At 38.3% G+C, this 57,671-nt stretch carries 53 protein-coding genes (1 of these 53 running past the window's edge); 10 read left to right on the top strand and 43 right to left on the bottom strand.

Features of this window, described 5'->3' with window-relative positions:
* The 4 genes in view from CFS60_RS10200 to holB are tightly spaced (at most 46 nt apart) and all read right to left on the bottom strand, a layout consistent with a single transcriptional unit that may run on beyond the window.
* Positions 1-641, bottom strand: the 5' portion of a protein-coding gene (locus CFS60_RS10200) for a tRNA1(Val) (adenine(37)-N6)-methyltransferase (RefSeq protein WP_088810791.1). The gene continues 109 nt to the left of window position 1, outside the view; only the first 641 of its 750 coding nucleotides appear in the window; its start codon is at positions 639-641; its stop codon lies off the left edge, out of view.
* A gap of 46 nt (positions 642-687) precedes the next feature.
* Positions 688-1,062, bottom strand: coding sequence for an initiation control protein YabA (locus tag CFS60_RS10195; RefSeq protein ID WP_088810792.1), 375 nt, complete (start codon positions 1,060-1,062; stop codon positions 688-690).
* Positions 1,063-1,072: 10 nt separating this feature from the next.
* A complete protein-coding gene (locus tag CFS60_RS10190; protein WP_088810793.1) occupies positions 1,073-1,897 on the bottom strand; it encodes a stage 0 sporulation family protein in 825 nt (274 codons plus the stop codon).
* Positions 1,890-2,894, bottom strand: a complete 1,005-nt coding sequence (gene holB / locus CFS60_RS10185; protein WP_088825833.1) for a DNA polymerase III subunit delta' — start codon at positions 2,892-2,894, stop codon at positions 1,890-1,892. The genes CFS60_RS10190 and holB overlap by 8 nt, the downstream gene beginning before the upstream one ends.
* Before the next feature lie 175 nt (positions 2,895-3,069).
* On the opposite strand from holB, the gene CFS60_RS10180 reads away from it, so the two are divergent.
* Entirely contained in the window at positions 3,070-3,900 is an 831-nt protein-coding gene (locus tag CFS60_RS10180; protein ID WP_088839210.1) for an STAS domain-containing protein, read from the top strand.
* 197 nt (positions 3,901-4,097) lie between these two features.
* On the top strand, positions 4,098-5,408 hold the full coding sequence (locus CFS60_RS10175) for a right-handed parallel beta-helix repeat-containing protein (protein WP_088810796.1): 1,311 nt from the start codon (positions 4,098-4,100) through the stop codon (positions 5,406-5,408).
* 23 nt (positions 5,409-5,431) lie between these two features.
* Here the strand turns inward: CFS60_RS10175 and yidA are convergent, their stop codons facing one another.
* Together yidA and CFS60_RS10165 are read right to left on the bottom strand one after the other, a co-directional pair.
* Positions 5,432-6,235 (bottom strand): sugar-phosphatase, encoded by an 804-nt coding sequence (yidA, locus tag CFS60_RS10170; RefSeq protein ID WP_088810797.1) that lies wholly within the window; start codon positions 6,233-6,235, stop codon positions 5,432-5,434.
* The gene (locus CFS60_RS10165; protein ID WP_088810798.1) at positions 6,228-8,567 is read right to left on the bottom strand and encodes an ATP-dependent DNA helicase; all 2,340 of its coding nucleotides are present in this window, start codon (positions 8,565-8,567) and stop codon (positions 6,228-6,230) included. The genes yidA and CFS60_RS10165 overlap by 8 nt, the downstream gene beginning before the upstream one ends.
* Positions 8,568-8,709: 142 nt before the next feature.
* Between CFS60_RS10165 and CFS60_RS10160 the strand changes: the two genes are divergently transcribed.
* On the top strand, positions 8,710-10,356 hold the full coding sequence (locus CFS60_RS10160) for a peptide ABC transporter substrate-binding protein (RefSeq protein WP_088810799.1): 1,647 nt from the start codon (positions 8,710-8,712) through the stop codon (positions 10,354-10,356).
* A gap of 155 nt (positions 10,357-10,511) precedes the next feature.
* A complete protein-coding gene (locus CFS60_RS10155) occupies positions 10,512-12,020 on the top strand; it encodes an IMP dehydrogenase (protein ID WP_088810800.1) in 1,509 nt (502 codons plus the stop codon).
* A 77-nt stretch (positions 12,021-12,097) separates the two neighbouring features.
* Here CFS60_RS10155 and CFS60_RS10150 read toward each other — a convergent pair whose 3' ends face one another.
* The 15 genes from CFS60_RS10150 to CFS60_RS10080 form a co-directional block, all read right to left on the bottom strand.
* Positions 12,098-13,201, bottom strand: coding sequence for an acyltransferase (locus CFS60_RS10150; protein ID WP_159457906.1), 1,104 nt, complete (start codon positions 13,199-13,201; stop codon positions 12,098-12,100).
* Between the two features lie 50 nt (positions 13,202-13,251).
* Positions 13,252-14,205 carry an NAD-dependent epimerase/dehydratase family protein gene (locus CFS60_RS10145; RefSeq protein ID WP_088810802.1) on the bottom strand — a complete coding sequence of 318 codons (954 nt, stop codon included), beginning with the start codon at positions 14,203-14,205 and terminating at the stop codon, positions 13,252-13,254.
* Positions 14,206-14,221: 16 nt separating this feature from the next.
* Positions 14,222-14,464: a helix-turn-helix domain-containing protein gene (locus CFS60_RS10140; protein ID WP_240310386.1), complete on the bottom strand. Its 243-nt coding sequence runs from the start codon at positions 14,462-14,464 to the stop codon at positions 14,222-14,224.
* Positions 14,465-14,480: 16 nt separating this feature from the next.
* Positions 14,481-15,674, bottom strand: coding sequence for a glycosyltransferase (locus tag CFS60_RS10135; protein WP_088810803.1), 1,194 nt, complete (start codon positions 15,672-15,674; stop codon positions 14,481-14,483).
* Positions 15,664-17,004: a nucleotide sugar dehydrogenase gene (locus CFS60_RS10130; protein WP_088810804.1), complete on the bottom strand. Its 1,341-nt coding sequence runs from the start codon at positions 17,002-17,004 to the stop codon at positions 15,664-15,666. Before CFS60_RS10130 ends, CFS60_RS10135 begins: the two co-directional genes overlap by 11 nt.
* Before the next feature lies 1 nt (position 17,005).
* A complete protein-coding gene (locus tag CFS60_RS10125) occupies positions 17,006-17,824 on the bottom strand; it encodes a hypothetical protein (protein WP_088810805.1) in 819 nt (272 codons plus the stop codon).
* Position 17,825: 1 nt separating this feature from the next.
* Entirely contained in the window at positions 17,826-19,280 is a 1,455-nt protein-coding gene (locus CFS60_RS10120) for a polysaccharide biosynthesis C-terminal domain-containing protein (protein WP_088810806.1), read from the bottom strand.
* Between the two features lie 3 nt (positions 19,281-19,283).
* Entirely contained in the window at positions 19,284-19,937 is a 654-nt protein-coding gene (locus CFS60_RS10115) for a sugar transferase (RefSeq protein ID WP_088810807.1), read from the bottom strand.
* 11 nt (positions 19,938-19,948) lie between these two features.
* Positions 19,949-20,722 carry a glycosyltransferase family 2 protein gene (locus tag CFS60_RS10110; RefSeq protein WP_088839208.1) on the bottom strand — a complete coding sequence of 258 codons (774 nt, stop codon included), beginning with the start codon at positions 20,720-20,722 and terminating at the stop codon, positions 19,949-19,951.
* Complete coding sequence (locus CFS60_RS10105) at positions 20,709-22,124, bottom strand: O-antigen ligase (protein WP_088810809.1); 1,416 nt, start codon at positions 22,122-22,124, stop codon at positions 20,709-20,711. The genes CFS60_RS10110 and CFS60_RS10105 overlap by 14 nt, the downstream gene beginning before the upstream one ends.
* Complete coding sequence (locus CFS60_RS10100; RefSeq protein ID WP_088810810.1) at positions 22,111-22,839, bottom strand: CpsD/CapB family tyrosine-protein kinase; 729 nt, start codon at positions 22,837-22,839, stop codon at positions 22,111-22,113. Before CFS60_RS10100 ends, CFS60_RS10105 begins: the two co-directional genes overlap by 14 nt.
* Entirely contained in the window at positions 22,839-23,507 is a 669-nt protein-coding gene (locus CFS60_RS10095) for a YveK family protein (protein WP_088810811.1), read from the bottom strand. The genes CFS60_RS10100 and CFS60_RS10095 overlap by 1 nt, the downstream gene beginning before the upstream one ends.
* A gap of 4 nt (positions 23,508-23,511) precedes the next feature.
* On the bottom strand, positions 23,512-24,666 hold the full coding sequence (locus CFS60_RS10090) for a glycosyltransferase family 4 protein (RefSeq protein ID WP_088810812.1): 1,155 nt from the start codon (positions 24,664-24,666) through the stop codon (positions 23,512-23,514).
* Between the two features lie 19 nt (positions 24,667-24,685).
* Complete coding sequence (locus CFS60_RS10085) at positions 24,686-25,228, bottom strand: DUF4352 domain-containing protein (RefSeq protein ID WP_088810813.1); 543 nt, start codon at positions 25,226-25,228, stop codon at positions 24,686-24,688.
* Positions 25,229-25,300: 72 nt separating this feature from the next.
* Positions 25,301-27,883, bottom strand: coding sequence for an Ig-like domain-containing protein (locus CFS60_RS10080; protein WP_088810814.1), 2,583 nt, complete (start codon positions 27,881-27,883; stop codon positions 25,301-25,303).
* A 416-nt stretch (positions 27,884-28,299) separates the two neighbouring features.
* Here CFS60_RS10080 and CFS60_RS10075 point away from each other — a divergent pair, with 416 nt between their 5' ends.
* A complete protein-coding gene (locus CFS60_RS10075; RefSeq protein ID WP_088810815.1) occupies positions 28,300-29,778 on the top strand; it encodes a helix-turn-helix domain-containing protein in 1,479 nt (492 codons plus the stop codon).
* A gap of 100 nt (positions 29,779-29,878) precedes the next feature.
* The gene (locus CFS60_RS10070) at positions 29,879-30,118 is read left to right on the top strand and encodes a hypothetical protein (protein WP_088810816.1); all 240 of its coding nucleotides are present in this window, start codon (positions 29,879-29,881) and stop codon (positions 30,116-30,118) included.
* An 80-nt stretch (positions 30,119-30,198) separates the two neighbouring features.
* On the opposite strand, the gene CFS60_RS10065 is transcribed toward CFS60_RS10070, so the two are convergent.
* Together CFS60_RS10065 and CFS60_RS10060 are read right to left on the bottom strand one after the other, a co-directional pair.
* Entirely contained in the window at positions 30,199-32,862 is a 2,664-nt protein-coding gene (locus tag CFS60_RS10065) for a collagen binding domain-containing protein (RefSeq protein ID WP_088810817.1), read from the bottom strand.
* Between the two features lie 191 nt (positions 32,863-33,053).
* Positions 33,054-33,764, bottom strand: a complete 711-nt coding sequence (locus CFS60_RS10060) for an EAL domain-containing protein (protein WP_088810818.1) — start codon at positions 33,762-33,764, stop codon at positions 33,054-33,056.
* A 177-nt stretch (positions 33,765-33,941) separates the two neighbouring features.
* Between CFS60_RS10060 and CFS60_RS10055 the strand changes: the two genes are divergently transcribed.
* Positions 33,942-35,456: a helix-turn-helix domain-containing protein gene (locus CFS60_RS10055; RefSeq protein ID WP_088810819.1), complete on the top strand. Its 1,515-nt coding sequence runs from the start codon at positions 33,942-33,944 to the stop codon at positions 35,454-35,456.
* A 42-nt stretch (positions 35,457-35,498) separates the two neighbouring features.
* Here CFS60_RS10055 and CFS60_RS10050 read toward each other — a convergent pair whose 3' ends face one another.
* Positions 35,499-36,239, bottom strand: a complete 741-nt coding sequence (locus CFS60_RS10050; RefSeq protein ID WP_088810820.1) for an EAL domain-containing protein — start codon at positions 36,237-36,239, stop codon at positions 35,499-35,501.
* Positions 36,240-36,417: 178 nt separating this feature from the next.
* Between CFS60_RS10050 and CFS60_RS10045 the strand changes: the two genes are divergently transcribed.
* The gene (locus tag CFS60_RS10045; RefSeq protein WP_088839206.1) at positions 36,418-38,703 is read left to right on the top strand and encodes a bifunctional metallophosphatase/5'-nucleotidase; all 2,286 of its coding nucleotides are present in this window, start codon (positions 36,418-36,420) and stop codon (positions 38,701-38,703) included.
* 44 nt (positions 38,704-38,747) lie between these two features.
* Here CFS60_RS10045 and CFS60_RS10040 read toward each other — a convergent pair whose 3' ends face one another.
* The 4 genes from CFS60_RS10040 to murQ form a co-directional block, all read right to left on the bottom strand.
* On the bottom strand, positions 38,748-39,527 hold the full coding sequence (locus tag CFS60_RS10040) for a PAS domain-containing protein (RefSeq protein ID WP_088810822.1): 780 nt from the start codon (positions 39,525-39,527) through the stop codon (positions 38,748-38,750).
* Positions 39,528-39,600: 73 nt separating this feature from the next.
* Complete coding sequence (locus CFS60_RS10035) at positions 39,601-40,086, bottom strand: tetratricopeptide repeat protein (protein WP_088839204.1); 486 nt, start codon at positions 40,084-40,086, stop codon at positions 39,601-39,603.
* Between the two features lie 159 nt (positions 40,087-40,245).
* Positions 40,246-41,694 (bottom strand): PTS transporter subunit EIIC, encoded by a 1,449-nt coding sequence (locus tag CFS60_RS10030; RefSeq protein ID WP_088825838.1) that lies wholly within the window; start codon positions 41,692-41,694, stop codon positions 40,246-40,248.
* 12 nt (positions 41,695-41,706) lie between these two features.
* Positions 41,707-42,591, bottom strand: a complete 885-nt coding sequence (murQ, locus tag CFS60_RS10025; protein ID WP_088810825.1) for an N-acetylmuramic acid 6-phosphate etherase — start codon at positions 42,589-42,591, stop codon at positions 41,707-41,709.
* Between the two features lie 132 nt (positions 42,592-42,723).
* Between murQ and CFS60_RS10020 the strand changes: the two genes are divergently transcribed.
* Complete coding sequence (locus CFS60_RS10020; protein ID WP_088825839.1) at positions 42,724-43,782, top strand: DUF871 domain-containing protein; 1,059 nt, start codon at positions 42,724-42,726, stop codon at positions 43,780-43,782.
* Positions 43,783-43,844: 62 nt separating this feature from the next.
* Here CFS60_RS10020 and CFS60_RS10015 read toward each other — a convergent pair whose 3' ends face one another.
* The 7 genes from CFS60_RS10015 to CFS60_RS09985 form a co-directional block, all read right to left on the bottom strand.
* Positions 43,845-44,354, bottom strand: a complete 510-nt coding sequence (locus CFS60_RS10015) for a dihydrofolate reductase family protein (protein ID WP_088839203.1) — start codon at positions 44,352-44,354, stop codon at positions 43,845-43,847.
* Between the two features lie 63 nt (positions 44,355-44,417).
* Positions 44,418-45,269 carry a MurR/RpiR family transcriptional regulator gene (locus CFS60_RS10010; RefSeq protein ID WP_088810828.1) on the bottom strand — a complete coding sequence of 284 codons (852 nt, stop codon included), beginning with the start codon at positions 45,267-45,269 and terminating at the stop codon, positions 44,418-44,420.
* 374 nt (positions 45,270-45,643) lie between these two features.
* Positions 45,644-46,855 (bottom strand): LPXTG cell wall anchor domain-containing protein, encoded by a 1,212-nt coding sequence (locus CFS60_RS10005; protein ID WP_088810829.1) that lies wholly within the window; start codon positions 46,853-46,855, stop codon positions 45,644-45,646.
* Between the two features lie 219 nt (positions 46,856-47,074).
* Entirely contained in the window at positions 47,075-47,938 is an 864-nt protein-coding gene (locus CFS60_RS10000) for an LPXTG cell wall anchor domain-containing protein (protein ID WP_159457905.1), read from the bottom strand.
* Between the two features lie 279 nt (positions 47,939-48,217).
* A complete protein-coding gene (locus CFS60_RS09995; protein ID WP_088825840.1) occupies positions 48,218-50,833 on the bottom strand; it encodes an HAD-IC family P-type ATPase in 2,616 nt (871 codons plus the stop codon).
* Between the two features lie 241 nt (positions 50,834-51,074).
* Positions 51,075-52,427 (bottom strand): MATE family efflux transporter, encoded by a 1,353-nt coding sequence (locus CFS60_RS09990; RefSeq protein WP_088810832.1) that lies wholly within the window; start codon positions 52,425-52,427, stop codon positions 51,075-51,077.
* Entirely contained in the window at positions 52,411-52,839 is a 429-nt protein-coding gene (locus CFS60_RS09985) for a MarR family winged helix-turn-helix transcriptional regulator (protein WP_179946391.1), read from the bottom strand. Before CFS60_RS09985 ends, CFS60_RS09990 begins: the two co-directional genes overlap by 17 nt.
* A gap of 177 nt (positions 52,840-53,016) precedes the next feature.
* On the opposite strand from CFS60_RS09985, the gene CFS60_RS09980 reads away from it, so the two are divergent.
* Entirely contained in the window at positions 53,017-53,898 is an 882-nt protein-coding gene (locus CFS60_RS09980; RefSeq protein ID WP_088810834.1) for a CdaR family transcriptional regulator, read from the top strand.
* A gap of 100 nt (positions 53,899-53,998) precedes the next feature.
* On the opposite strand, the gene CFS60_RS09975 is transcribed toward CFS60_RS09980, so the two are convergent.
* The 8 genes from CFS60_RS09975 to CFS60_RS09940 form a co-directional block, all read right to left on the bottom strand.
* Positions 53,999-54,355, bottom strand: coding sequence for a hypothetical protein (locus CFS60_RS09975; RefSeq protein ID WP_088815964.1), 357 nt, complete (start codon positions 54,353-54,355; stop codon positions 53,999-54,001).
* A 221-nt stretch (positions 54,356-54,576) separates the two neighbouring features.
* Positions 54,577-54,831, bottom strand: coding sequence for a hypothetical protein (locus tag CFS60_RS09970; RefSeq protein WP_088825841.1), 255 nt, complete (start codon positions 54,829-54,831; stop codon positions 54,577-54,579).
* 12 nt (positions 54,832-54,843) lie between these two features.
* Positions 54,844-55,134: a hypothetical protein gene (locus tag CFS60_RS09965; RefSeq protein WP_244169955.1), complete on the bottom strand. Its 291-nt coding sequence runs from the start codon at positions 55,132-55,134 to the stop codon at positions 54,844-54,846.
* A gap of 144 nt (positions 55,135-55,278) precedes the next feature.
* Positions 55,279-55,545: a hypothetical protein gene (locus tag CFS60_RS13935; RefSeq protein WP_088839200.1), complete on the bottom strand. Its 267-nt coding sequence runs from the start codon at positions 55,543-55,545 to the stop codon at positions 55,279-55,281.
* A gap of 118 nt (positions 55,546-55,663) precedes the next feature.
* Positions 55,664-56,053: a hypothetical protein gene (locus CFS60_RS09955; RefSeq protein WP_088839198.1), complete on the bottom strand. Its 390-nt coding sequence runs from the start codon at positions 56,051-56,053 to the stop codon at positions 55,664-55,666.
* A gap of 34 nt (positions 56,054-56,087) precedes the next feature.
* Complete coding sequence (locus tag CFS60_RS09950; protein ID WP_088815969.1) at positions 56,088-56,498, bottom strand: CdiA family toxin C-terminal domain-containing protein; 411 nt, start codon at positions 56,496-56,498, stop codon at positions 56,088-56,090.
* A 242-nt stretch (positions 56,499-56,740) separates the two neighbouring features.
* Positions 56,741-57,184, bottom strand: coding sequence for a hypothetical protein (locus CFS60_RS09945; protein WP_088815970.1), 444 nt, complete (start codon positions 57,182-57,184; stop codon positions 56,741-56,743).
* A 30-nt stretch (positions 57,185-57,214) separates the two neighbouring features.
* The gene (locus CFS60_RS09940) at positions 57,215-57,658 is read right to left on the bottom strand and encodes a hypothetical protein (protein ID WP_255387564.1); all 444 of its coding nucleotides are present in this window, start codon (positions 57,656-57,658) and stop codon (positions 57,215-57,217) included.
* Positions 57,659-57,671 lie beyond the last annotated feature (13 nt).

Genomic DNA, 57,671 nt, shown 5'->3' with positions numbered 1-57,671 from the left:
ATCCCTTCAACAAGAACCATATTGGCGTCGCGGTCTAGGTGGGGGTGAACAAATTGCACGCGCTTTGGTTCCAAGCGATATTTGCGCATAAAATCCATGATGTCAACGAGGCGGTCAGGACGGTGAACAAAGCTTGCTTTGCCGCCTTGTCTGAGAAGCTCTGCGCTCACTCGGACGGTGTCTTCAAGGGTACACATGACTTCATGGCGCGCAATTTTATAGTGCTCATTGGCGTTCACCTTGCTAGATGGGGGCGTGTTGAAATACGGCGGATTGCATGTCACAATTTGATGTTTTTCCTTACCAAGCGTTTTTGTGACCTCACGAAGATCCGCTTCTAAAATGGTAATTTGGGCAGCTAATTGGTTGTATGAAACACTTCGGCGCGCCATGTCGGCTAGTCGTGGTTGAATCTCAACAGCCGTGATGGGAACTTCCGTGTGCTTGCTAAGAAGGAGAGGAATAATGCCATTTCCGCTGCAAAGGTCCACAATATCGCCTTTTTTTCGGGGAATGTATGTAAAATGGGCTAGCAAAACGGCGTCAAGAGAAAACGAAAAGACAGATGGACTCTGAATAATCCGCATTTCTTCTGCAAGTAAATAATCAAGTCGTTCGTCATCTCTTAACAATCGTTTCATCTCCTTAGAAAAGGCCTCTCCCCGTTTTCCGAGAGAAAGGCCATGTTTACTTTTTATTTAATAATGATAGGCAAAACAAGCAATCTTCGTCATTGCCGCGCGGGCTGCCGAAGTGAACGTTGCAGACGTGAAAACCTTCTTTATAAAGCTTCACTAAATTTTCGTGGCCGGCGTTTTGTTCAATCATTTGTTGCATCGCTTCTTTGCGTTCTTTTGCCATGACGCCTTTTTCATGTAAGTCTTGCAATTTTTCGCTCGACTCTCCTTGGCGCTTTCGCAAAAGATCATTTTCGAATTCTAGGCGGTTATTTTCTTCAATCATTTGGGCTAAGCTCGTTTTGAGTTCGCCAAGCTGTTGATAAAGCTCACCAATTTGTTCTTCCATGTTGCTTACTGAATCAAAAAGTGCTTTTTTCTCCATTATTTTCACCTCAAGACTTTGCTAGAAATGAGTTAAACGGACGGATTTCATCTAATGCGTATTCAAGAATCGTTTCTTCTTCAGGCATGCGTACCTGCAAAAGACGTTGTAACAAGTTGATGCCTGTTACTTTCGCTTCAGTTCCTTCTGGCGTTGTGATGACCGTTCCGACATCTGGCATTTCTCGTTTTGCAACTTCATATTCATCGTTTTCATATTTCAAACAGCACATTAAGCGTCCACATAAACCTGAAATTTTTGTAGGGTTAAGCGATAAATTTTGGTCTTTCGCCATTTTAATTGATACGGGTTCGAAATCACCTAGGAAAGTGGAACAACAAAGCATGCGTCCACATGGTCCGATTCCGCCAAGCAATTTGGCTTCATCTCGCACACCAATTTGCCGCAACTCGATACGTGTTCTGAATACGGAAGCTAGATCTTTCACGAGCTCACGGAAATCCACACGACCTTCTGCTGTAAAATAAAAAATGATTTTATTTCGGTCAAACGTATAATCAACATCGACTAGGTTCATATCAATTTTGTGTTCCATAATTTTTTCTGCGCAAAGACTGAGCGCTTCACTACAAGATTCACGGTTTTCTGCTACGCATTTATAGTCTGCCTTCGTTGCGATTCGCACAACATTTTTAAGTGGTAAGACCACATCTTCTTCGTCGACAAACCTAGGTTCAATGACGGCGCGCCCAAATTCAATCCCCTGCGCATTTTCTACAATAACGCCCTGATCCTCAGCAATGTCTAAATCGCCAGGCGAAAAATAGTATATTTTACCAGCGTCTTTAAATCTGACACCAACAATTTTAATCAATTGAATGACCTCCCTGAACTTTTAATACAAGTTGCTCCATTAAAAGTTGCGGATTCATATTTGAATCCAGTTTTGTTTTAGCACTCAAAATTAGTTCGATATCACGGGTAATTTTCGTTAACGAAAATTTAAGTGCATCGTTTTTTAGCATGTCTTTTTGTCCCACACAAATCAGTTGATATTCCGGAGAAAGCGCCATATGTAGCACATCCCGGAGCAGAAGCATGAACAAATCTAGCCCGATTTTAAGATTCTCTTTTTCCTTAAATAACGGCATCCATGTTTCCTGAATAAAAATAAGTGGATTTGGGCCCGAATGATACAAACCTTCATATAATTTTACGGCGGCACTTCTTGCATCTGCGAAAAATTCATCTTCTTCAAAGTGCATGGCTTCGTCGATACTTCCGGTTAAACTTGCGTATATTCGTGCTTTCTGTTCCGCAATTCCCGTAGCAACAAGTCGCTCGACCAGCTGATTAAAGTTCAATTCTTTAAATTGGACGGGCTGCAAACGCGAAGCAATTGTCGGTAAAATTTGGCTTTGATTTTCGGTTAAAAATAAAAGGAGCATGCCCGGCTCTGGTTCTTCAATAAATTTAAGAAGACTGTTTGCCGATTGAAGCGTCATTTTATCGGCTTCTTCAATAATAAGTACTTTCTTGTCGGATTCCATACCTCGTTTCGTAAGCTCCATTTTCAGCTCACGAACTTGGTCGATTTTAATGCTTAATCCGTCAGGTTTTAAAAAGTGAACGTCTGGATGGTTATGATTTTCGATTCGGGTACAATTGACACATTTCCCGCAAACAAGTGACTCTTTTGTCTGCTCTAAACAAGATAAACTTTTTGCGAGCCAAAGCGCCATTTGTTTTTTTCCAGTGCCTCTTGCCCCAGCAAATAAGTAGCCATGCGACAAGCGGTTAGAGGCTACTGATTGCGTAAAAAGATCCATAACAACAGGCTGCAAAGTGCGTAATTCCTCTTGTAGTCCCACAAAAAACTCCCTTTCAAGTTCATTCTTTCCTATTATAACATGACAGACAAAAATTCGCGTGATTTTTTTATTTTCCTAAAAAAAGTTAAATTTTTCCCAAATACGATAGACAAGACACTATTTTCGGAATAGAATAAGGAAGAAGAAAAGCGGCTATTCAAAGGGGGCATCACCTATGCAAGAATCTCAAAAAGGCATTACTGATTTTTTGCGCACGCACACTGCTGATATGATTTCCGACTGGCTTGATTCCATCTACTCCATGAAAAAACCGTACACAAGTTTCGTGTACGAACCGCTTTACAAAGAGGAATTACGCGCAGATAGTAAACAAACTGCCAATTTGATTATTGATTTTTTTAACCCGGATAAAAGCCAATTCGAAAATTCGCTTACAAAATGGCTCGACCACATGTACAAGCGTCGCATGGAAAACGAAGTTCCACTACCCGAAGTGCTTATGACTTTGGATAAACTGCGGTATCAATTTCTAAAATGGACGGGAAAATTTGCGATTGCCACCGATTCGATTTCGAAAGCGCAATACTCAGAAGCAATTCAATCGATAAACTTTGCCTTTGATGCGATTAACGAACAATTCACCGACTTATATTTCACACAAATCATGCAACACCTAAACGCGCAACAACATTTAATTGCAGAAATTAGCACGCCGATTATTTCCATTACCGACCATATCGCCATCTTACCTTTAGTTGGCCGCGTCGACCATGAACGTGCTGAACAGTTGATGGAAACCACAACAACGCGTTGTAGCCAGCTAAATGTTGATTACCTATGCATCGATTTATCGGCCATCACCACTTTCGAATCTACACTCGTCAAAATGCTGTTTAACCTAGCTAGCGTTTTAAAACTACTTGGCATCGAGCTCGTTTTATCAGGCATCACCCCAAAAATGGCGCAGCAAATGATACAGCTTAACCAAAGCGTCGACATTCCTGCCTATCATTCGCTAAAGGAAGTTCTAAAAGATAAGGTTTAAAAATCATGGAGCAAATGTTTCATGGTTTTTTCATTTCGCTTAAATCCTCCTTACAAGCTCTACTAAATCGCGGTAATCGCCTGAAAACAGCGCCTTTCATTCGAAAAACGCTTAAACTAGCTTTCCTAAAAACGGGTATGGTTTAAAGAATGTGTTGGATAGTTCACATTCAAATTCGAAAGAAGGAGGAGCTTTCAGTGAGAAAAAATGGGATTTTCTATGTCACGATCTTCCTTGTCAGTCTTCTGACGATTTGTATTTTTGCGGCATTTCCAAGCAAAAATGCGTTCGCGAGGTCAACCATTCCACTTGAATCTGTTATAACAGGGAAAACGGGAACGATTTATTTAAAAAGTAAAAAAGAGGCTGTGTATACGGTGGACAAGCCCATCACGAACGTGCAAGTGAATTTGATTGGGCATGCTGCTGGTTCTGAAATTAAAGCAAATTTTAACGGGACGGGACGAAATAAAACGCCTTACCTCATCTCATATGCAACTGGCAAACAAAATATTACGATTAAAAATATTACGTTTGATTTGGCTAAACGAGGTCGAGGTAGCCTTTATTTCTCGAAAGTCCAAAACTTAAATTTATCTAACAATACATTTACGGGCTATTCAAAAAAATATGGGTATTATAAAACGGATAGTTCGGTTTTACTTGAGAACTCCAAAAATGTAACGATAGAGCGAAACAATTTTATTAACAATGGTTTTGAATATTCAAATCGAGATGGTGACTTGAACCGCTCGGTAACCATTCAAGGCAATTCTAGTAATCAATTTAAGCTTTTGAACAACAAATTTTACAAGGTTAATCAGGCGGTTGTTGCGATGAGTACTGGTGTCAATTCTTTTCTTATAAAGGGAAATCGCTTTGAACAAATTGTTGATAACGCGCTTTATTTGCTTACTATTGGACGAGCAGACATTTACAGCAACGTTTTCCTAAACTCGGCAGATGAGGGCATTGTTATTTCAGGCGGCACGTTTAACATCAAAAGTAATCAGGCGACGAATGTTCGGAATAAATTTTTGGCCGTTGACAATAGCGTGCAATCAATAGACTTTGCTTACAATTCTGTTGTCACAAATCTGGCTACTAAAAAAAGTCGCCCTAGTGCCATTACGTGGCGTCCAGGACGAGAGCGAGCACTTGTTACAAGGCTATATATTCGCGATAATTCGTTCAATCTTGACACCGCACCGAGCAATTTTGATGTGTTCCCTTTTGGAAATGTGAAAACTTTTTCGTTTACCAATAACAAAATCATTCTGCAAAATCTGGCAACCTACCAAAAACTGTTCGCGTTTAAAGGCAGATCAACCATTGATTCTGCTACCTTCTATAAAAACACAATCACTACACGTCAGAAAAATGGCATTGCACCGAAATCCATTTTCTTGCGTGAAGACTCCAATACTTTTACCCCGATAAAAAAACTCATGATTAAATCCACCTCGTTTAAAGGGCAATTGCCTAAAAGATACAAGTATACTAAATGATTTGCACCAACCAAAATGTGCGTTTAAATGAATTTTTCTAGTGCGTGCCGAACGCCATCTTCATTGTTGGATTTTGTAACGAATGTCGCTAATTGCTTAACATGTTGTGTGGCATTCCCCATCGCTACAGCGGTTCCGGCAAATTCCATCATCGTGATATCATTTTCAGCATCGCCGAGACATAAAACTTCACGCGCATCTATACCAAGTTTAGCCGAAAGTGCTTTTAGTGCCTCGCCTTTACTAACATTTTTATGAAGAAATTCGAGGTTGTAAGGGACACTGCGCACGATATAATAATCGTTCTTCAACTCCGCTGGTAAGTTTTGCATCACTTCAACGATTTTTTCGGGTTCGTCGAGTAACATAATTTTAGGGATTTGAATGTCGTTTGCCGCCTTTTCAACGGGTTGGTAGTAAAGTGCCGTATTTAGGAGTAGCGAATCTTGGCAAGTTAAAATCGAAATTTCTTCATGCGGCACATACATGTTAGTCGTATCAAAATAGGTGACATGCGCTTGAAACGGGGCGCAAAAATAAAAGATACGCTGCAAATCAGCTTTTTCAAGTGTTGTTTCCACAATGACTTCACGCGTTTCGGTCGCTAGCGTAACAGCGCCATTCATTGTAATGGCTACATCGCCTGAATGGAACAAATCAAGTTCTTTCAGGCTTTTTTCAATTCCGGAAAGCGGGCGACCTGTACATAAAACTACTTTGACCTTCTTTTCACGTAAAGCTAAAATCGCCTTTTTGACGCCTTCTGTTATTTCATGCTCATCATTTAAAAGTGTTCCATCAATGTCGATTGCGACTAATTTAATCATGATTTTCCTCCTGTTTTTTCCAAAAATGGGTTAGTTCATTTTCCAACTGATTTTGATTTGTGGCAAAACAAATATGCTGCCAGTGGGCCGGGAATTCCTTTCGGTATCTGGCTTCTTGAAAGCGGTCATCAAGTAGGAGCACGACACCTTTGTCCCCTTCACTTCTAATGACGCGCCCTGCCGCTTGAAGGACTTTATTTAATCCGGGGATTTGATAGGCGTAATAGAAGCCTTGGTTCAACTTCATTTGGTAGTAGTCTCGCACGAGGTTTTGCTCTTCAGACGGTTGCGCGAGGCCAACTCCGACAACGCCGACGCCGATTAAACGCGCGCCTTTTAAATCCACACCTTCTGAAAAAATTCCGCCTAATATCGCAAATCCTAGCATTTCGCGCTGTTCTTGAAACTCCGCTAAAAAGGTTTCTCGCTCCATTTCAGCCATATTTGTGGCTTGTTTGATTACCGCAACATCAGGAAAGCGCGCGATAAACGCTTCATAAACAGCCTCCATATAAGCATAGGACGGGAAAAACATCATATAATTCCCTGCTTTTGCCTTACGAAGCGCCGCGATGCAATCCACAATCCGCTCGTAGCTAGATGCCCGAACATGGTAGCGCGTGCGAACAAATGTCGGGGAGATGATTTTTAATTTTTGGGGTGAAAAAGGAGATGGAAACGTCAATTTGGTTGTGTCTTCTTCCCCGCCAAGCACGTCACTGTAGTACCCCAACGGATTTAACGTCCCAGAAAACAAAATGCTGGCAACACCTAAATCCATTTTTCCACGTAAAATTTCTGCGGGATCAATACAAATTTGCTTAATGCGCGTATCTCGGCTAGTTTCTATTAGTGTATTGTAATTTTCAGCGTAAAACTCCGTCATTTTCAGATAATGTGTTGCTTCAAAAAACAATTCTAATACTTCGTCATAATTGTTTGCTGCGGCATTCATAGGTAGCCATTCTTTAGTAGCGTCCACAAAATCACTGACATGTTGATTAAATTCGGTCGCGGGTTCTTTTTGAATAAAAATACGCGTTTTTTCATCACACAGCTTGCGAAATTGAATGAGATCGCGATTTAATTCGTTTACCGCCGTATAAATTGCTTTATCTGATTTGGATAAACTTTTTTTCACATTTAAAATGAGCTGTTTGGAAAGTTCCGCTGAATACATGGTTTTTGCACGTTCCACTAAATTATGTGCCTCATCAATCAAAAACGCATAGTTTCCTTTGTTTTCTAAGAAGAAACGTCTTAAATATACTGTTGGATCAAACAAATAGTTGTAGTCACAAATAATCATATCACAAAAGATGGCGATATCTAATGATAATTCAAACGGGCAAACGACATGTTTGCGCCCATATTTTTCAATTATTTCCCGGGAAATAGTTTGCTCATTTCGCACGAGGTCCATCATGGCATCATTTACGCGGCTGTAATAGCCATTAGCATATTGGCAAAAAGCTGGTTCACAGCGGCGTTCATCTAAAAAGCAAATTTTATCTTTTGCTGTAATCGTGACAGTACGCAAATTTATGTCTTGCCTTCTTAAACCTTCCACGGCATCTTCTGCCACTTGGCGCGTAATTGTTTTAGCTGTTAAATAAAAAATTTTATCCACCTTTTTCTCGCCCATTGCTTTTAAAGTTGGGAAAATAGTGGACATCGTTTTACCAATTCCAGTTGGAGCTTCGCAAAACAATTTATCCTGATTGCTAATTGTCCGGTAGACCGCAATGGAAAGTTCACGCTGACCTTTACGATATTTTTCAAAAGGAAATTGCAATTTTTGTAGCGAAGCGTTTCTTTTGGCTTCAAAATCAAGGCGAAGTTTCGCCCAAACCGCGTATTCGGCGATTAAATCTTGAAAAAAGGCTTCCATTTCCGCAAAACTCATCGTGCGTTCAAAACGCGTTACTTGTTTTTCATCTAAATGATAATAGGTTAATTGTAAAGTGAGAGTTGCTTTTTCTTCTTGTTTCGCATAAAAATAACCGTAGCATATCAACTGCGCCCAATGAACTTCCTGACCATCTTCTGCAATTTCCCCAAACGGCGTGTAGGTTGACTTGATTTCATCAATTGTTGACTCAGCAATAATCCCGTCAGCTCGGCCATCAACTTTAAAAAGGATATCTTGATACACATATTCGATTTGAAGTGGCACTTCTTTTTGATAGTTTTCGCCCGCACTGTTTTGCAGCTCTTGATGTACTTTTGTTCCAAGTTGTGCGCGTTCAGCGCCCATACCACGACTGTCAATGCTTCCTGATTTCAACAGAAATTCAACAAGCTTTCGAACAGATATCCTTACTGTTTCCATCATCGTCACCCCTCACTCTATTACAGAATACCATAGAATGTATGTTCTCACAAAAACAAATTCATTTTCAAGAAACTAATGTTGACTTATCTTGTCGGAATACTTATAATTAATAAACCATATGAAAATAGGAGGGTCACGCATGCTTCACATAAAAAAAGGGATTGCCATTTTTTCGATTTTATCATTTTTGGTGCTTGCAGCTTGCGGAAATAGTTCGGCGAATGAAACAGCGACTAAAAAAGTCAATTTTCTTGAAACAAGTGAACTTTTGACGCTAAATACGACAAACGAAGAAGACTTTACGAGTTTTACCGCACAAAATCAAGTTTTTGAAGGTTTATATACATTGGATGAAAAAGATAATTTTGTACCAGGCGTGGCAGCTGAAATGCCAGAAATTAGCGACGACCAAATGACTTATACGATTAAACTAAAAGACGATGCGAAATGGTCAGACGGGTCAGTCATTACGGCGCGCGATTTTGTTTATGCGTGGCAGCGCGCAGTTGATCCAAAAACGGCTCCCGGGTACGCCGCGCTTTTTAAAGACTCGATATTAAACGCGGCAGAAATCAATGACGGGAAGCTTGCGCCAACAGAACTGGCAGCTACTGCGGTGGACGACCACACTTTGCAAATAAAGCTTAAAAAGCCGGTTCCTTATTTTATTTCACTGCTCTCATTTGAGACATTTTTTCCCCAAAAAGAATCTTTTGTTGAAAAAACGGGTGATAAATACGGAACTGATGCGGCGCATACGCTCTACAACGGGCCTTTTGTAATGAAGGAGTGGGACGGAAACACGAGCAAAAGCTGGACTTACGCGAAAAATGACCATTACTGGGATAAGAAAAACGTGGCGGTCGATGAAATTCACGTGAATGTGGCGAAAGATATTAATGCTGGGGTAAATTTGTATGAAACGAATAGCGCTGATCGCGCGCCACTTTCTGGTGAATATGCGAAGCAATTTAAAGACCGCGACGATTTTGTTAGCGAAAAAGATGCGCTCATTAGCTATTTGAAGCTCAATCAAAAGCGCGACGGCAAAGCGACTCCGCTTGCGAATAACAATTTGCGGCACGCGCTTAACCTAGCCATCAACAAGGAACTGCTCACAAATGATGTCCTCGGTGATGGTTCATTCCCTGCAAATGGCTTGATGCCGAAAGATTTTGTCCAAAACCCAGAAACGGGCGCCGATTTTAGAACGGATAGCGGAGACCATTTAGTGTATGACCTAGCGAGTGCGAAAACCTACTTTAAGAAGGCGCAGGCTGAGCTTGGGACGGATAAAATTACGCTGGAGCTGCTTGGCGATGACCAAGATACAACAAAAACGATTTTTGCATTCTTGAAAGACCAGCTTGAAACGAGCCTGCCTGGTCTTACGATTCAAGTGAAAACGATGCCAGCAAAAGCTGCGTCAGAACTCACGCGTACAGGCGATTACGATTTATCTCTAGCCGCTTGGATGCCCGATTTTAAAGACCCATGGACGTACAGCAGTTTGTTTTTATCGGATTACTACAACAATTCGATGAGTTACCATAGCGAGAAATATGATAAACTTGTGCGTTCGACGGATGCGGAACTGGCGAATGAACCGTTAAAACGCTGGAATGCTTTTGTGGCTTCGGAGAAAGTACTTTTAGACGAGGACGCGGCCATTCTCCCTCTTTATCAACATCAAACGGCGGTTTTGCAAAACAAAAAGATTACTGGCGTTCAAAAACACGCTTTCGGATCACCGTATAGTTATAAATTCGTGAAAGTGGCAAATTAAAAGAAATGCCCCGAGCGGGCATTTCTTTTAATTTTCTGCGCGAACAATTGGAAAAAACATTTCATTTTGATTAAATCTATTTTAGGCGTTGACTTTCCACCCACTTCTTGAAATAATTAAAGTATTTTATAATATCATTTAAAGGAGTGTTCGCATTGGCATTTTATTTTAACGAACCATCTCGTACATTTAGTGAATTTTTGCTTGTCCCTGGCTATTCCTCTAAGGAGTGTGTGCCGAAAGAAGTGAGTTTGAAGACTCCGATTGTGAAATTCAAGCGCGGAGAAACTTCTGCGATTACGATGAATATTCCGCTCGTTTCGGCAATCATGCAAGCTGTTTCAGACGACAACATGGGGATTGCTCTCGCTAAAGAAGGTGGCGTTTCGTTTATATACGGTTCACAATCCATTGAAAGTGAGGCTCGCATGGTATCGCGCGTCAAAAATCACAAAGCTGGTTTTGTCATTAGCGATTCGAATATTCGCCCTGACCAAACTTTACAGGACGTTTTGGATTTGAAAGAAGCAAGCGGTCACTCCACGATGGCGGTCACAGAAGATGGCACCGCTCACGGGAAGCTACTAGGCGTTGTCACAAGCCGCGATTACCGCGTAACGCGCATGGACAAAACGGAGCTCGTACGCGATTTCATGACGCCGTTTGAAAAATTAATTACGGCAAGCCACACGACGAGTTTGAAAGAAGCAAACAACATCATTTGGGATAACAAGCTGAACGCCCTTCCACTCGTAGATGAAACGAATCACCTCGCCTACTTCGTTTTCCGCAAAGATTATGACTCGAACAAAGAAAATACACTAGAACTTTTGGATGAAAACAAGCGTTATGTGGTCGGTGCGGGGATTAATACGCGCGACTATGAGGAAAGAGTGCCCGCTCTAGTAGAAGCTGGCGCCGACATTTTATGTATCGATTCTTCGGAAGGTTTCTCCGAATGGCAAAAACTGACGCTTGATTTTATCCGCGACAAATACGGCGATTCCGTAAAAGTGGGCGCTGGAAATGTCGTTGACCGTGACGGCTTCAGATTTCTCGCAGAAGCTGGCGCCGATTTTGTCAAAGTCGGTGTGGGCGGCGGCTCCATCTGCATTACGCGCGAACAAAAAGGCATTGGCCGCGGCCAAGCAACCGCGGTAATCGATGTAGCCAAAGCGCGCGACGAATATTTCGAGGAAACCGGCATTTACATTCCGATTTGTTCTGACGGCGGCATCGTTTACGATTACCACATGACGCTCGCGCTCGCGATGGGTGCCGACTTCATCATGCTAGGCCGCTACTTCTCTCGTTTTGACGAAAGCCCAACTAACAAAGTCAATTTAAACGGCACCTACATGAAAGAATACTGGGGCGAAGGCGCTAACCGCGCGCGCAACTGGCAACGTTATGACATGGGTGGCGACAAAAAATTGTCCTTTGAAGAAGGCGTAGACTCCTACGTGCCGTATGCCGGCTCGCTAAAAGACAACGTGGAAATCAGCTTGAACAAAGTCCGCTCAACCATGTGCAATTGCGGCGCCCTAAACATTCCCGAACTTCAGCAAAAAGCTAAAATCACGCTCGTTTCGGCGACTTCCATCGTAGAAGGCGGCGCCCATGACGTTGTCGTGAAAGACGCAACGAATAATTTGATGCAGTAAAAAAGGCATTGCTTACGAATGATATGCCCCTAAGAGTCTAATCTTAGCGGGCATATCACTCAAAGCTGCCTTTTTTGCTATCCATTATGAACTACATATTCTTCTTTACCTGATTTCAGATTGTTACTCAAATAACGTCCTATATGAATGGACTGCTTTTCAATAAGCTGATAATAAATAGTCGCCACTCCTAGAATAAATGGCACGCTAATTAATTGTATGAACCCTATTGATACTCCGAAAGAAGTCAATATATAGATAGCTGGTATGAACACTACACAATGTACTAGATATACACTAAACGATATTTTTCCTAACCATAAAAAGACTTTGTTCTCCAGATACTTTTGCGCCCTCTCCGTTTGATAACATAGAAGTAAAATTGTAACGCAAGCAACTCCTATCACAACATCAGAAATAGCCTGTTTCTGTGTAACCCCGAGCAAATTAAATATGCTAACATGCAAGTAGAGGATTATTGCTAAACTCAAAAGAAAAATTTTAACTCTTGCACTAAACGCCATTATATTTTGCCAATGTAAGCTTAATAAAATTCCAGCAATAAAGAATCCTACATTAAATACCGTCGCTCCAATTAATAATTTAGAATTTAGCAACATGAGAAGAGCTAGCCCTATAAAGAATGAGGCAAATAGTGCCACCATTGATACATAAATATTATTTCTCTTCACAAAAATGTATAGCACTGGAAAAATAATAGAAATTCGCAACTCAATGATAAGCGACCAAATAACTGGATCAATTTTATCCACATCTTGTCCCAGCATCAATAAGTTGGAAACTACTGTATGCATATCATTGTACCGGCTCCCAACATTATTGAACCAAGCCGATAGACCACTAATCCCTTCTGGTTGAAGGATTGCAAAAATAACCTCTGCTAATAAAATAATGACAAAAAACGGGATGTAAATTCTACAAAATCGTTTGATTAGATATGAAAAATAAGTCCTAAATCTTAGCTCATTCATTTTTTCTAAACTTAAACTTAATGCGATTCCACTTAAGACAAAAAATAGAATCACCGCACTCCTTCCAAGCGGTTCAAATAATTCTTTGAAAATCGGATTTGTACTATAGGTTTCTGCAAAATGTGCTAAGACAACTGTTACTGCTGCTATTCCCCTCAAAGAATCAAGAAAATATATATGTTTCTTCAAAAATTTCTCCTCCATTTGATTGCTTTTAAGATATTCTCATTTCTGATTAATTACACTAAGACACTTAATTCTGTATCCAAGTATGCTTCCAAACCTTGTAGAATACTGAACTTAGGTACATACCCTAAAGTTTTAATCTTGGCAATCGTGGCAAAAGAGTACTTAATATCACCATTTCTAGCAGGATAATATTCTCTTGGAATTTCAACATGAATCAGTTTCTCAAACACTTCTAAAACTTCATTTAATGTATATTTTTCGCCAGAAGCAATATTGAATACTTCACCATTACTACTTTCTTTCTCCCCAAGAAGTCTCAACCCTTGTACAACATCTTTTACATAAACAAAATCTCTAACTTGTTCCCCGTCTCCATATACATTAAAATTCGTCTTCACTCCTTCTTTTAGTTGCATAGCTGTATTCGCCATTATAGATAATACACCTGAATAAGGGGAGCTTGGATTTTGCCTAGGACCATAGACATTAAAGAATCTAGCTACAGATACATTGAGATTGAATAATTTCCCATACGATACGGCATATTTTTCCGAACTATATTTATCTATGCCATATGGTGTTAATGGATCAATGGCCGATGTTTCTGTTTTAGGTAAAGTAGGTTCTGCCCCGTACACTGCTGCCGAAGAGGCAAATACAAATTTTTTGATTGGTTCCTCTTGATTTCGACATGCTTCTAATAAGAAAATTGTACTGTCTGTATTAACATAATGAGAAGATATTGGACGATTGACTGTTTCTGCCACACTTGCAATAGCAGCTAGATGATAGACATAGTCAAAAGTGTATTGTTCAAATAAGATTTCGATAGTCTGAAGATCACATACGTCCCCTTCCCAAAAAACAGCTTCACTTGGTAAATTTTCGAGCTTTCCTGTGCTTAAATTATCCACTACAACAACTTTGTTTTCTTTAACTAACTCTTGAACTAAATGGCTTCCAATAAATCCTGCTCCACCTGTTACTAAGATAGTGTTTTGCATAATAACTCCTCCTTGATTAATATTTACGGTCATAAGGGCGATATTTTTTCCTGAGTATAACTTGATTCTCAGCTCTCCCTAAAATTTCATCTCTAAAAAACAATACTGCCCCACCTTTTTTTATCTTTGTAATTTTATTTCTATTTATAAGCGAATAAAAACTTTGTCTAGATATAGCTAATATCTCCATCGCTTCAGCGGTTGATAGGAAGTATTGGTTTAAAATATCTAATTGCTCTTTCTGTGATAAATTATCCATTTTCCACCTCATATTTTTAAAATAGTTTTTCATTTAACATGTGAATATTAAATTCAGTTTCAACTTTTTTTCTTGCCTCAGTAAGCATATCTAATTTCTTTTGCTCATCAAGTTCAGTGTAGCAAATAATAGCATTCGCAATTTCTTCAGGACTATTTTCAGGAACTAAGAACCCTGATTTCTTATCATCAATGAGTTCCGGTATTCCGCTATGAACTGTTGAAATGACTGGTTTACCCTGTGCCATCGCTTCCATTAACGAAACAGGTATCCCTTCCATATCGCCATCAGGTGCTGTAATGCTTGGTAAAAGAAAAATATCACTGTGCATGAACATCTCTTTGACCGCCTTTTGTTCCTTAAATCCATGAAATCTAACATTCTCCATAACATCTAATTTCTCAGCTAACTCTTTTAATACAAATCGTTCATCGCCATCTCCTAAAATATTCAGTACAACATCCATACCTTTTGCTTTTAAAATTTTTACTGTTTTAATAGCATCTGCTATACCTTTCTTAGGTGTAAGGCGTGCAACAATTAACAAACGAACATCCGAATAAGTTTCTACTGCTGGATAAAAATCAAATGTTTTAGTATCAATTCCCATATGATGTACTTGAATTTTTTCTTTATTTGCGCCCAACTTAATTAGCTGTTGCCGCCAGTAAATGCTTATGGGTAATAATTTTGTATTTGTTTTGAACAAGAATTTATAATACTGTTTACCTTTTTGATTTATTGTACGGGTTAAATCGTAGCCATGGAAAAACGTCACCTGCTCTCCCTTCAAAAAACCGGTGTCTTGCAATATACTCGCAATGAGTCCGACGTTCCCGTAATGGGACACAATTAAGTCTGCTGAAGCACGAACTTTTTGCATGCATATAGTCGGTGCGAGCGTCCAAACAATTTTACCGTATCTTTTTCGGTTTAAACCTTTTAAAGCAATGGCAGGTTTAGTAAATATCCCTTTTAAAGTTAGTTTCAACCGTTCCTTTTTGGAGCTCGGAATATTCAAATACGTCACTTTTTCTAGTAATTTATAATTCTGGACATCAGCATGCACTTTCTCTATGTTCCCCTGTTTCAGGGCTAAAATTTGCACCTCACAGCCTAAATCAATTGCTCCTGTTATTTGATTTAAAATAAAGGTTTCTGATAACGTTGGAAATTCAGTGACAAAAAACAGCACCTTTTTATTTTTCATAGGTCAAATACTTTCTTTCTTCCATTTTTCCATAAGATACTTTCTTATTTTCGAATCCATCTTTCAATAGATTCTTCGTATCTAATATTAATCTACTGTTTTGTCCAATGGCTTCCATATCAAAAATGTTATGCCCGGTTAATAAGACAACCAAATCGTAGTTATTAAAAGTGCCATATTCTAGGTTAATTGAATGTTTGATGTCTCCATTTACATCTTGAAAAGCTGGCGCTTCAGGATCACAAAAGTCTACTTGAGCACCTTGTTTTTTTAACTCCTCGTAAATATGCAATCCAGGAGATTCACGCAAATCATTACTATTTTCCTTGTAAGCCATACCAACAAGTAATATACGTGACCCATTAATAGCTTTTTGGTGTTTATTTAAAGCAACAGCAGCATGCTCTACCATTTTTTCAGGCATTAGATGGTTTGTCTCATGAGCTAATTCGATAAAACGACTATAGAAATTTTTTGATTTAGCCTTCCAAGATAAATACATAGGATCAAGAGGGATACAATGTCCTCCAATACCAGGACCAGGAGTAAACTTCATGAAACCAAATGGTTTACTGCTAGCTGCCTCAATTGTTTCCCAAATATCTATATCCATTTTTTCAGCTAAGAGAGCCATTTCATTAATAAAAGCAATATTGATACTTCGGAAAGTATTCTCAAGAAGCTTACTCATTTCAGCAACTTCCGCTGAGTTAACAGGAACTACCGTCTCAATAACTTGACTATATAAGATTTCTCCAAGTTCTTTTGAAGGTTCGTCCACACCACCAACTACTTTAGGTGTGTTTAATGTGTCATATTTTTTATTACCTGGATCAACACGTTCAGGGGAATAACTAGCGAAGAAGTCTTTTCCCAAAACAAAGCCGCAATCTACCATTGTTTTGCAAATAAATTCTCTTGTGGTTCCTGGATAAGTTGTGCTTTCAAGCGATACTAAGACTCCTTTTTTGGCATGTGCTTTAATAATTTCCATTGAATTTGTAATGTAACTCATATCTGGTTCCATTGTTTCAGTTAATGGCGTAGGAACACAGATGATGATGGCATCCGCGGCACTAATTGCTATGGCATCATTTGTCACACTAAAATTGCTTGCCAATTCTTTTCTAAGCACCTCATCACTGATATCTGCAATATCAGACTCACCTTTTTGCAAGGTATTAATTTTGTTTTCGCTAATGTCAAACCCAATTGTTTGGAAGCCTTTCCTAGAGAAAGCCATTGCAAGTGGCAATCCCACATAACCAAGCCCCACGATGGCAACTTTTGCATCTTTACTTAAAAATTTTTCTTTTAAAATGGATAACATATCATTTTAGTTCCTTTCCCAATAAGTGAATTAAAGCGTTTGTTACTCTCTTTTGTCCTTTGGAATTAGCATGGTACACCGAGTCATATACCTCTTCTTTCTCTAAACGAAATAGTTCAAAATTAAATCCTGTTGGTAAATATATTTTAAATTCCGTATAGAGTTGTTCTAAATAGCTCTCATTAATTTCATTTGCGAAGAAAGCAGGTGGCAGAATTGTTACACTCACTTTATTTTTTTCCATTCTTTCAATAAACTTTAAAATTTCATCTATAGCTGCAGTTCTGGTATAGTGGCTCGGAAAAGCAATTTGTTTTTTCTTATCTGGTTCACAAATTTGTGAATCTAACTCTAGATAGCATCCTGTTCTGCCAAATTTCGCTTGCTTTCGACGAGCCATCTTTTCAGGATTTGAAGAACTATATGCATGTTTTAAAGATAGTAAAAATAATTTCCATTTCTGCTTGTATCTTTTTCGTCTTCTACGGATTTGTTTTTCTAGAAACATATCAATACCGAAACCAAAAACATAATATGGAGGGTTTGTATATTGATTGAACTCAAGTGGTAAAATCACTCTATCTCCTTCTTTTAAATGTTTCTCCATGTACTCGGCTAAATATGAAAATCCTAGCCCAACATTAACTCCAAAATTGATAACTTCTTTCCCAAGAACCTCAGTAATTTCATCTGTGTTGAAACTATATAAAACACTGCTTCCACCAGCTACAACAATCTTTTCTCCAGATATTTCCTGTAGCAGTTCTTCTTTCTTCCTTAAAAGATTATGCATGTTTTGGATACTATTAAAATTAAACATATTAAGACTCCTTTCTTTTGTATCGACGCATTCCTTGTCTCGCAACAATAATTTGCTTTATCTTTTCAACAAAGGAATCTTTCTTTAAAATTAAAAATGCACCATAAACAACTATGCCTACAACAACTTGCAAAACCATTGTATACATTAATCCTATTCGGAAGTACGAAATGGCTATCTCTCCTAAAAACGCAACTCCACTTGCCAATACATACGGCCTCATTTTCTTGATTGTCTGTTTTACATCGAAAAATGATCTAGCAAAATAAGCCTGTAGTATACACAACACCATTGTAAATATAAGATAAGCAATAGATGTTCCTATGCTTTTCAAGTGAGGAATCAAAATAAGGTTCGTGATAAAGCTGCACACAGAAGCAATTAATACGGAACTCGTATAGGCTTTATTTTTCCCCGAAGTGATAAGTACTTGAATCCCAAAAACCCCTGCCAAGCCAGAAAAGAATAAACTCGGAGCTAGTATTTGTAAATTAATGACTGAGGCCTGAAAATCTTGACCTAAAAACCAAGGTATAAAGGACGGGGCTATCGCAATTAATCCTGTTACGATAGGTAAAGTACTGAATGACACATATTGAACAGAAAAATAAAATGAACTTTCAAAGCTTTCTCTGCTCCTAGAATTGTATTGTTTAACCATTCGCGGGCTCATTACAGTTGAAAGAGCTGTTACAAAGACAACGAACAACGTAATTAGCTTGAATGATTGGTTGTAAAACCCTACATCTACTTCAGCGGCAACATTACCTAGAATAACTTTATTTAACGCTGTCGGAATGAGTGTTAGAATTGGAACAACAGCAAAAATTAATATAGGAAAAATATGTTTTTTTACTAATTGAAAGCTAATACTGAAACCTCGTAATTGTTTTAAAAGTGGAATCCACGTAACTAATTGTCCCAGCAATAAAGATAAAGCATTGATAAGAATATATATTGATAAATCGTCTGGTTCTTTCACTAGCATAAAAATTCCTATAATCGACACAATGCGGACAACCATATTACGAATCATAATGTTTTTCATATTTTCTTGCCCCGTAAAGAACCATGTCACATCTAATACATACGCCAGAATCGTTAGACTGTTTATCAAAAATAATTGTGTATAGCTTGTACTTAAAAACGCAAAGACCAGATAAACAACTAGTACTAATGTTGAAAACACAAATTGTATTGTGTATAAACTGAAAAATTCTGTTTTCAGGTTACGTTTATCTATAACGGCGGCAATTTCTTTCCTTCCATAGTCACCAATGCCTAGCGAAGCAAACGCAATAAAAAGCTGCACTACTGAACCTACATAAGCTTCTATACCTATATTTTCTGGTTGTAATACTCGGATAACATAGGGCATGGTAAATATGGGTGTAATAATGAGTAACGTTTGATAAAGCAAAACGAAAATATAATTAACGGTTATTTTTTTATTCATTTTTTATACTGCGTCCTTACCAATTAGAACCTGTTTTATGGTGAGAAAAATAATCAATAAATCCAGCTTCATACTAAATTTTTCTACATAATAATAATCTAACTTCATCTTTTGACCATGATTCATATTGCTGCGTCCGTTGACTTGAGCCCATCCCGTTATTCCTGGCTGTACTGCTAGCCTTTTCTTTTGACTAGGAGAATAGCATTTCGTTATATCCAATATTTCGGGTCTTGGTCCCACTATGCTCATCTCACCTCTTAGAACATTCCAGAGTTGTGGAAGTTCATCTAAACTAAATTTACGAATGAACGCACCTATTTTAGAAACATTAGGTTGATCTCCTGAAATAGACTTAAAAACAAAGTCATCTGGAACCCCGTTCTCCCAATCATAAATAGTGCTCTGTTTAGGGCTAACTATAGCATCGCTACGCATAGAGCGGAATTTATAGATTTGAAATGGTTGTTCAAATTTACCTGCTCGAGTTTGAGTAAAAATCACCTTCTCTTTTGGTGAATCAAATTTTACAAGTATGGCAGTAAATAAGAAAAACGGTGATAAGACTATAAGCCCAATAAGTGACAAGCATACATCTAATAATCTTTTTTCTTTTTGTTTTAAATTACTTAAGTGCTCAACTGTTTTATATGCCATGAAATCCCTTCCTATCTTATTGTTTTCACTGATCCCCCTGTACGCAAATGCTTAAAAAATCCATTCCATACGTAACAAGGAAAATAAATTAACGATTGTAAAAAAGATAATTTTTGATTCTCTCTATAAACTAACCAAATTTGTTTAGCCATGTGTAATTTGTTATTTGACAGAGAAGAGGTGTTACCTTTTCGGTAATAGGCAAGCGATTCTGTAAGTCCTGCCACTTTATGACCTTCTCTTAATATAGAAAGCCATGTTGCAGTATCTTCCGCTCCCCCTAAATTTGGCATTTCTATTTTTCCTGTTTTCTCTATATCAATAATCACCGTAAGACAACCAATAATCGTATTCTTGAGTAGTTGTCTGTACGAAATGTTCTCTGGAATAGTCACACGCCCGGTGACCTTTTCACCCGCAGCATCAATCACTTCATAAGCTGTATAGCTAAGTGCTAGTTCCCTATCTTCCATAAATTGAATTTGTTTCTCCAACTTATCAACTTTCCACAAGTCATCACTATCTAAAAAAGCGACATATTTTCCTAAAGCTTGTTTAAGCCCCTGGTTTCTTGCGGCTGCTACACCAACATTTTCTTTCAATTCAATTACCTTCACTCGTTCGTCTTGGTAGCCCCTCACAAGATTTACTGTTTGATCTTGTGAACAATCATCAATAACTAATAACTCAAAATTTTGATAGGTTTGGAGCATGACGCTATTTATGGAAGACTCGATATGTTCTTCTGCATTGTGTGCCGGCATAATAATACTAACTAGTACCAAAATCTGATTCTCCTTTATTAAAGTAATAAATATTCAGCATGCTTATAGCAAGACCGATTCCCAAACTAAGGTGACGCTTATCAATTGAATTACTGAGTCCAATACTTGCTGAGAAAAAGCTCATTAAGACTAATAGAACAACAATACCCACTAGATTAAAGCCATTTTCTAAAATATACTTTACACCATAAAAAAGAATAAGCCCGAAAAATATAAGTAAAGGAATGAATGTAAGCAACCCACCGTTTGCCAAAGCCTCTAACCAGTAGTTATGCGCTGAAAAATAATTGTCTTCCCACCGTTCATAGCCATACATGTAATAGTCTAGTTTTACTGGCAGAATCCCTGCCCCCATGCCATTGAATTTCGATTCCTTTATTAATTTCCAAGATAATTTATACATCTCCATGCGGTCGCTTGTTGACCCTCCTTTTTCATTAAAAGCTTTCGAAATGATAGATATAATCTTACTAATAAAGTCAGAGCGAGAGAATGTAAGTAACAACATCCCTGCCATTAACCCAACATAAATGCTTATTAGTGACCACACTTTCGACCATGCAAGCAAGAAAATAAATAGTTCAGCTAAAATAATTACCATTGAAAGTCGTGAATAGGTCATAATGACAAGATATAGTGCAAGCGACGACACTAAAACAATGGATGTAATTCGTAGCCAACTCATTTTAATCCGCGTGAGGGTGAAAATTACGAATGGTAATAGTATTGTGATTTCGGAGGCAAAATCATTTGTATTTAGTAAAAATCCTGTAGGTTGAAATTGACTGGTTGTAGTTTCATAATAGTAGCTTCCGGAACGCGATAAATGAATTCCTGTTAATACTTCAAAGATTCCCAAACCTAAAATACCAATGTAAACAATTGTTAACAAGTTACTAAACAGATGGAACCTTTTAGTATCATTAATGTAATACACACAGAGAAAGATGACATACAACCACTCAAACGTAAAATATAAGTACCGAATACTTAAACTCATATCTGGTGTCCAAAACAGCGTAATTGTCATGCCCGAAAGAAACAATACAAAGGCTATAAAAAACCATTTTACATATTTCAATCGTTGCCAATCTTTTTTTTGCGTCACACAAAATAAGATAAAGTGTACAGGAATTAGAAGTCGAAACAAAAAAATATTCTCACTACCGGGGATCCCTAAATAAGACCCAAAAAAACCAGCAAATAATATAACAAAACTTAAAACATTTGTTATTTTGTCATAATTGATTTTGAAAACCACAGGAATAACAAGTAAAAATAACAGCGAAATTAAATATCCATATGGCATGAAAATACAAATCTCTAAAATTACAATTGCTGCGATAATAAATAGCAACAGCATTAAATGAAATTTATTTTTCCATAAATTAGTAGTAAGCATAGGTGCTTTTATCTTTCTTGTTATATTGGTGACCGTTTAATATCGCTCCAATTAATGGCGTTCCTGAACTATCTACATATGCTTTAATTTCTTCAATTTCTCCAATTTTCGTAACGCCCTCTCGCACTACGAATACTACACCATCGCAGAGAGAGGCGATAATCCGGCCATCAGCTAGAACACGAATAGGAGGTGTATCAATTAAAATAATGTCATACATATCGTCAAGTTTTTCCAGTAACCCTCTAAAACCCTCTGAACTTATAATTTCAAGCGGATTAGGAGGCAAAGGACCTGTTGGCATAAAATGAAAATCATCTTCAATGTCAAAAATACTTTGGCTTAGCAAATCAGGATTTTGCATAACCGTCATCAGTCCATTATTTCTATCAAATGATAGTTGACGTGTCAGACGAGGTCTATGCAAATCCATATCCATTAGGAGTACTTTTTTCCCTTGTCTTGCTATTTCTTGGGCTATATTACTTATACAAAAAGTCTTTCCTTCACCTTTGTTAGCAGAAGTAAACATTATACGTTTATGCTTTTTTTGAGCTAAAAACGAGAGTTGTAAACTTACTTGAATAGCCCGAATCTTTTCGGCCTCAAACGTCTTCTCTCCCCGTTTATAAAGCAATAATTTCTCTTTAGGCTTAAAAACATTTAGGTCACCTTTTGGATTTATAGGATGTAGTTTAATTTTTTGGTTGAACATTAGTTATCTATCCCTTCTATATACGGTATATCCCCAAGGAAAGTTATTTCTAAATCCGTTAAGGCTTCTTTATGGCGGATGACACTGTCATAACTAATTTGAAGTAAAACTACGACAACGGCTAAACCTAAACCGAGCCCAGCTGCCAAAATATATTTAGTGACATTAGTAACGGTTTGCGCTGTATCAGCTTTTTCTAAGATGATGATATTAGTACCATTAAAAAGCTTTGGAAAATCTTTCTGCGCAACTTCGGCTATACCATTTGCAATTTTTTGAGCCACTTTTGGATCACCATCAGTAACACTAATTGTGTAAACCAATGAATTTGTATTACTTTTAATAGTGATTTTATCTGCTAATTCCGCAGTAGAGATATCCCATTTATTCATCTTAATGACTTCTTGCAATGTACGACTACTCGCAATTGTTGTGCTATACGTATCAGCTAACTGAATAGAGGATCTTACATTATCTGACGTTTGAGATGCATTTTCAGTATTTGCTGGTGTAGCTAATAATTGTGTAGAAGTTGAATAAGTAGGTTTCACTAAAAAATGCGTAGTTAAAAATGTTAAAGCAACTAAAACTAGGGGGATGATAATAAACCAGAACCACAATTTTTTTAAACTGTCGAAGAACTGATTAATCGATTTTACATGTATCATTTTCTTAATTCTCCATCTCTTTATATTGATAAACATTTACCAATAATTTTTTCGCTTCCATCTCCCAGTTATAGTTCATCTCATAAGCATGACGGCCATTCAAACCTTCTTGCAAATATTTTTCTCTATTTTCAGCTCGTTTTTCTACAATGTTCACTAGTTTTTTAATATTGAACGGTGAACTAGTTTCTCCGCATTGATGTTTTTCTATAAAACTTTCCCAGTCTGGCAAATTAGTAGCCAAAATCGGTAAGGAAGCTGCCATATATTCATATAATTTTGTTGCCATCGAATTTCTATGATTCGGAATGTCATGTAATAGGCATAGTCCTAAATCAGCTGTACTGTATGCTTTCCAAATCTCTGGATAGGGAACTCGACCATACAACGTTACTACTTTTTCTAAATTGCATTTTTTTAAATATTCTTTAATTTCCATCTGTAGACTTTTAGTTATTGGACCCAATAACTCCAAACGATACTTGCTTGGAGATCCATTTTCCAAAGCATTCATAAGTTTTAACATCTCCCAAATTCCTCGCTCAGCGGTTATACTTCCTACATAAATCAATGTAAACGGCTTTATATCAATCTTTTTTCCTATCCGCTCAACATACACCGGAAAGTTATAAACAGAAGTGACACGCCTCTCTTCTAGATGAACGTAGTCATCACGATAAGATGCTTCAGCTAAAATGATATGATCACAGTAGCTCATGGTATATTTTTCCATGCCTAAAACCAGCTTTTTTAAAGGCTTTCTCAAAAAAGCAGGTATCCAGCTTTTTGTTTCAATATCTTTAGGGAAGTTTTCATGCATATCATAAATGAACTTTGAACCCATGGGTTTAACTTTCTTTAACTTTGGAAAAAGTATGAGCAGTTCGGGATCATGGATGTGATAATATTTAGCATCAGATTGCTTCGCCGCTTTATACAGCCTACGCCACCTAAAAACACGTGATAATTTCGATTTGCTTTCTGGTAAAACATGAATATTAATTCCCGGATATGTTTGCAATTGCATCCCATTATCAATTGCAAAGAAATCAACTTCAAATCCAGCTTTTGCTAAAGATAGTGCTTCTTTATAAAAAATCCGCGTATCATTCCAAACATGAACCGAACTGAACATCATTACTTTATTTTCTTTAACCATTCATTTTTCCCTTCCCTTTTTATTTAGAAACTGAGCCCAACTTCCATTCGATTTTCACATTATTATCATTGTTGATGGGGCTATATACTAGTGTATAGTTATCTGTTTGATTTTCAGGGATTGCAAAGTATGCATTACCAGTTAATTCTTTACCTGCTTCAATCATTTCTCCAAAGCTATCGTGGTAGCCGTAAGTCTTGATTTTATCGCCACTTCCAGTTTGTAAATAGAAGTCCCCTGCACCAACACCAAAGCTCATGTTCGTTTTATTTTTGATATTCATTTCGATAACTGTTAACTTTTTACCTTTTTCATTAAAAGTATCATCTTGTTTGTAAGTAAATTTCTTAGGCGTCATTTCAATGTCTTGCATAACTTTTGTTTTATTTAATTCTGAAGCGCTTTTTTCTGTAGTCTTTTTGCTTGTAGAAGTTGTTTTTGCATCAGCTGTTTTATCAGTTGCTGAATCACTGCTATTATTAGTAGAACTGCATCCTACTACTGTCACTGCTAGCATCGCTACTACCATTGTTGTAAATAAAAATTTTAAAACTTTTTTCATTTTATTCCTTCCTCACTCATTAAAAATATCCTCCCTTCTTCTTTTAGAAAGAAGAAGGGATTCTATTATAAATTATTTTGTTTCTTTAACTGTTGCACGAGCTAATTCTTTACCATTTGAAGTTTGTCCAGACACTTCAAGTTTACGCCCTGTATAATCTGCCGCATAAACTTTGAATGTACCATTTTGTAGATCAACCTGACCGTTACGTGTTTCTTTGCCATCTACGAACAATACTACTTTTTGGATTCCACCATCAAATGAACCAATAACACAGCCTTCATTCGCTGTTGCTACGAAATCTTTAGCAGTAATTGTCGATTTTTGGATAACATTAACTTTTTGTTTATACTCAATGCCACCTACTGTTGTCAAAACATACACATCTTGATCAACACTTGTTACAATGTCTTGTGCCCAGATTTCAAACGTTTTATCCGCAGTGTTTACTTGACCATTTCTACGTTGACCATCGACAATTAGCTCAATCTTCGTTACACCAGTACCTTCATAACTACCTGTAACTAAGCCTTCACCAATAGTATAATCTAATGGTTTCAACACTACTTCTTCACCTAAAACTGTGCTTGTTGCTTCACTTGTAGTCCAGTTTTCATCTTTAGCAACTACTTTAAAGGCATTACCAATAACATTCATATTTTTATTGTCGTTCACATAAATTGCATATGTTCCGTCTGCTTTCACTGGAACTTGTTTGATGAATTGATTATCTTTGTCGTATGCAGTTACATATTGCGCACCAACAGCAGTACCTGTCACAGTGCCTGTCCCAACATAATAAGGATCAATTGTTGGTTTTGCAAGATTTTTACGTTCTCTTACCGTATCACGATTAGAGCCTTTTCCACCGTGTCCATCAGATGCTTCAACTGTGAAATAGTTACCCACTGTATGCATTAATTCATTATCATTGACATATACGGAGTATGTTCCGTCTTCATTAACTGGAACTTCACGGATTTTTTTACCTTCGTGGTCATATACAGTAATTGTAGTTGCACCTTTTGGAGCTGTACCTTTTACATAACCTGCATTTACAAGATACGGATTGATAGTTGGCGCACCAAGTTTTCTTGGTAATACAACAGAGTTTTCAGAGCTTTCACTTGAACCTGCTTTTGCTACAACCGTAAATACATTCCCTACATTATGCATTTTATCGCTATTGTTTACATATGCACTATATGTGCCGTCTTCGTTAACTGGTACTTTATTAATTGGATTTCCTGAAGTATCAGCAGAATCATAAATCCAAATTTCTGTTGCGCCTTCTGGAGCTGTACCTGTAACAAATCCATCATTCACAATATAATCATCAATAGTTGGTTTTTCTAAATTTACTACTTCTTCAGTAACGATTGTAGTATCGCTTGATGATTGATCACCTAAAGTTGCTACAGCTTCTACTACTGTTCCTACTTCTTGTGTAGGAATATCAATACTGAAATTACCATTACTATCAACTTTTCCAGAACCGATAACTTTGTCGCCTACTTTAATTTCAATATCTGCATTTGGTTCAGCTGTACCAGTTGCTTTTGTAGAAGTAGTTGTCAAATCATTAAGAGTTGTTTGAATCATATCTCCTTCGTTAGCACCTGGACGGTTATCCCAAGAGATAGTTTTACTCTTAATTGGAAGTAATGAACCACCGCTCAAAAGACTAGACGATAATCTATCCTTCTTAGTTTCATAACCTTTAACTAAGAATTTATATTTGTTTTTCTTTTCAATTTGTTTTCCAGTATCTTGTTGCCATTTTTGAATATCAAATCTTAAGTCTAGTGTATTCCATAGAGCAGAAAAAGTTCCATCATAATTTGCTGTACGGTAAATTAATGTTTTATTGTCTTTATTGTAAACTATTGCATCATCATATTCTTTGTCTTTCCAAGAATTCAAATATGTGTAATGCTTTTGCGTGTTGTGTTTCACTTCTTTAAGTTGACCACTTTCAATAATATAATAGTTTACATTTTGTGTTGAATATCTTTCACGATTCCAAAGTAACCAACCCTCATCAATCGTTGTTGTTCTAGAAATCGAACTCATTTGAGGACTATCAGAACCTTCTGTACCATCATAAACTAAATAGTCATACCAATCGTCACTATCGAAGAATTCGTAGAATGCTGGATCTAAAGTGATTTCATTGTGCATTCTAATACGTTCAGTAGCTAATGAATCTGAAAAAGCAGTCCATGCAGCTGTGTGTAGGTTTAAATAATTACCATTTAAACTAGTTTTTCCGATGTTTCTAGCTCCATCAAAGCTTGCTGCATAGTAAAGACTTGCTGAACGTGATGATGCATTATTTTCATCTTCTTCTGTTGCTTCTTCATTTTTTATAGCTTGGCTTTTCTCATTTGACTCAGTAGCTGTTGCTTTATTGTCTTCTGCTGATGTTTCTTTTTCGCTAGTAGATCCTTCAGAGACTTGAATGCCGTCATTTGCTGTTGCTTCTTTATCCGCTGTTACTTGGATATTTTCATCTAGAACTTCCTCTGCGCTCGCAGCTAATGGCAATGCTGTTGTGATAACTTGACCTGCAACTAAGAGAATTGCAGTCCCTTTGATTAAACCTTTTTTCATTAATTCTTCTCCTTTGAATGTAAGTTTTTTGTCAGCAATCATTTGTCCAATTAACTCCCAAGATATATCGTCTTGAAGTTATATAGTCAAGATGCAATAATTACCGAATCTTTCTTTTTGAGAACTCTTAGATGTAAACTTATTTTTTGAGTCAGTAAAATGACTTAGTGCTTGAGTTTCCATTTGCTGCAGCAATAACCAATTGGCGACTCAACGTTTATTAGTATAATTCTAAATCTAGTCTCTAAAAAATCAAAAAATCAAATATTAAAAGCAACTTTTTGCGTAAAAAATTTTACTAAGGTTTATAAATCTAATTTGAAGCCTTTGTCATTACCATAAAAAAAATATCAAAACAAACAAAAAGGCACTTTTTATTTCTCGAATTTTGTTTTTTCCCACTTACTCACTATGTTTTAATACATGATACAGCTAATATTTCACGAGGGGGATTTAACATGCTAATTGGATTAGATTTATTTGACGCGAATATCGAACTTGAATGGAATCTATTGGAAATTCTTAGAAAGGAAGATAGGTGGTTTACTACGGAAGAGCTTGCCGCAAAGTTAGAAAAAACACCTGCTTTAATACTTAAATCTATCTCTCTTCTGAAAGATAATCTTGCAGACTTTAACAACAATCGAATTCAACTACATATATCAAAAGGACGCGGAGTCTATCTTGAGATACAAGAGAGCAATATAGATTTTGGGCTTTTTCTAATCTATTTAACTTCAAATACAACGATGTACAAGCTATTTTACAGTATTTTTACTGAGACATTTATTTCAACTAAAAAATTTGCGTACGAAAATTTCCTGAGCGAAACTACCGTTAGAAGGCAGATAACAAAGATGCGTGAAGCTATTACGCCCTATCACCTCTCTTTTACTCGAAGCGAAGTTAATGTTATTGGTGACGAAATTCAAATCCGTTTCTTTATGAATATGGCATTTTGGAGACTGTTTGCGGGAAAAGCATGGCCGTTCTCACAAGTTGATGAGAAACATTTACAATATGTAGTAACTAGACTGCTACAAAAAATAAATCTTGAATTAAATCTTGTACAGAAGCAGCAAATTATCTATTTCCTTGCTATTGGTACTATAAGACGCCGGAATGGGCATTATATTCCTTTTAATCCTAGTTGGGAGGAGCTTCTAACAAACAATAGCGGCTATTCCCTCTTCAAAAAGCATATTTCAGAATTCACACCTACTATTAAATTACACGATGGAGAAATCGCTTTTCTTTACTTCTTGATGATTATCCAAAGTAAGACACCCCAAATCACACCTTTGCTTCTATCAAATTATAGAACCAATCATGTAAACAACTCCCGCTTGTTTCGAGCAAATAAACTTTTCATTGAAAAGTTTGAGGCTGAATTTTCCCCCATTCCCAATGCTAAAAAGAGATTATTTACGTTAACTGCCTTTTCCGACCATTTATTCGCAAGTCTCACAACTAATTTTTCAACAGGAATCAGTGGTTCTAAGTTCTTACCTTATACGCAAAATAAGTTAGTTAATTTGAAAAATAAAATCGATTATCTACTTGATACATTATACGAAGAAAGTCATGACTCTATTTTTCTTGAAAAGAAATATTTAGCACCTAAATATGCCCTTCTTTTAAATTTATTTTCATCCTTACATATTTTCGAACGTGAAATTAAGGTGCGGCTTGAAACAGATATGTCATATATTATGAACAAAAGTATCATTCACGAACTAAAAGCGGCATTTGTAAATAAATTTAATTTGCGTTTTATTGAGGTTGAAAGTGACGAAGAAGCTGACTTGATTTTAACGAATATTCCACTTGAAAGATTGATAAATCATCATGTCCACTCAAAAATTGTTTCTATTCATCGTAAACTAGCGCCCCGTGATTTAACTCTAATCAATTCCGCTTTAGAAAAACTGAACTAAAATCAAAAAAACAACTCCTATAATTGTCTTTTTGACATTTTCTAGACATCTTGCTGTTTTATAATAAAATCTGGAAGAATATTATAGAAGGAGTAAAAAAATGACTTTTATTAACCCTTGGGATGAACGATTCATTTATAAAATTCAGTTCACTCTCCCTAGCCAGCCAGAACGTCTTTTCACTCGAACAATTATAGAAAAAGATTTGTTTGATGAAGAAACAATAACTAAACGATGGCTTCGTGTATTTCCTGAAACCCGCGTTGAAAATGTTTATTTTACAAACGAAGCAATGGAAATGAATGAGCGAAAATATAAAGCCCTTATCAATAAGAAATAATTACTTCCCCCCCTTTTTTTAAGTTTAGAAAGGGGGGATTTTTATAAAAAAACAGTAAGCCTTATTCAGGCTTACTGTTTTTACGCACGTTTTCTCTTAATAATTTGGATAGCTATGGCAATTAAGATTGCACCAAGAATGACTGAAAATCCAATCCAATCTCCTGTGCTCGGAAGCTTATTATTCCCTGATTCATCTGGTTTCCCTGGCTTAGACGGTTCTTTAGTTCCTAAGTCTTTTTCATTGTACTTGACTAATTCAATAACAGTCTCATAGTTACTTTCTGTAATTTCGAAATCAACAGGTTCACTATTAAGAATATATCCATCTTTTGCCTCTGTTTCAATAAATGAATATTTGCCTAGAGCCAGATTTTTAACTTGAATTTTCCCATCATTATCTGTAACGAGATTACTAATTACAACTCTTCCGTCCGCATCCAACAGTTTAAAATGTGTTTTACTTAATGCTTCTTTTGTATCCTTATCGAGCTTCTCAAGCTGAACTGTACCTAACATCTCATCATTCAGCTTAATAAGTTCTATTGTCGTATCGTAATTGTCTTTCGTAATTTCAAACTCAACAGGCTCACTATTTAAAATGTATCCATCTTTTGCCTCAGTTTCAATAAATGAATATTTGCCTAGCTTTAGATTCTCTACAAAAATTTGGCCAAGTTCATTTGTTACTAGGTTCTCTTGTACCACATTGCCCTGTTCGTCCACTAAGTTAAAGCTTACATCACTCAATTCTTTTTTATTCCGGCTATCTTTTTTAGTTAGTTGAACGGATCCGAGCATTTCTGTATTATCAATAGTGATTTCAACCGTTTCACTTTTCTCACTACTAATAGTCACATTATGTGCAGATTCATCCAATACATAGTTATCAGGCGCTTTAGTTTCTATCAATTCATAATTTCCTGGCAAGAGGTTTTCAAATAGATATTCTCCATTCTCATCAGTTGTTCCTGTATAAACCTCTCCGCTTTCAGATTCCAGTTTAAATTCTGCACCTTTTAATTTTTCACCAGTAGCTCCGTCTTGCTTAATGACCTTAAGTGCCCCTTTTATTAATTTATTTTCCTTTTGTAATTCTATAGGGGTAATGCTATTATTTGTCACCTCAAAATTGATAGGTGTACTATCTAGCTCGTAGCCATCCGGCGCCTCTGTTTCAACTAAATAATAGTTTCCTGGCAATAAATCAAGAAAAGTTAATTCTCCATTTTCATTTGTTATACCAGTTTGGATAAGCTGATTATCGCTATTAAACAAGTTGAATTTTGCTCCTGCAAGAAGGTTGCCAGTTTCTCCGACTTTCTTCAAGATGACTGTTCCATCAATTTTCTTTGTGGTTACTGTATTTGAATTATAATTAATTCCATTTAGATTTATTTGTCCCGTATTAGATACACTATCACCTGGATTTAAAGCAGAGGTATTAACTTCAAAACTTACACTTTGGCGTTCACCAATTGGAATATCTTCCTTTACAGTTAGTGTTAGGAGGTTATCTTGCTCTGTAATTTCAAACATCTCACTATTCTCCGTAATCCCAACATACACTAAACGATCATCTAATTTATCCGTGAACGTTTGTCCTGCTTTGATTGTTCCTGTAATAGAAGCGAGTGTCAATGTATAGGTAAGTTTTGTATCGTTCTTAGTTACTACTGTTTTATCCACAGATTTATTTAGGACTTTATTAAAATTATCATTCCCATTAAGTCTAGCTAAAACTGTATCTGATTTTGTGACTTCATCACTAGTAAGCGTAGCTGTGTTCTTATAAATATCTAGATTTTCAGTGACATTAACTTTGTATTCAATCAAATATGAGTCAGCCATACCAACATGATTAAATGTGACTTTTAATTCTTGAGTGTTTGCATTAAATGAAATATTATCTTTAAATTGGCTCGTTACGTATGTTCTTGAATCATCCTCATTAACACGAATAATCCTAATACCATCTACAGTTGATGAATCCGTTGCAATAACCCCATCTGTTAATCGTGGATTTGGATCCACCTGCAAACCTTGCGGGATTGTATCATTAACTGTAACATTGTTTAATTCAGCAGTCTGAAAAGGATTCACTGCTAAATGATATGTGTTATAACGTGATTGCGTCGTATTAAGTAATCCCACACCGTTCGAATCGACAGACCCTTTCCACCATTTCTCAAATGGAGACGGTTCTCCGCCTTCACTTGGCTTAATAGAAACTGTTTTAGAAACCTCTTGCCCATTATATTCTACTTTAAATGTTTGCTCTGGGTTAATTGTCGTATCTGGCCTCATCAACGGAGCTTGGAAAACTATATTAAACGAGGCAGACCATGCACCATTTTCACTAAATTCTGGGTTAGGTCTAACATAAACTACCATATAATCCGAATCGCTTGCTGAAGGGTTTTCTAAACTAACAAATTCAAAGGCACCTTCCTCTGAATGTAAGTCCTCCACATCACCTGCCGAAAATATTTCTCTAGGTATCGATACTGCAATAAGACCATTTTCATCTACAATCGCTCCTGCATCCGCACTTAATGTTACTTGTAAGTTTACTTGCTCTTGACTACCAATCGGATCATTAACATCTAATGAAATCCCTATATTTCCCACTTTATTCTGGAAATCAGCTTCTGTATCATTCTGCGCTGCGATACCAGTCCCTGAAAGAAACGTAGAAAACATAACAAGACACGCTATCACTATCATTGCTATTTTCTTACTCACATTATTCATCTCCTTTTTGTAATTTAACTTTCATCAATTACAATCCTATATATTAATAGAATCAATGTTATTCTATTAAAGTTTCAATACAATTAGGAGCCAAGATTACGCTTTTTAAAAGACGGAATTTGGTTTCTCGCATCAGAATGAATAATGTAAAAAAAAAAGATTTTAGCGATGCTAAAATCTTTTTATGAAACACATTCGTGAAGATTGGCCGGCTTATCCAGGAAATATCCCTGCTGCAAGTTCAAACCGATGCTTTGGAATTCTTCTGACATACTAAAATCCTCAATATTTTCTAATATGAATTGCTTTTTGCTTTGCACGGCAAAATTTTGCCATGCCTCTACAAATAATTTAGCCGTAGATAGTTTAAGATTACGCACTGAAAACTTAAATCCATCAACAACTGGTGTATAATAAGTAGCTCGCTCAAGACTATTAATGCCGCAACTAACATCGTCCAGCAAAATCTTATATCCCATAGATTTTAAAGAGGAGATTTTGCCGTATAAATAGGCATCAATTTCTTTCAATGTAAGGTGATGTTTATGCTCAGGTATTAGCATTAAATCTTCAGTGATTTCAATTGTTATATTATCGGAGTATTTACGTAACCGTTCCAACATTTGTAAAGTTTCAATATAAAAAAATTGTGTAGAATTGATATTTATGGAGACTGGGGCGAAGTTTAAATTTTTCAGTGCTTTTTCGACTTCATTTTGAAACCACTCCACAAAAAACGAATACTTTGTTTCCATAAATTCCTGTTGGAAAATTACTTCTGGAAATCCCCATCTTCCTTTTTCGAATTTTCTTAAAAGCAGCTCATACATGATAATTTCATCTTTGTCTATATCATGAATCTCCTGTACAAATAAACTATAATTTTTAAACATATCTCTACCCTCTTTTCCGTTTGTCTATAGTTTATTCTACAAGCTTTATGTTTAAACCGTAATCAGATTTCCATTTTTCAAACCATGCTTTTTGCAAAATTTCAATTAAAACAGGAAGATACATTTCATTCCTACTTTTAGTGGGTAAACACAATATTAGGGAGGAGTGATTAATTTATGAAAATCGGTATTGAGATATTCGACCAGACTGTGGAAAGTGAATTAGCTGTGCTAAGAATCCTTCGAAGTGAAAATCGTTGGTTTACTACTGAAGAAATTAGCGAGCTTTCAAAACTTAACACTACACAAACACTAAAAATCCTTAAGCGACTGATTAGTGATATGGAAGCTTTTGGAACAGATTATATGGAAGTCTTTTTTTCAAAAGGAAAAGGTGCTAGGTTCGTTACTAAGCGCGCTGATGCCAACCCTCGAAAGTTTCTTATTTTTTTGGTTGAAGAAACTATTGGTTTTAATTTGTTTACAGCTATTTACAATGAAGATTATACCTCTGCATCAAACTTCGCTATGGAGCACTTTGTTAGTGACGCAACTGTTCGGCGTCAACTTAATAAATTCAGAACTTCCATTCAACCTCTTGGACTTGATTTATCGCGGAGTGACGCAATATTAACAGGAGAAGAAACACAAATTAGATTATTTTTAAACATGGCCCTCTGGAAAATTTACGCTGGTGAAGGATGGCCATTTGAAGGGGTCAGCGAACAACGCATGGAATACATCGCAGAAAATATCCTCACTCATTCAGACTTAAACGTTACGCCCATTCAAAAAAGACAGCTCGTTTTCTTGCTTGCAATTGGCATCATTCGGAGAAGAAATAATCATTTTATTGAGTGTAAGGAATCTTGGCACGAATTAATTCAAAATAATGAAAGTTTTACTCATTTTAAAACATTGATATCTCCTTTTGCTTCATTTAGCGAGAGCCATCCTGGGGAAATTGCATTTTTATTTTTCTTACTTATCATTCAAAGCGAAAATATTCAAATTATTAAGTTCCTTGAGAAAAATTTTGAAGAGAATAAAAAAAATAATACCGTAGTCTATAGGGCTACTGAAAAACTTGAGGAAAAGTTACAAAAATATATTGCGCCCGTGCCTGAAGAATTGCACAAGGTATTTTTACTAAATGCCTTTTCCTATCACCTCTTTGCACATATCTTCCATAATTTTTCAACAGATTTAAATGGCTATGACTACTCTATTATCATTGATTCTCCTTTCGGCAACCCTATCCTAACTCACTTGAAAAGCAATATTCAAGAGTTGATTAAAGAACTACGCACAGAAACAAATTTTTCTCTTTTTCAAGAAGAAAATTATTTGATTTCAAAATACGGTCTGCTGTTTAGTCTTCTAAATGCCCAAACTTCTTTTGAACCCTTAATTAAAATAAAAATCTCCACTGATTTACCCTTCCTTGTTAACTTGCGTTTAAAAGAAAGAATTTCAACTGTATTTAAAGATAGCTATAACATTGAATTTCTTGATGCGTCAGAAAGTAATCATGGAGATATTTTATTAACTAATATTACGCTTCCACGAGATGGTCCTGAATATAAACAAGTTCGGATAGCTTTTATAAATCGCATCCTAACTTTTAGAAATATTATCATGCTTAATCAAAACTTATATGAACTTTCACAAGAAAAAAAAGAGGACAAATGACCTCTTCAGATTGAAAAAAATTAGGAACTAATCTATCGTAGGTTAGTTCTTTTTCATATACTTCTTAATTGGCATCGGTCGCCCGTAATAATACCCTTGGAAATAATCGACGCCCATTTCACGTAAAATGGCAATTTCCGCTTCGGTTTCGATTCCTTCGGCGATAATTGGGCAGCCTAGGTCGTGGCTTAGATTGACAATCGCACGCATGATAATTCGCTGGCGCTCGTTCGTTTTAATCAGAGAGATGAAGCTTGGATCGATTTTAATGAAGTCAACTGGTAAGGCGCGCAAATAGGTGAGGGAGCTGTAGCCTTTGCCGAAATCATCGAGGCTAACTGTTGGGCCGAGCGACTTAATTTTCATTAAGTTGTGGCATGCTTCGGTGAGGTGGGTGATTTCTGTGCGTTCGACAATTTCGAGATTAAGTGCCCCGGGGTGTTTCATGGTCAGCCTAATCCGGTCATAGAGCGCATCCATGTAAGCATCGTCGATAACATCACTGGAAATAACATTGACCGAAATCGTATATTTTCCTTCAAAAGCATCAATTTGTTTCATAACAGTGTTTATAACGAAATTTTGCATGGTTCTTGCGGCCTTTTGCTTCGCCACTTCTCTGAAAAAATCAATTGGGGTCAAAATGCCTTTTTCTGTTTGCAGGCGAACTAAAGCTTCGAAGCCAACGATTTTTTCAGTCGTGGCCTCAACTTTGGGCTGATAGTAAACTAAATACTTTTCATTTCGCACGGCTTTCACAATTTCATTCGTTGAAATCTCCACTTCATCGCTTCCTTTCGGTTCTATTCTACTCTAAAAGCTGATTTTATAAAACAAATAACAAAAAATTGACGTAAATGATACATTTTACGGTTGTTGGTTTGATTTTGCTTTGATAAAATAAATTTAAGCGCATTTTTAGTTAGCGCTTACAAATCGCCTAGTGCGGAAAAGGGAGAGTATGATTGTGAAAAAAATAATGAGAAAAGTATCACACGTTTTACTCGCAGCAGGCTTAACACTTAGTTTTAGCTTACCAGTTGCAACTACAAATGCCCATGCGGCAGAAACAACTGTACCTATTCAACTTCTTGGCGTGAATGACTTTCACGGGGCGCTGAATACGACCTCAAAAGATGTGAACGGGGCAGCAATTGGGGGCGCAGATTATCTTTCGGCCAATCTTGATAAGGCGGAAGCTAGTTTTATCGCGGATAACCCGGGCGCATCAGCTGTGAACTCGCTTCGTGTTCAAGCTGGAGACATGGTGGGCGCTAGTCCGGCGGTTTCTGGCTTACTTCAAGATGAGCCGACGATGAAAGTTTTAAATGAAATGAACTTCAAAATTGGCACACTGGGAAATCACGAATTTGACGAAGGGCTCCCTGAATACAAACGGATTTTAGACGGCGTTTCCACTAATAAATTCGGACCGATTGTTGAAAATTATCCGCGTGTTAAAAGCGACATGCAAATTGTTGCCGCGAACGTGATTAACAAGGGAACCGACACAGTCGCAGAAGGATTTAGTCCCTATGTGATTGAAGAAATTGGCGGCGTAAAAGTTGGCTTCATCGGCATCGTGACGACCGAAATTCCTAATCTTGTTTTAGCCGACTACATAAAAGACTACGACTTCCTAAACGAAGCTGACACAGTCGTAAAATATTCCAAAGTATTGCGGGATCAAGGCGTGAATGCGATTGTCGTGCTCTCTCACGTTCCAGCCCTTACGTCAGGAAATCCGACGAATCAAACGGATCAGACTGTTTCAGGCGACGCGGCAGCGATGATGGAAGCGGTGAACCAGAAGGATGCTAACAACTCAGTCGACATCGTTCTCGCAGGGCATAACCATCAATACACGAACGGCGTTGTTGGGAAAACACGCATCGTACAAAGCTATAACAACGGCAAGGCCTTTTCAAATGTAACAGGTGAACTTGATCCGGCGACGGGCGATTTTGTTAGCACACCAAACGCAAAAATCGAGTACAATTACCGCACGGGCACGCCTGATGCGACGGTTGCAGCCATTACTCAAGATGCTGCTGACCGAATTGCGTCCACCATCACCGAACCAATTGGGCATACTGCAAACGGGACCATTTCCCGTGAAACCAATTTAGAGGGCGCAGCAATTGATACGAAAGAATCTGCACTCGGAAATTTAATTACCGATGCCCAGCGCTACATGGCGAAAAAAGCCGGCGTTGATGCCGATTTCGCGATGACAAATAATGGCGGCATTCGCGCTGACCTTATCACAACAGGCAACAATGAAATCACGTGGGGTGCGGCTCAAGCCGTTCAACCATTCGGAAATATTTTGCAAGTCGTCAAATTAAATGGCGCCACCATTCTTGAAGCACTCAACCAGCAGTATGGCAACGGCGAAAAATATTTCCTTCAGATTTCGGGATTAAAATATACGTACACGGATAATGCTGACCTAGACCAAGCTTACCGCGTTGTAAGCGCGACAACAGACGACGGCTCGCCACTTGACCCGAACAAAGAATACACCGTCATCATTAACGACTTCCTCTACGGCGGGGGTGACGGGTTCCAAGCTTTCACAAAAGGGCAACTTGTTTCAGCGATTGACCCCGACACCGAAACATTTATCAACTACATTAAAAATCAAACGGCAGAAGGAAAAGTCATTACTGCCGAAAAAGAAGGCCGTAAGACGTACAAAACAGCAGCGCAACTCGAAGAAGATGCCATTTCTGCTATAAAAAAGGCAACAAAATTCAACACTTTGGCTGAAAAGGATAAAACTTTTTCTGGCGTGACGCTTCCGGGGGCAACTGTCTCCGTCCAAAAAGGCGGTAACGCAAACCTACGTGCGGCAAACGATTTGACGGCGACAGCGGACGCAAATGGCGCCTTCCAAATTGACGTGTCAGCACTCGGCCTCAAAGCTCGCGATACGCTTTCTGTAGTCGTGACAGACACATCTGGCTACAGCACACCGTTTAGCGTGACCGTAGCTGCCGCAGCAACAGACCCTGGTGACGGCGCCATAACACCTACGCCCGAAAACCCAAGCCCAGATGGAACCACCCCAACTGTAACCCCTGACAAAAACCCATCTGGCGACAAAAACACCGTCCAAACGGGCGCAAATGCAGCAAGCAAACCTAGCAAGCTGCCAGAAACAGGTGACCTTGTCGGAATTGCATCGCTTATCGGTCTAATCCTAACTGGCACAGCCGTTTACGCATTGCGTCGCAAGCAATAAACCAAACAAAAAGAAGCCGTCGGGATATATCCCGACGGCTTCTTTTATTTCATTTCAAATTGTAATTCGCGCAGCGCCTGATAAACCGTAGCATAGAATTTCACTTCCTTGCGCCAAGCCTGATTAGAGGACCATTCTTGCACCAACTCCGAGTTAAGTCCAGTCACAATCACTTGAATGCCCAAAAGTTGCAATTGCTTGCAAAACGCGTGAATCGCTTGAATAAAGCCATCGTAACCTTTTTGCGTGCCTGTAAAGTCAAACAGCAACGTTTCCACTTCTTTATCGTACAGCCATTGACTGCTTTTCTCACATAATAAATCGAAACTTTCTTCGCGAACATATCCACTCACTGGAAGAATCGCAATTTGTTTACTTAATAAAATAGTCGGCGGTTTTAATAGTTCAATAATTTCTTCATGGCGCTGAACTTCCTCACGCAGACGAACAATATCTGTGACATCTTTTTGCGTGCCGAAATAATAAAGATGCTCATTTTCGTCCCAAATGGGTTGAATCGTCAATTCATTATAGAAGGGTTCACCATTTTTTTTATAGTTTTTCACAATTTCCGTAACGCTCACTTTATTTTTAATCGCTTCAGAAATTCGGTTTAAAGCTTCAGGATTCGTATCTGCTCCTTGTAAATAAGCCCCGTTTTTACCAATTATTTCTTCTTTTGAGTACCCGGTTAATTTTTCAAAAGACTGATTCACAAAAATAAACGGTGTCCCAGAAATTTGAGGATCTGCGATGATGACGGAAGACGGGGATAAGCGCAAAGCTTTATACATAATACTAGCTGGAATTGGATAGTCTTTCATTGGCAAAAGCCCCCTTTCCTACTTACTTTAACTCATTTTTTTGCAAAAAGGAATTTTTAACGTAAAAAAGTTATCATTTCCATACTTTATCTAGTTTATCCGCATAAAAAACAATCGCCTTTTTATACGCAATAATGGCTTCATCACTCGACGTTTCGGCCAATAAATGAAGCAGAATTTCCGCACTCTCAGAATGCCTTTCTAAATTGTGTAGCACCATCGCATAAAAAACGCTGAGCGCATAGTTATTTGGAAATTGTTGCCTGCCCTTTCGAATGACCTCTTCCGCGACATCATATTTCCCTAGCGCACGATAAGTACTGCCTAAACCTAAATACGCCTCAGCTAAATCTGCTCCACTTAAGCCATTTTGAATCGCTTTTTCGTAAAAAGCAATCGCCTCTCCTTCTTTTTCTAAAACATCAAAACTCCAAGCAACTTGGTATAAAACGTATGGATTTTCTGGCTCGGTTTCAAGTAGCTTTAGCAGCAACTGATTCGACTTCTTCAAATTACCATTTTCTCTATCCCGTAGCGCCTCTTCTAACAACTTGTTCATATTCCTCACCTTTTTCACACAAATTGACGTTAAAATGCAATTTCCTCAAAGCTACCTTACCCTATTTTTCAACAAAAGTGAACAAATAACTAAAATCCAAACCTTTTTCGGTCAAAAAAACCTTGCGTTCGATTCGGCGTGAACGCAAGGCTTTCAAATTTATTCTTCTACTGCTTCCATAGCATCTTTTGGCGTTCCAAAGAAATAAGTTAAAATGAAACCGCCAATGTAGGCTGAAAGTAGGCCGATGCAATATGCTCCCCACATATTATTTGCAATAAGTGGAATAAGCGCGACACCTGATGGTCCAATTGCGATGGCACCTACGTTACCAAACGCACCAATTACGGCACCGCCGATACCGCCGCCTAGACAGGCTGTAATGAACGGGCGTCCAAGTGGTACTGTTACCCCGTAGATAAGGGGTTCGCCAATTCCTAAAACTCCTACTGGTAATCCCCCTTTAATCATATTAACGAGAGGTTTATTTTTGCGGCAACGAATCCAAAGTGCAACGGATGCCCCAACTTGTCCGCCGCCTGCCATTGCAAGGATTGGAAGTAGCAATGTTGCACCTGTTTGAGCAATCATTTCAACATGAATCGGGGTTAACACTTGGTGAAGACCAAGCATGACCATTGGCAAGAACAATGTTCCTAGTACAAATCCGGCAAATACGCCGCCAACTTCGATTGTCCAATTGATACTAGATACTAATCCTTCTGAAATTAGCCCAGCAATTGGCATGATGACGAAGATTGTTATAAGACCAATAACGAGTAAGACGATGGTCGGTGTCACAATAATATCAATCGCATTCGGAATCACTTTACGCAATGCTTTTTCAAGTACACACATTAACCAGACGGCGAATAATACGCCGATAATTCCGCCTTGTCCTGCTACAACAGGGTCACCTGTGAAAATATTTGTAATGACATGACCTTCTGCAAGTCCCATGAGCATTGTCACACCAGCAATTCCCCCACCTAGAACGGGAGTACCGCCGAACTCGTTCGCTGTGTTTATCCCAACATAAATAGATAAGAATGCAAAAATACCTTTATTAATAACGCTTAAAATATCAACGTACTGTGTCCATGTGCCGGCATCTAAGTTCCCAGCGACAATGTTATTTGCTAGAATCGCGGCAATTCCGGCGATAAGTCCGGCACCGACAAAACCTGGAATTAGCGGTACAAAAATATTTGAAATCGATTTCAATAAACGTTTAAAACCAGACGTATTATTTTGTTTCGCTTTCATGTTCGCTTTTGTTGCGGCCGCTTTTTCTTCTACTAACTCTTTACCAGATTTTTTAGCGCCGTCTAAGTTTTCATTAATCATTTCGCCAATTTTAACACCGGCATCTTCGGCCATTGCGGCAGCCACTTTGTTAACGACTCCCGGCCCGACGATAATTTGAAGCGTGTCGTCTTCTACAACACCTAAAACGCCGGGTACTTTTTTCAAACCTTCGAGATTTACTTCTTCTGGATTTCTAATGCCTAAGCGAACACGCGTCATACAGTGCGCGATTCGCGATACATTGTCCATGCCACCTACATTTTCAAAAATCTTTTTACCAATTTCTGCTTCTTTTGACATCTGACTCACTCCCTAAATTGTTTTTCTTACAAAACCATTCGAAGCTACGAGTTTTTGTTCTGCATCTTCTTTGGTTGAGTTTGTTAGAAGCATGACAATCGCTGTTTTCACATGTTTATCTGCTCCTAAGTATACTTCACTTGCTTCCTCATACGTGCATTCCGTCGCTTCCATAATGATACGTTTCGAACGCTCTTCCAATTTTTCGTTCGTTGGCAATACGTCAACCATCAAGTTGCCGTAAACTTTCCCAACACCGACCATAGCAGCCGTTGAAATCATGTTTAAAATAAGCTTCTGCGCCGTCCCAGCTTTAAGTCGCGTCGAGCCTGTTAAAACTTCCGCACCCGGTACAACTTCTACCGCAATATCCGCATGTTTTGAAATCGCTGCGTCTTGATTACACGAAATCGCAGCAGTAACAGCCCCTACACTACGCGCATAATCGAGTCCCCCAATCACATACGGCGTTCTTCCGCTTGCAGCAATCCCAACAACGATATCATTTTTCGTAAGCGAAATCGCTTTCAAATCATCCTCGCCAAGTTGAATAGAATCTTCAGCACCTTCTACCGCTTCCACAAACGCTTTTTCGCCGCCAGCAATTAGTCCCACCACTTGCTCTTTCGGCACGCCAAACGTTGGCACACATTCTACAGCATCAAGTACACCTAGGCGTCCGCTCGTTCCAGCACCCATGTAAATTAGGCGACCACCAAGATTAAAACTATTAATGGTACCCCTTACAATTTTAGCAATCTGAGGCAAAGCTGGCTTAATACTCGCCGCCACTTTACTATCTTCTTCATTCATAATCGCCAAAACTTCATTTACATCAAGCTCATCTAAATTGAGCGTTTTCTCATTTCGTTTTTCTGTAGACAAATTTTCTAACATAGTATCACTCCTCACAAATTGATTATAATCGTTCTGAAATAAAATTTCAATACTTTATTTTATTTTTAAAACATGCATTTGAAATTTTGTTTCAAAACAAGTATACTGAACGTATTAGAACGGAGGGAAAATATGTTAGGAATTAGTATTTATTTACAAGATACCGAAAATATATCAGAATTTGTTACACAAGCACACACAAACGGCTTTTCGACAATTTTTAGCTCACTACATATCCCTGAGGAAAGCAAAATTGATTACCGAGAACGCCTGGCCGAACTTGGGAAACTCGCAAGTGCACACCAAATGAAGCTCATTTTAGACATTTCTGAAAACGCTTTACATAAAATTGGGCTGCAATTTGAAACCGCCGAACAAATTCGCGACTTTGGCGTCACTGGTTTGCGGATTGATTACGGAATCGGCGCACACCCCGTAGCCACCATGTCACACAAAATTGCCATTTACTTAAATGCCAGCACGATTGACCAAGATCTTTTGGACAAACTAAACGCACAAGGTGCCAACATGAAACAAATCGAAGCATTCCACAACTATTACCCGAAGCCTGAAACTGGTCTTAGCGATGCTTTTTTTCAAGAGAAAAATACGTTTTTGAAGAAAAATGGGATGAGGATTTCCGCTTTTGTACCCGGTGACGCGGCGAAACGCCACCCGCTTTTCGAAGGCTTGCCGACGCTTGAAAAGCACCGCTACAAGCCCCCATATGCGGCGACACTCGAACTATTCTCCCTTGGAATCGATGATGTTTACGTGGGCGACCCCGCGCTTGATTCGACCCATCTTGAATTTTGGCGTGAGCTTTCAAAGCACCAAACAGTGTCCCTCCTTGGCATCCTAGCTGACGAAGTCCCTGCCGAAATTCGTGCGCATTTAGAGCGCGGCGACCAAAACCGAATGGACGAGGCCCGCGATTTAATCCGCCTTGAAGAAAGCCGCATCTCCCTTAGCAATTTAGCCCCCGCACCGAAGAATACTTCCCCAAGAAAACGTGGCGCCATCACAATGGATAATCAAAACTACGGCCGTTACGCTGGTGAAATTGATATTGCCAAATTTGATTTACCTGCAAACGAAAAAATCAATGTAATCGGCCAAATTGACGACCATTACATTGATTGTTTACCATTTATTCAAGCAGGACGCAAAGTAAAATTACGTTTTAAATAGAAACAGTCATGAAGACTGATGACACGAGAACGAAGATTGCCGTTTGTCATCAGTCTCTGTTTCTATTTCTCAAAAACCATCTCCGCAAATTGTCCATACTGATGAAGGCCCACCAATTTAAAGCGCTTCACATCTTCATCTTGCGTAAATAATGGGATTCCTTTCCCAAGCAAAACTGGCGCTACTTGAACATACAATTTGTCAACCATATTTTCATTCAAAAGCGGCGCCAAAATGCTGTTTCCTCCGACAATCCAAACGTTTTTATCCGCCGGAAGCTGCCGCACAAAATCCGCCACATCACCCTCAACTTGCTGAAAACTTTTTAGAGCAAGTTCTTTTTCATGGGTAAAAACGTAATTTTGCGTTGGCGCATAAAGCGATTCAATGCCTGCAATACCCACAATTTCATCGTATGTCTTTTTCCCCATAATCATCATGTCCATTTGGCTATAAAACTCGGCGTAATTGGTTTCCTCCGGAGCACCCGTTTGATGCAGCCAGTCTAGGCGATTGTTTGCATCTGCCAAGTATCCGTCAAGCGAAACACAGCCGTAGAAATAAATGCTCATTCAATTCTCCTTTCGCGCAAAAGGCCCTTCTAATCCAGTTAAAAGGGTGTGCGCGTACTCGTTTTATTCCCGAAAGCGGTTTGTCGCTTCCCGTGATTTTTTGATATGCGTTATCATGTCCTCGTAGCGTTTTGAGGCAAAATAATAAAACAAAATGTCAACGACCAAAAGTTGCGCCTGTCTGGAGCTTGTCGCAGTGCTCCGTAGTTCGGCTTCTGGTGCGCGTGATGTTTCCAACACAAAATCCGCAATGGTTTTTAGTTTATTGTTGCCAAAACGTGTTAAACTGACGACTTTCAAGCCGCTTCGTTTCGCCTCCTTGGCAAGCTGTAAAACTTCTGATGTTTCTCCACTATTTGAGATCGCAATTAAAATACTATTCGGGTTGCCCGCAGAAAGTGCCATTGCTAGAACATGTGGGTCTTGTGATAAAAAGACATTTTTGCCAGCACGTAACCATTTTTGCGCAATATCTTCTGCAATGAGCCATGACGCCCCAACGCCGTACGCATAAATTGTTTCCGCTTGTTCCATCTCGGCGCAAACCCTAACAATTGCTTCCTCTCTCAATTGACTAGCCGTATCCTGTGTCGTTTGAATCATATTCGAAACCAGTTTTTCGCGTATCGAATCAAACGACTCATCTGGTTCAATATCATAATATCCTGCTTTTTTCGGCAACGCGAGTTCCATTGATAACTGCCGCTTGAGTTCCGGAAAACTATCCAAGTTAAGCGATTTAGAAAAGCGAATCACAGCCGCCGCACTTGCATTTGCCTTTTCAGCGAGGCTTTGCACAGAAGCTTTAACCGCAAAATTGGGATCCTCTAAAATCGTCCGCCCAATTTTCTGCTCCGAATTAGGTAGCGAGTCCAGTATGCCAGTAATAAGATTGATAATACTACCATTTGCCATAAAATCATTCTTCCCTACTATTTTTTCTTTGATTATAACATATTCGCTTATGATTCGTTACTCAGAACAAGTCTGGTCTACGTTAACCACCTTATTTTTATGCATTCAAAACCGCGAGCGGAATCGAAACGTTTCAAAATACGCTGTCGCTTTTATGACATATCTCTATATCTTGTTTTCGCACTCATTACATAACTCTATTTAGTTTCACTGCTTGCTAATTTTTGGCTTATTACATGAAGTTTCGGTACTTTTTATTGTAATGGCAGTTTTTTTATGTCTAAAAAAGAAGCACCTGACATTTTGATGAATCAAAATGTCAGGTGCTTTATTTGTTACTGGGATTTATGTTCCAGCCTTTTCTCTCGCACAACTTAACTACGTTTTCTCAAATAAACTGCAGCCAATAATGTAGCGATTGCACCTACTGCTACAGCGCCGCCTGTAGTGGTATCACCTGTTTTTGGCAAACTTTTCACAACAGGATCTTTTGCTTTAACTACGGTTTTAGCTGTTACAGTTTTTGTTACAGCCGGTTTATTTACTTCCTTCACTACCACACCAGTGCCAGTGTATCTATATTCTGCAACATCGCTGTATTCAAAAGTATGCATATCTACACTCATGATATAGATAGTTTGGTTTTTCTTTAATGGTGTTCCAAGATGCACATGGAAATTCCCATTCACATCAGCATAACTTGTGCCTAGAACCGTAACACTATCTTCAGCTATTACTCCGACATATGCGTAAGGACGAGTTTTTCCGTAAATATCACTTGCAGTTGATTTAATTGTATCCATCTTTGGAGCAGCATATGATGCTTCTTCACTAATATCTGAATTAAGATCAACAACATGATATGTCATCGTGACACGCGCTTCATTTCCAGCTGCATCACGAGCCACAATCACTGTATTGAACACCCCAACTTTAGATGTGTCAAGTGCCTCACGACCATCTGCAAAGAAGACTTCATAATCATCTGAATTGTCATTAACCAGAACAAAATCATCCGCATACCAGAAGTCATCACCTAACTCAAGATAAACATCTGCATCCATAAGCTCAATAGTAGGCTTTTGTGTATCTTGGACAACATAGTTTACTGTGATTTCTTCTGTTGTTGTACCATCTGTCGCAATAACGACAACTGATTTGTTTCCAATAGAAGAAACATTTGGTTTCACTTTAAAGCTAAGAGCTACACCATTTTCAGCTGTTACAAAATAACCCGGTGTTGTCGTCGCATTCACTTCAACTTTGACTCCAGACTTAGCTGTCGCAAGCGGTGTTGCTGTTAAATTCGCTGTGTTCGCTTCATCTGTTGTTTGTAGAGCTGGTTTTTCAGTTTTTGCTGTTTCTGATGGTGCTTCAATTACTTGTTCTTTCGTTACATCTTCTGTTCCCGTTTCTTCTGGATTGGATTGAATAACATCTGCTGGATTTTGCTCAGATACTTCTGTTAATACTTGATCAACTTCACCGTTTGAAGTATCCGTTTCACTTGCAAATGCTACTGTTGGTAATGCAAGACCTACTGATAAAGCTAAGACGCCATAACCTAGTTTTACACTTTTCTTCATAATCAATCTCCCTTTTATTTTATTGTGCTCATTAAAATAAAGTCTTCCCTTTGTTTCATTTTTATTTCAAATATACACATTTTTAGTATACCATGTAACTTTTATGAAACATATAGACAAATGGTGAATTTTTTATCTATTATTCAATGAAAAAGCTTTCAAAATATCGTTTTTATTCAGAAATAACAAAAAGGCGTAATCGCTTACGCCTTTCTCAATTTAGCCACGTTTTCTTAGGTAAATAGTGGCCAGTAATGTAGTTAATGCTCCAACTGCTATAATACCTCTTGAAGTATTGGCATCACCTGTTTTCGGTAAAATTTCTGTAGCATTATTAGCCGTTCCTTTTGTCATTTTATCAACCTTTACTTTTCCTACAATTGGTTTATTTGTTTGTTTTGGAGCTTCCAATTTTTCTGTATAGATATATTCTGTTACCTCGCTTTTTTGGTCATCAAAAAGGGTCATGCTGGAAACCTGAATCGCTTCATGATTTTTAAGTGGTTCCTTCAATTTAATATGAAAATTGCCATACTTATCAGCCCAAGCAGTTGCATCAAAGCCATTTTCGATTTTAAAGAATGCAACCACAAGCGCGTTCGGGACTGTTTGACCGTAAATATTAAGTGCATCTGATTTATCAAAATCAAAAATTGGGGCCCCGTAATACATTCCAAAGCGTGGTGTATCATCCCATACTTCATAATTCACTACAATTTCTTCTGTTGTAACGCCATCAGTTGCGATAATGGTAACGGACTTATTTCCAGTTGATGCGACGTCTGGCTCTGTTTTATAACTTAGTGAGACTCCACTTTTAACAGTTACGAAATCCAGTGGTGTAACGGGCGTATTAATTTCAATCTCCACATCTGTTTTAGCAGTAGCAAGTGGTTCTGTCACTTGTTTTGGCTGAACAACTTCTGTTTCTTCTGCGCTAGCCTCTTCATTTGTTGCCTGTACAGCTTGGTTTTCATCCGCCGCAAGGCTTTCTGAAATACTTTGAACAGATTCTTCTACAACTTGTTCGTTACCCGTATCACTCGCAAACGCTGACGTAGGTAACACCAATCCAATTGACAATACAAGAACTCCATAAACCAACTTCACACTTTTTCTCATTTCCTTCGCTCCTCCTTTGGGACTTTTATATTAAAAACAAAATTCTTTTATTTCTTTTTCATTACAAATATATTATATCACGCAACATTAAAGAAATATATAGATAAATTGTGTACGTTTTATCAATAACTAGCTTTAAAACGGACAAAAATGTCTCTTTTTTAAAATTTCCAATTAGAAAAACCCCTCAAAATCGATAATGCTGATTTTGAGGAGCTTCTTTTAATAGTCCTATGAAATTTATTTTTTAACCAATCGATAAACAAATTTCTCGATTTCTACGATAGCAAACACTCCAAAGCCGGCAAGTAAAGAAATTCCGAGTTGCGCGAGATTTAGTGACGTTGTTTCCATGATAGTGTGGAAAACGGGAACGTAAATCACAATAGCTTGAAGGACAAGTAAAATGCCGAGTGAGCCCCAAAGGACATTATTTTTTAGAATGCCGCCGTCAATTGGGAATTTCATTAGTTCGCGGCAATTTATCATGTAGAAGGCTTGACCAAATACGATAGTTTGGAGCAAGGTCGTCTGTATCGTGGCCGTATCGACGCCTGTTCCACGCAAGTAGGCTTCCACGGCAAAACCTAGGACTGCGATTAAAACGGAGACATAGGCGACGCGGATAATTGCATAGCTGTCTAGGATATTTTCTTTCGGGTCACGAGGCTTCCTTTTCATAAGGTCATTCGCGTATGGTTCGAAGCCTAGCGCAAAGGAAAGTGTAATGGTTGTCACCATGTTAAGCCATAAAATTTGAACGGATGTGAGCGGCAGTGGCATGTTGGCAAGTAGGGAAACAACAACGAGCAAGCCTTGCGCAAAAGCAGTTGGCAGCGCGAAATAAATCGTCTTTTTGAGGTTGTCGTAAACCCGACGCCCTTCTTTCACAGCTCCAACAATGGTCGCGAAATTATCGTCAGCAAGCACCATATCAGACGCGTCCTTCGTAACTTGCGTGCCTTTAATCCCCATCGCAATCCCGATATCTGCTTTTTTCAGCGCCGGCGCATCATTTACTCCGTCACCGGTCATGCCAACAATGTGACCGTTTTCTTGAATTGCCGTCACGAGGCGAAGTTTATGCTCTGGCGTCGTTCGCGCAAACACATCATGGTCCTCCACAACTTTGCGCAGCTCTGCGTCAGAAAGCCCTTCAATTTCACTTCCAACTAAAGCATTGTTATAGTTTTCAATGCCGATTTCCTCAGCAATCGCAATCGCAGTGTCTTTATGGTCGCCGGTAATCATTTTCACGCTAATTCCTGCTTCACGGCATACGCCAACTGCACGGATAGCTTCCTTCTTCGGCGGGTCAATAATACCGTATAATCCTGCAAAAATCATACCGTCTTGTAAGTCTTCGTGCGTCAGGTGTTCCTTCTCGCTTGAGACTTTCTTGTAGGCAGCCGCTAAAACACGTTGTCCTTTGCTAGCAAATTCGCTAATGCGACCATTCCAGTAGCCCAGATCAAGCGGCGTACTCGATTCGCCTTCCACTTGAAACTTCGCCAGATTTAAAATCACGTCTGGCGCGCCTTTCAAATAAATGTAGTTTTCACCTTCAATTGTAACAAGAACCGCCATATATTTATAAAGAGAATCAAACGGGATTTTGTAGAGCAAATGATTTTCCTGACTCAAATTAGCGCGATTTGCAAGCTCTAACAGCGCTCCTTCCGTCGGATTCCCAATCACTTCACGTTTTCCGTCATGATAGTCAATTTTCGTATCGTTACAATAAAGCGCAATCTCAACGAGCCGCCTAAACGCCAAGCTTTCATCACGCAGTTCAATCGGTTTTTCCGTATGGTCGCTCACTTCATCTTTTGTTATCACCGCAACGACGCTCATTTCATTTTTCGTCAGCGTCCCCGTTTTATCCGAACAAATGACGCTCATGCTACCAAGCGTTTCGACCGCAGGCATCTTTTTGATGATAGCCTTTTCTTTCGCCATACGTGTAACTCCGAGGGATAAAATAATTGAAAGAACAGCCGGCAAGCCCTCCGGCACCGCGGATACTGCTAGCGCGATTAGAGCCGACACTAGTTCATTCATGGAAAAATCATGATAGAAAATACTATAAAAAAGTAAAAATACAATCAGAGCCGATAAAATGTAGAAAACTTGCTTGTTAAGCTGTTTCATTTTTTTAATGAGCGGCGTTTCCGTATTTTCCATTTCCTTCAAATTACGACTGATTTTCCCGAGCTCCGTATTATCGCCCGTTTCCGTCACAATCCCTTTCCCAGAACCACTTCCAACAAGCGTGCCGGAAAACACCATGTTCAGACGGTCACCTAAATCCGCGTTGCGAGCGATAACATCACTATTTTTCGTGACCGGAGTTGATTCTCCAGTCAAAATCGCTTCTTCCACAACTAAATTGTACGCCTCAATAATACGTAAATCGGCTGGGATAATATCACCAGGGCCTAGCAAAACGACATCACCGGCAACTAAAGATTCAGCAGGAACGATTTCTTTTTGATTTTCCGAAAGAATAGTAGCTTCTTCACTCAACATATTCGTCAAACTATTTAGCGAGTTCGTCGCCTTCCGTTCCTGCGAGTAGCCGATAATCGCGTTAATAATCACGACGACGAAAATAATCACCATTTCAATGTACGAGCCAACGACGCCCTTCAAAACACCCGCGACAATCAGCACATAAATTAACAAATCATTGAAATGCTTCAAAAACTTTTTTAGTTCGCTGTCCTCTTTCCCTTTGCTTAAAATATTGGACCCATTTTCAGCGAGGCGCCTGCCGCGCTCCGAATTCGCAAGTCCCGCTTCATTTGCCCTCATTTTTTCAAAAATTTCACCAAGTGGCAATTTGTACCAATCCATTAAATTCCCTCCTCATAACCAGGCCACATTAACACCGTCATTTTAACTTGCCTCACCTTAAAATTCCCTAAAACAATGCGCACTAAACGCTGGTTCCGCCAATAAAAAAACTACCGAAATCGGTAGTTTTTAGGCTGTGTTAATTGGGGTTATTTTCTTCTGTGATGCGAGCGTAGGTTTTCAAGATAGCTTCTTTGTCAGAATATATTTGTGCATTTTCTATATTTGCTCTTTAAACCCATCACACCATATCCGGATTTTTAAACATCCGTCGCCATGTTTTTGTTAAGATGAAGAAGCAGACGGAAAAGGCGATGACGTCAGCAATTGGGAAGGCGTACCAGACGCCCATTAGCCCGAAGAATTGGGGCAAAATAAGCAGTAGTGGGACAAGGCAAATGATTTGGCGCATAAGAGAAATAACAAATGAAATGCGCGCTTGACCTAGCGCCTGATAGAGTCCACCGCACACAATTTGAAAGCCAATTGTTGGGGCGGCAAGAAGCATGAGCCGCAGGGCATTCGTTCCCTCCGAAATCATCTCTGGTTCACTTGAAAAAATGCGCACGAGTTCACTTGGGAAAAGTTCCACGATGCCCCACGCGATGAGCGATAACAACGTTGCAACAATTATGCCCAGTTTTACGGCGCGGATAACGCGGTCAAGTTGGCGCGATCCGTAGTTGAAGCCGACGATGGGTTGCATGCCTTGTGTGATACCGTTTATCGGCATGATGACGAAGCTCGCAATTCGGTTGGCGACACCATAAACCGCAATCGCCAGTGTTCCGCCGAAAAGTTGCAACATCCAATTCACGGCGATGGTCACAACGCTCCCCGCGGACATCATGATGAAAGACGGGAAGCCAATTGCCATAATGCGCAGACTCAGTTTGCCGTCCAGACGGAATTTAAAACCGCTAAGAGATAACGTGCTTTTTCCGGATAAAAAGTAGATGAAGAGCCAAACCGCGCCTACGGCTTGGGCAATGACTGTTGCGAGCGCGGAACCGCGCACCCCCATGCCTAATCCCATAATGAAAACCGGATTTAAAATCATATTTAGCACCGCTGAAATAATCATCGTCAGCATCGCCGTTTTGGCATTTCCTTCCGAGCGAACAATGTTGTTCATCGCCATCGCGAACGTCTGAAAAGCCGCGCCTAGTAAAATGAGTGATAGAAAGTCCTTTGTCATGCCGTGGATTTCTGCCGGTGCACCAAAAATCGTAATTAGCGGGTCAATAAAAATAAAGGTAACAATGGCAATAAAAATACTCGACAAAATGACCAACCAAATGACTTGATGGAAAATTTGATTCGCCCGAACTTGTTCGCCCGCGCCTAGCGACCGCGAAATAATCGAGGCTCCCCCGATACCGAACATCGCCGCCATAGCCATTAAAATCATCTGCACTGGGAAGGCAATCGAAAGCGCCGCAACACCGTCTGAGCCAACGCCATATGAAACAAAAATCGTATCAACAATGTTGTACATGCCCATCACAAACATGCCCACAAAAGCAGGAATCGAAAGGCGTGCCATCAGGGAGCCAATTCCCTCTACACCAAGCCGTTTACTTTGTTCTTTCATTCTTTAAACTCCCTTCCGCAAAACGCGTTGCATTGTCCGCCATCTGCACAAGGAGACGCAACACATCATCTTTTTCTTTTTTCGAGAAGCCTTGGGTTAAAATATCGCTCCACGTATCCGTCACTTCCGCAATCAAGTCTTTCATGCTGTGACCTTTTTCCGTCAAAAAAACACGTTGCATTCGCTTATCGCGGGCGTCACATTCGCGCCGAATCACACCTAGTTTCTCAAGCTGTTTAATGTGCCGCGTTACATTCGCCTTATCCGTCATAAACCGTTGCCGCAGTTGCTCTTGTGACATCCCGTCTTCCTGATATAGCGTCCATAAATAGCGGAGCTGCGAAACGCGGAGACCCGTTTCCTCCAGTTTCGCCTCTTTGTACGTGTGCTCAGCTCGGTGAATGATTGACATCGATTTCGTTACAATTTCGTGGTTTCCCCCCAATTGAAGCCGCTCCTTACATTCTGAAAATTAAATACCAGCCTAATTAGCGTATCAAAAATTAGTTGACTGGTCAACTAATTTTGCGGTTGACTTGTCGCACGCAATTTGTCACAATAAAATTAAAAACACGTGGGGGCAATCGCTTTGAACATCTACCAGTTAAAGGAAAAATTCCCAAGTTTACAAGTATCCAAAAAACCAATTTCAACTGATGAAACCGTCTTATCTTTCTTTGAAGAGCCTTATTATTTTACTATTGCCAAACATGAAGTGGCAGAAAATGATGCGGCCTTTTTAAATCTGCTTTTTGATGCACCCAAACCGGCTTTTAAGTCGGCGGAAAGTCAACTTTGGTATGACCTTTTATTCACCCAAAAAGCGGTGCCGCTAACCGAAAGTTCTTCGCGCTATCGCTTCGTTCAATTCCACATTCGGAAAGAAACTTACACAAAAAAAGAATTTTCCGAGTGGAAAAAAGCCTTACTTAGTTTTTTCAACAAAAAAGCAGAAATGATCGAACTTGGCACGTACGGTGTCATCGCTGAGAAAATTGAAGGCTCAATCTTAGGTGAGGACGAACTTGCGGCTGTTGCGACGACGCTGGAAGCCGATTTTTATTTCCCTGTACATTTTTTCGTCGGCCTGTTCCACAAAAAACATTTGTCCATGCGCGATGCCTTTAACGAAGAGCGCCGCCTATTCGATTTGCAAGACAAGGCGCTTGTCCAAACGGTTGAATCAGCTAGCTTGAAACATTTTGCGCGCCCACTTCTTTCGAGCACTCTTTCCGCAGAACTAAACGCTGCCTTTGAAAAAGACGACTCGCTGCTCCCATTGATTGCCACCCTATTTGAAAACCAAGGAAACATCAGCATGACGGCTAAAGCCCTTTTCATGCACCGCAACACGATTCAATATCGCATTGACAAATTCCACGAGCAAACCAATTTATCACTCCGCAAATCAGACGGCTTACTTTACGCGTATTTAAGCAGTTTAACCACGACAAAAGTTGCTGAAAAGTGAATGTGGGGATAAAAAAGAGAAACATTTCCTGTTTTAGGACTTGTTTCTCTTTTTTAGTCATTGTGACAATTAAATCAATGCCCCCTGCTATACGAATCCATCAACTATTACATAAAACGTCTTTAAATTCTTCGATTTTCATAATCCTCCCATAATCATCATCCACATAAATATCATTCAAAAAATTCTTTTGTGAAAAAATTTCCTTTAGTAATGAGACTGAAGAATAGGTTAGTATAATAAAATGTGGGTGACTATAGGGAATATTTTTCTTTTCCTCCTCTTCATACTCTTCCAATAGATTTTCAACATAATCATAAAAAATATGTTCTTCTCCAAAGTCTACAACTATTCTATTTCTATCTACATCCGCCATTTTATTCTTCTTATCATATTTAATCGCCTTTACTACCTCAAGATTAAAGTTCTCATCGCCAATTAAAATAATCCATTGCATGTTTTTAACTCCTCTTAAAAACTACTTTTTTACCAGGTTTAGACGTCCACATACTTTACACTCCCATAATCATACAGAGTTCACAGATAAGCATGAGCTCGCATACAGGCAAAGTAAGGAAGAACTTTTAACTGTCTTAGATGACATTTTCGAGAATTATTTGGATGATATTAATAAAGAGGACAGCTAATACAAGCTACCCTCTTTTATTTGTTCAAATTTTATTCACCATCCAGAATCTCTTTTTCAAGCTTATAAACATCTATTCTACCAGGTTTAAAAAAATATAGACGTCCACATACTTTACACTCCCATACCGGTGTGGAAAAAACTAATCCATCTACAAATTCTTCTACAGTTTTTAAATCTTTCTCTAGCAGCTCATAATATTTTTCATCTGGACAAATTCCATACGTTGTACACGTTGAGGAATCTTCATCATGCATCAAGTTACTACAACTACATCTAACTTTCATCTTCTTCGCTCCTTATTTTATAAACATAATTTTTTTCATGATGTCTTCTCCATACCTGCCAGTTAATCTCGCATTTATTTCTTTCATTTGTGCAGGTGTAAAATCAGCTTTAGAGATGTCGTAAATTATGTTTCCTGAATTATCTAACTGGTCTAATGCTTTTCCAACTTTTGTGACAAGAGTATTAATATTTTTCCCATTAAGCGTTTTTAGTTCGTGTGGTACCCCGTCCACTAAAAAGTCGTAAGTTTTCTGCACATTTGGTTGTTCAGGTATAAGTTTGACGTTCCTACCTTCATCCACCAATCCTTGTACCACTCTTTGTTCGTCTTTTGTAAGTGATTCAAAAGTTTTTAGAGAAGTATCAATCTTCCCTTTTGTTTTTGTAGCCCCATTACCTCCCTTGGAAATGGAGCAGATTAAATAACCATCGTTCCACTTTTTAGTTTAACATAACATGCTCTTTTTTATTTCTATAGGAGCAGCTTGTTCTACAGCACATTGAAAACTCCTTAACCATTGTTGTTTGGTAAGTTTTTGTCCATTAGCATTTATTTCAAAAGATTTAGGGATTGTAGTTCCTTCTCTTGGAAGTTGTGTGCTTTTAATATCATCCCAAATTATACCTGTTAGACCCACTGGCTTTCTAAGGTCTAAAAACCAAGTTATAAAAGTAGAAAAAGAAACGAAAAAACTGAATCGCTTCTTTTTCAATATTAAATTTCTGTACAACAGATAGAGTTATCTTTTGTTAGCTATTGGCAACTTGATTCGTGAGCGTATACTCTCTGTCATTCATTTAACTGGCAATCAAGTGATAGGGTTGCAAAAACTATATGTCTAAACTGCTCTTAACTTGTTTTAATAGCTCTATTAATTCACCTTCTCCTGAATTTTTTTCTATTTCAGTTTTTACATTCTCTTCTAAATAACTATAAAAATTTTTGAAGTCTAAATATGCTATTTGGTCTACTTCAACAGCTGGATAGCCTAATTCAACTAAAACATGTTTATCATCTAGTGGTTTAGGTAATTGAGCCATATCGTAGTCATCTAAGTCATTTTTAAAAGAAACAAAAACTATTTCTTGCCCATATCCTTTTTTATTTGCAAAACATTCTAATGCTGTTTTCAAATAGTTACCATTAATGAAGTTGAAATAGGTTGATACTATTCTATCAATATCAGTTTTATTGCCAACAATTTGATAACCTTCACTCATTTGTTTTCCTCCTAAATTATTATAGTTCAATTAATCAAGAATAGGGAAAAAAGTTTGCTATTTCACCAGCTTCATCCAAATCCCCTCTGAATTTCAAACCATTCGATGCTGTTCCTTCAACAAGTCTTCCATTAATTTCCCCATTTTGCATTGCTTCTTGTCCCCACTTATATATTTTCTCGTCACTAATTTTAGCAGAATCATAAATTGTTTTTGGATCCTTAATATTTTTATACGACACTGGCTCTATGACCTTGCCCGCCATATCTTTTCTAGGTATTTTATATTCAACTTCATAAATGCCATCAATAGTTGGGTGTGGTTTTTTGGAAACAATCAAGTCTTCGGGATTAAACCCTTGATTTTTTAATGCCTTATTGAAGTCATCCATATTATGACCTCCGACAATACCTTTTTTAGTATTGACCGCTTCTACTTTTGACATGGATATTCAGTTAGCTCAAGATAGGAATAAAAAACGAGAAACTTTTCCTGTGTTAGGATTTGTTTCTCGTTTTTTCATGGTTCATAACATTGTTCAATCTATTACAAACTAATTACCTCAATCTCTTCTTAAACAAATCACGTACTACAATCGATTGAATTCCAATTATTTATTGTATCTGTCACGGTTTCTTCCATTTTCTCCGTTAACTCCTTCTAATCCACTCTAAAACTTCTTTCTTCCTAATTTTTCAAGTTTATTAATTGCATATCCTCATCTTCAGCAGGTTCATAACCAAATAATATCGAGGTATAGTGAATATTCTGTTTAACTAAATCCAACTTTTCAGATAGAAGTCGTACTTTTTCATCACTTGTTTTTTCGTCAGTTCCCCAATCATCTTCTGAAAAATTCAATGTCAAATCCCCATAAACTTCATCAAAAGAAATAACAATAATAGATTTCTTTACAACAACACCTAAATCAAGTTCCTTAATCAAAATATTACAGGTTCCTTGATTTTTAAAATAATCACTAAAACTAGAAATATCTTGGTATTCTTTATCTTCTCCATTTATAAAAAAATGCGAGGACTCAATATTTTTTTTGTTAAAGGACATCCAATTGAAAATTCCCTCTATATCTGACACTCTAATATATCCAAAAATTAATTCTAAATCTTCCATTTTATAATACATCTCCTGTTATTGTTTTTTTCAATCTATAAAACCTTTGAATGAGCCATCCATATTTAACCTCACGCCACGTCCATCAAGTAATTGTTTTTCTAAAAATGAAATCCCTTTTTCCGTTTTGACAACTTTAAAATCTCCAGGAGCATTTAATATTTCCTCCAAATGCTTCATAGCATCTTTATTTATTTCTTCAGAATTCCCCTTTACTTTCCCCCAAATATCTGGATTTCTACCGGCATGTTTCTGTAATGCATGCCCAGCAACGGTTTCTCCACCTTTTTTAGGAGCTTCAGCCGTTTCTTTTACTTTAGTTTTTGAAGCCTTCTTAGCCCCACTACCACCCTTATACGTCTTACTCCCACGAGCTATCGCAGCGCCTAGGCCTACGCCTGATAATGCCGACATAATGCCGGATTCGGCTAGTTGGCCTTCCCAGTCCTCCACATACGCAGAAGCTTGTAAGATGCTCCCTGCCGCG

It is taken from the genome of Listeria sp. ILCC792 (genome assembly GCF_900186135.1).
Taxonomy (GTDB): domain Bacteria; phylum Bacillota; class Bacilli; order Lactobacillales; family Listeriaceae; genus Listeria; species Listeria goaensis.
The sequence above is the reverse complement of the archived record's forward strand: the minus strand, read 5'-3'. Positions and strand labels throughout refer to the sequence as shown.

Bases quoted from the DNA above. Each gene is read 5' to 3' on its own strand.
- CFS60_RS10195 (WP_088810792.1), bottom strand. From the start codon at position 1,062: ATGGAGAAAAAAGCACTTTTTGATTCAGTAAGCAACATGGAAGAACAA.
- CFS60_RS10180 (WP_088839210.1), top strand. From the start codon at position 3,070: ATGCAAGAATCTCAAAAAGGCATTACTGATTTTTTGCGCACGCACACT.
- yidA (WP_088810797.1), bottom strand. From the start codon at position 6,235: ATGATTAAATTAGTCGCAATCGACATTGATGGAACACTTTTAAATGAT.
- CFS60_RS10165 (WP_088810798.1), bottom strand. From the start codon at position 8,567: ATGGAAACAGTAAGGATATCTGTTCGAAAGCTTGTTGAATTTCTGTTG.
- CFS60_RS10160 (WP_088810799.1), top strand. From the start codon at position 8,710: ATGCTTCACATAAAAAAAGGGATTGCCATTTTTTCGATTTTATCATTT.
- CFS60_RS10145 (WP_088810802.1), bottom strand. From the start codon at position 14,205: ATGCAAAACACTATCTTAGTAACAGGTGGAGCAGGATTTATTGGAAGC.
- CFS60_RS10140 (WP_240310386.1), bottom strand. From the start codon at position 14,464: ATGGATAATTTATCACAGAAAGAGCAATTAGATATTTTAAACCAATAC.
- CFS60_RS10135 (WP_088810803.1), bottom strand. From the start codon at position 15,674: ATGAAAAATAAAAAGGTGCTGTTTTTTGTCACTGAATTTCCAACGTTA.
- CFS60_RS10130 (WP_088810804.1), bottom strand. From the start codon at position 17,004: ATGTTATCCATTTTAAAAGAAAAATTTTTAAGTAAAGATGCAAAAGTT.
- CFS60_RS10125 (WP_088810805.1), bottom strand. From the start codon at position 17,824: ATGTTTAATTTTAATAGTATCCAAAACATGCATAATCTTTTAAGGAAG.
- CFS60_RS10120 (WP_088810806.1), bottom strand. From the start codon at position 19,280: ATGAATAAAAAAATAACCGTTAATTATATTTTCGTTTTGCTTTATCAA.
- CFS60_RS10115 (WP_088810807.1), bottom strand. From the start codon at position 19,937: ATGGCATATAAAACAGTTGAGCACTTAAGTAATTTAAAACAAAAAGAA.
- CFS60_RS10105 (WP_088810809.1), bottom strand. From the start codon at position 22,124: ATGCTTACTACTAATTTATGGAAAAATAAATTTCATTTAATGCTGTTG.
- CFS60_RS10100 (WP_088810810.1), bottom strand. From the start codon at position 22,839: ATGTTCAACCAAAAAATTAAACTACATCCTATAAATCCAAAAGGTGAC.
- CFS60_RS10095 (WP_088810811.1), bottom strand. From the start codon at position 23,507: ATGATACATGTAAAATCGATTAATCAGTTCTTCGACAGTTTAAAAAAA.
- CFS60_RS10090 (WP_088810812.1), bottom strand. From the start codon at position 24,666: ATGGTTAAAGAAAATAAAGTAATGATGTTCAGTTCGGTTCATGTTTGG.
- CFS60_RS10085 (WP_088810813.1), bottom strand. From the start codon at position 25,228: ATGAAAAAAGTTTTAAAATTTTTATTTACAACAATGGTAGTAGCGATG.
- CFS60_RS10080 (WP_088810814.1), bottom strand. From the start codon at position 27,883: ATGATTGCTGACAAAAAACTTACATTCAAAGGAGAAGAATTAATGAAA.
- CFS60_RS10075 (WP_088810815.1), top strand. From the start codon at position 28,300: ATGCTAATTGGATTAGATTTATTTGACGCGAATATCGAACTTGAATGG.
- CFS60_RS10070 (WP_088810816.1), top strand. From the start codon at position 29,879: ATGACTTTTATTAACCCTTGGGATGAACGATTCATTTATAAAATTCAG.
- CFS60_RS10060 (WP_088810818.1), bottom strand. From the start codon at position 33,764: ATGTTTAAAAATTATAGTTTATTTGTACAGGAGATTCATGATATAGAC.
- CFS60_RS10055 (WP_088810819.1), top strand. From the start codon at position 33,942: ATGAAAATCGGTATTGAGATATTCGACCAGACTGTGGAAAGTGAATTA.
- CFS60_RS10045 (WP_088839206.1), top strand. From the start codon at position 36,418: ATGATTGTGAAAAAAATAATGAGAAAAGTATCACACGTTTTACTCGCA.
- CFS60_RS10040 (WP_088810822.1), bottom strand. From the start codon at position 39,527: ATGAAAGACTATCCAATTCCAGCTAGTATTATGTATAAAGCTTTGCGC.
- CFS60_RS10035 (WP_088839204.1), bottom strand. From the start codon at position 40,086: ATGAACAAGTTGTTAGAAGAGGCGCTACGGGATAGAGAAAATGGTAAT.
- CFS60_RS10030 (WP_088825838.1), bottom strand. From the start codon at position 41,694: ATGTCAAAAGAAGCAGAAATTGGTAAAAAGATTTTTGAAAATGTAGGT.
- murQ (WP_088810825.1), bottom strand. From the start codon at position 42,591: ATGTTAGAAAATTTGTCTACAGAAAAACGAAATGAGAAAACGCTCAAT.
- CFS60_RS10020 (WP_088825839.1), top strand. From the start codon at position 42,724: ATGTTAGGAATTAGTATTTATTTACAAGATACCGAAAATATATCAGAA.
- CFS60_RS10015 (WP_088839203.1), bottom strand. From the start codon at position 44,354: ATGAGCATTTATTTCTACGGCTGTGTTTCGCTTGACGGATACTTGGCA.
- CFS60_RS10010 (WP_088810828.1), bottom strand. From the start codon at position 45,269: ATGGCAAATGGTAGTATTATCAATCTTATTACTGGCATACTGGACTCG.
- CFS60_RS10005 (WP_088810829.1), bottom strand. From the start codon at position 46,855: ATGAAGAAAAGTGTAAAACTAGGTTATGGCGTCTTAGCTTTATCAGTA.
- CFS60_RS09995 (WP_088825840.1), bottom strand. From the start codon at position 50,833: ATGGATTGGTACAAATTGCCACTTGGTGAAATTTTTGAAAAAATGAGG.
- CFS60_RS09990 (WP_088810832.1), bottom strand. From the start codon at position 52,427: ATGAAAGAACAAAGTAAACGGCTTGGTGTAGAGGGAATTGGCTCCCTG.
- CFS60_RS09985 (WP_179946391.1), bottom strand. From the start codon at position 52,839: ATGTCAATCATTCACCGAGCTGAGCACACGTACAAAGAGGCGAAACTG.
- CFS60_RS09975 (WP_088815964.1), bottom strand. From the start codon at position 54,355: ATGCAATGGATTATTTTAATTGGCGATGAGAACTTTAATCTTGAGGTA.
- CFS60_RS09970 (WP_088825841.1), bottom strand. From the start codon at position 54,831: ATGAAAGTTAGATGTAGTTGTAGTAACTTGATGCATGATGAAGATTCC.
- CFS60_RS09955 (WP_088839198.1), bottom strand. From the start codon at position 56,053: ATGAGTGAAGGTTATCAAATTGTTGGCAATAAAACTGATATTGATAGA.
- CFS60_RS09950 (WP_088815969.1), bottom strand. From the start codon at position 56,498: ATGTCAAAAGTAGAAGCGGTCAATACTAAAAAAGGTATTGTCGGAGGT.
- CFS60_RS09945 (WP_088815970.1), bottom strand. From the start codon at position 57,184: ATGGAAGATTTAGAATTAATTTTTGGATATATTAGAGTGTCAGATATA.